Below are 57,671 nucleotides of genomic sequence, written 5' to 3' on the forward strand. Positions count from 1 at the left end.
TCAAAAACTGTCTGCCTCAAACCGGTCGTATCGCTTTGTATCACGGTGCTTCTCTCGAGGCGGGTGCAAATATATATATTATTTTTATTTTTTCCAGCAAATAAAATATTTTTTTAAAGAGGAAAAATTACTTGAATAACCACCGGTAAATATCGTTCCCGTTAGCAAACAAAACAAGCGCCATCAAAAGGAAAAATCCGGCAATCTGGGCATACTCCAAAAATTTATCACTCGGCTTTCTTCCGGAGATCATCTCGTAGAGCAGGAACATAACGTGCCCGCCATCCAAGGCCGGGATAGGCAACAAGTTGAGCACCCCGAGCATGATAGACAGCAGTGCTGTAATCTCCCAAAATGCCTGCCAGCTCCAGGTCTGCGGGAATAAATCGAATATCGCTTTAAAACCTCCTACACCTTTGTATGCCCCGGTCTCGGGAGTAAAGATCATTTTCAGTTGTTTTCCGTAACTCACCAGTCTGTTCTTCCCTCTGCTGATCCCTTCCGGAATAGACTCCATAAAACTGTATTCCTCACGGCTTACATTATATACTCCCAAGCGCTCCAGATCGGTAAACCCAAGCCTGGAAGCGTACGCCACTCCCATTTTCCCTTCCTCATTAACCTTAAGGTCCACAGCAACTTCTTTATCGTCACGCAATACCACTGCGGGCACGGTTTGGCCCTTCAGGTTTTTCACTTCGCTCACCACTTCATCGGCAAAAGCGACTTTCTTCCCGTTGAGGCTTACCATGATATCCCTGGTTTTTAAGGCTCCTGTATTGGGAGATCCTTCCTCAATCCCCGCCACCACAAAAGGTATGCGCAGGTTCAGTAGCATGGTTTTCTCATTTTCTTCCCTGCTCTTCATCAAACGGTCTATAAAGTCCACGGGCATCGTCAGGGTTTTCAGATCTCCGTTGCGCTCTACCGTAATCACTCTTCCCATCAACAGGCTTTCCGTAGATCCGTAGAAGTCCTCCACCGGTTTCCCGTCTATAGATACCAGTTTATCTCCGGTCCGGAAACCGGCTTCCTCCATAGCTTCATTGGTCACCCATATCCCGTTACTTACATCACTGTTTTTAATATAGTAATCACCATACGTATAGGCTATACCAATATATATAATAAAAGCCAGTATAAAATTGACCGTAACTCCCCCAAGCATGATAATGAGACGCTGCCATGCGGGCTTGGAACGGAATTCCCACGGTTGCGGGGGCTGTTCCATCTGCTCTTTATCCATACTCTCATCGATCATCCCGGATATTTTCACATATCCGCCCAGCGGCAACCATCCTATACCATAAACCGTATCTCCGATCTTCTTTTTGAAAAGGGCAAATTTTACGTCAAAAAACAAAAAGAACTTTTCCACCCGCGTACCGAAAAGCCGGGCCGGAATAAAATGTCCGAACTCGTGCAGAACGATGAGAAGCGAAAGGCTCAATAAAAACTGACTCAGTTTAATAACGATATCCATAGTGTTATTTTATTCATCCAAAACGCACAAAAGTAATCTTTTCGGTTTACTTAATAAAACTTATTACACATAACCCCGATGGATTTAAGAATGTTTTGGCAAGGACAGTTCATAAATTATGGATAATTTTGTGCCCGGGTTCTGTAAAACAGAACGTATGGTTTTATATTTTTAAAACCACCATACAACATCACATAACGCAAATACATGCTCCTCGGCTCCCCCTCGGGAAAACCAGGGAAGAACAATAAAAAGAACAAACAGATGAAGCAATACCATCAACTGCTGAACCATATTTTAGAGCACGGCATTGACAAAGGAGACCGTACCGGAACGGGAACGCGAAGTGTTTTCGGATACCAGATGCGCTTTGACCTAAGTGAGGGATTTCCGCTGGTGACAACAAAAAAACTTCATCTGAAATCCATCATACACGAACTGCTCTGGTTTCTCAAAGGCGATACCAACATCAAATACCTCCAGGATCATGGCGTTCGTATCTGGAACGAATGGGCCGATGAGCATGGTGATCTGGGCCCGGTTTACGGCCATCAGTGGCGCAACTGGAACAGCAGGGACATCGACCAGATATCCGAAGTTATAGATACCCTTAAAAACAGCCCTGACAGCAGACGTATGATCGTTACGGCCTGGAACCCGGAGGTATTACCGGACACTTCCGTTTCCTTTGCCGAAAATGTCGCTCACGGAAAAGCTGCACTCCCACCCTGCCATGCCTTTTTCCAGTTTTATGTGGCGGATGGCAAACTGTCCTGCCAGCTCTATCAGCGAAGTGCAGATGTCTTCCTCGGAGTACCTTTCAATATTGCTTCTTATGCTTTATTTACCATGATGGTTGCACAGGTATGCGGATACCAGCCGGGCGATTTTATACATACCTTCGGCGATGTTCATATCTACAACAATCACATGGAGCAGGTCAACCTGCAACTGAGCCGGGATCCGAGACCACTGCCCACCATGAAACTCAACCCGGAAGTGAAGAATATTTTCGATTTTACCTTTGACGACTTTACACTCGAAAACTACGATCCGCATCCTCATATCAAAGGTGCTGTAGCCATATAGAGAATTATTTTGTTTTCCGCGGCACGCAAAAGTACAAGATAACACGCAAGCCCGGGTTAGGATTTTTCAATCAAAAAATATGTACATTTGTTATACGTATAAGAGTAATGGTCAAGCCCGGAGACAGCAGCCCTTGTTCGCAGTGACGTATTGATCTTGATATGGATGTTTCCCAAATCTCACTGTCAAAGCGTCTCCCGATAATCATCGGGAGCGAATCCTGCCGCAAGCAGGGTGTGGCAATCTCATGGGATAGCAACAAACTCCGGTGGAAGGCGCATTCCAGCCACCAGACTGCCGCACTTCGCTCGCAGTGACGTATTGATCTTGAGTTGGATATTTCCCCAAACTCACTGTCAAAACGTCTCCCGATAACCATCGGGAGCGAATCCTGCCATAAGTAGGGTGTGGCAATCTCACAGGGAAGGTAACAATCCCCAATGACAGGCGCAAACCCGCCCGGGGAAGGCTGCCAAAGATCTCGGGGCTATCAGGATCACGGTGACACTTCTTTTATATTTATATAATGACACAAAAGAGCTATGTATACTTTATGACCAACCAACGCAACACCGTTCTTTACGTAGGAGTAACCAGTGATCTCATTAAAAGAGTATATCAACATAAAACAAAAGCATATAAGGGATTTACAGCTAAATACAACTGTGATAAACTGGTATACTTTGAAGAGTTTTCAGACATCAACGAAGCTATTGCCAGGGAAAAACAGATAAAAAAGGGAAATCGAAAGCGAAAAGAGATATTGATACAGAAAACAAACACCGAATGGAAAGACTTGTCCGAAGGATGGATATTTGATGTATCCTGAACCCGTATTTGCGAGGAGGCAACGCGGCAATCTCATGGGGTAGCAACAAAAATCCAGTGGAAAGCACGTTCCAACCACCAGACTGCCGCACTTCGCTCGCAGTGACGTATTAATCTTGATATGGATGTTTCCCAAACCTCACTATCAAAGCGTCTCCCGACAACCATCGGGAGCGAATCCTGCCACAAGCAGGGTATGGCAATCTCATCAGGCTGGCAGTAGTATCCAATGGTAAGTGCATCCCCACAGGATACTGCCACTTCCGGTCACGATAGCTATCAGTACATCGGGATCACAGTGACATTTTTGGAACTATCGGATTTATTTCGAACTAATATTATACTCATCTTATGTTATTCAAAAGCAAAAAGACCAAGAGGGTTGACGAAGACCAGTACGAACTTCTCAAGAATGCAGAAGCACGGATACGTCAGAAAAAAAGATTGTATTATCATTTTGTGATCTTTCTCGTAGGTAGTGTCTTTCTTATTGTGATCAATAAGGTACTCAAATACGGAGAGGAATACGACTGGTTTGTATGGGCCATAACCTTTTGGGGATTCCTGTTTGCCATCCATTTCTTTAACGTGTTCGTCAATCATCGCTTTATGGGAAAAGAATGGGAAAGAACACAACGGGAAAAACTTGTTCGCCGGCAACGGGAGAGCATTGCACAACTCGAAAAAGATGTCCAAAAGGAATTTCTGAATTCAGACCTGGATAAAACGGAATAAATCTGTTAATTGACCTGTTTGTGGATGTACTTATCCCACATAACCTTATCCTGGTTATGAGACACATCCTATTTCTAATCAGTGAATCTATCAAAACAACATGGTAACAATCATAGCTGCTGCCGCAGAAAACAATGCGCTCGGAAAAGACCAGGACCTGGTATGGCATCTTCCCGATGATTTTAAGCGCTTTAAGGCTCTTACTACCGGGCACTATATCATTATGGGACGAAAGACTTTCGAAACATTTCCTAAACCTCTTCCAAACCGCACACATATTGTCGTTACACGGCAAAAAGATTACCGGAAAGAAGGCTGCATTACAGTACACTCCATAGAGAAAGCCCTTGAATTAGCCAAAGAAGATCCACAGCCCTTTATCATCGGCGGCGGGGAAATCTACCACTTGGGCATGCCCTACACAGATAAGATCGAACTTACGCGGGTTCATCACCGGTTCGAAGCCGATGCCTTCTTTCCCGATATAGATCCGGGGCAATGGCAACCGGTCGCATCCGAATATCATCCCAAGGACGAAAGACATGATTACGCCTTTACTTACGAAACCTATCTCAGGAAGAAATAAACTTCAAACTCTCGTAACCGCGTATCTGACAAGGACATAAAAAATCCGGAGGCAATATACGATCCGGATTTTTTTATTTTATATATTTCAATAACCAGTTATCGTTTTGTAAAGCGCTTCCACCAAGGTTGCTTTGTCTCCTGCCCGTAACCATAGCCATAACCGTAACCATAGCCTTTTTTGGAATCTGTATCGTTAACGAGTATAGACATGTTTGGCAGACGTCTTTCCTTATAAAGATTTTCCGGAATAACAAGCAAACGCTTATCGAGATATCCCGCACGGCAGACATACACGAATACATCGGCATACTTACTGATAAGCAACGTATCGGTAACCAGACTTACCGGGGCCGTATCCACCACGATATAATCGTAAAGATCTTCCAGTTCCGCAAACAGACTACCAACCTTATCATTCATCAGCAACTCCGCCGGGTTAGGCGGTACAGCTCCCGAAGCCAGCACATCCAGGTTTTTATGCTCCTGGTCACTGAACTTAAAGATCAGGTCTTTCGGATCTGCTCCTCCGTTAGTTAGATAATTGGTAATCCCCCTGCCGTGCGGCAAATCGAGATACTCTGCCAGTTTCGGGTTCCGGATATCCATACCTATCAATAATACTTTTTTCCCCGACAACGCCAAAGTTCCGGCCAGGTTAATAGACACAAAGGTTTTTCCCTCCCCGGATAGCGTAGAGGTTACAAATATCTTTTTAGCCTTGTCCCTGTCAGCATTAGCCAGCATAAAATCCAGGTTGGTCCGTAGGATACGGAAAGCTTCTGCGGCGCTGGTCCGGCTTCCCATGGAAATCACCTCCTCATTAGAATGGGATTTCGGGATATCTCCTAAGAAGGGTACGGAAAGCTTTCCTTCGATATCCTTTCTGCCCTGTACTTTAGTATCCAACAAGTCCTTTAGGTATATAACTCCAAATGGGATAAGCAAACCTAAAACAAAAGATCCCAACAGCACTATTGCCTTTTTAGGTGATACCGGGATATCCGATCCGTAAGCACTATCAATAATTTTGGAATTGGGCGCCGTAACTTCCAGGGATATAGCGGTTTCCTCCTTCTTCTGTAACAGATACAGATATAGAGTCTCCTTAATTTGCTGCTGCCGTTGTATCCCCCTGAACTTCCGTTCCTGCCCGGGGACGTTGGATATTTTAGAGCTCAACAGCTTTTCCTGCTGTTTTAGCTCATTTAGTGCGATACGCTGTGAACTTTTAACATTATTCAATGTCTGTTTTATCGTCTGCCGCTGTGCTGAAATTTGTCCGTCCAGGTTTACAATCACCGGGTTGTTTTCCGTCGACCCCCGCATCAGGCGGTTACGTTCCTGCACCAGTTTGTTGTAGTCCATAATCATGGGACCAACACTATTATCTTCCATACTTACATTGGCAGGTATCAGCACACTGTTGTCTTCTATATCCGCCAGATATTCTATCAGAAAGTTTGTGAGCTGCAAGCGTGTCTCTGCTTCTACAATACGCTTGGCATAATCACTGGCATTATCCAGTACGATTCCTGCTTCTGCTGCTATATCGGTCAACTGATTAGATTCTTTAAAACTCTCTGCACTTTGTTCTACTTCTCCAAGCTCAGACTCTATCAGTGCCAACCGCTTTTCGATAAACCGTGCCGTGTTTTCAGAGATCAAATTCTTATCCGCAACTACATCTATGTTATACTGCTCAATCAGCGTGTTCAATACATCCTCGGCCTTTTGTCTCACTGCACTGTTTAAGCTCAACTTTATGACGCTCGTATTCTTATCTACCGGTGCTACCTGTACTTTCTCCTGGTAAGCCAGAGTCACTTTTGCCAAAGGTTTAACCTGAACAAGGACCTCTCTGCTATTAAGCTCCTCCAGATTCTCAAACCTTGGCAATACTGTTATCTTACCATCCTGAAAATTCACTTTTTCCCCAAAACCATAATCACCGATATCATCACCACCTTGATTATAAATCCGGAAACCGGTTTTAGAATTTATTTTTACCGTAAAACTGGTATCCGCTTTATGCAGCACGGAATCAGGTAAAGAAAAGTTCACAGAAACAGGAGTACTCTTATAAGCCTCAGAAGTACGAATGCTCCCTTTTGTATAATACACCACATTCAAACCCAGTTTTTTCACCACATTTTCCATCAGGGTGCGGGAACGCAGCACCTCCATTTCATTATCTATGCTATTGGTCATGTTGCCAAACAAACCAATATCCTGGAAAGCCGAAAGCTCCGAATTCATCATACCACCTTTTTTATCATCCTTGATCATAATGGTGGCCGACACACTATACTGGGGCGTGGCATAACGCAAATAAACAAATGCCAGGGCCACACATAGTACTACACTAATCACAAACCACTTCCAGTGTACCAGGTACGCATCCAGTTGATCCCTGAGATTAATTTCTTCATCGCCCGCCGGGCGTAACGGAGGTATTTGTTGCTCTGAATGCATTTATATACTAAAAAATTATCGGGTTAAAACAGAAATTAAAGCAATAATAACGGAGGCTATGGATATTACAACGGTGGCGTTGCGGTTATAGGTAGAAGCCTGTACCTGGGCCTTGTTGGGTTCTACATAAATCACATCGTTTTGCTGAAGGTAATAATAAGGAGATTCCAGAATATCCTTTTTGGTTATATCTACCCGGGTGTAGGTTTTTTCGCCATTTTTATCCCGAATGATCAGGATATTATCGCGTTTACCATATACCGTCAGGTCGCCGGCAAGTCCTATAGCCTCCATAATGGTAATACGTTCATTAGGTATGGTATAAGCCCCGGGCCTCACCACTTCTCCCAGTACCGTCACCCGGTAGTTCATAATCCGTATATTCACCACCGGGTTCTTCACATATTGAGAGATTTCCTTACGCAATAAACTCACCGCTTCACTACGGGTTAATCCACCTAACTGTATTGTCCCTATTACGGGAAACTCTACATTTCCGTGACTATCCAGTAAATAGGTTTGTAACTGCGGCGTTCCGCTTGCACGTTGTCCGGTATCCATATATGCCACTACCGGTAGATTGAACGGCATCACGGTTTCCATATTTAATGCCGATACCGTAATTGTCAACAAATCATCAGGCTGTAGTACCGGATCATAGATCACACGGCTTGCCAGCTTATCGATGTCTTCAATATCCTGGAAATACACGATGTCCTTACGCGAAGCACATGACACCGTAAGCAACACCAAAACAAAACATATTAAAAACCGGGGATAGATATAAGGACAAGACATTAAGTGTTTTACTTTCATCTTCTATTCTTTACAAGCGTTACTTTTTAACGCTCAAAACATGCTTAAGCGTATATTCACAGCTGCAAATATAATATTTGAGAATTAAATTTCTTGGGGGATTACACAATTTTACCTACAAATTAAATTTATAGGTTGAAAAAAGTGATTGTATATTGCCATATTTTTCAACCCGAAAACCCTACCTCCGAGTCCTTAGATTCAAATAACGTTTTACTCTCTGCTTCTCCGGGGGTAGTATTTGAGGTCTGGACATCCGATTGATGATCCAGAGCTTCGAATAAGGAATTCATGCTTTTATACTCCGGAACAAGTTCTTTCATAAGTTTTACGGTCTGATCATTCCTGTATTCGACAGCCACATTATAAATAGCCTGAATAGCGGTATGGATACAGTTATAATCCTCAGCAGTTTCCGTCGCAATCATGATCTTTTCATGATGTGTGGGTAAAGTTTTCGCTTTGTCGCTAAGCAATTCTTCATAAAGCTTTTCACCGGGTCTTAGCCCTGTCACTTTTATTTCAATATCGGATTGGGGAATAAAACCGGCCAGGCGTATCATTTTCGTGGCAAGGTCCATAATCTTTACGGCTTCCCCCATATCAAAGATAAAGATCTCACCGCCTTTCCCCATAGCCCCGGCCTCTAAGACCAGTCTGCAGGCTTCCGGTATCGTCATAAAGTACCTGATGATATCCGGATGGGTAATAGTTACCGGGCCACCTTTGGCAATCTGCTCCTTAAACAGGGGCACTACCGAACCATTAGATCCCAACACATTACCGAAACGCGTGGTAATAAACCGTGTAGTTTTCTTTTTTTTCTCTTTATTGGAAAAGTACAGGGATTGTACATACATCTCCGCGATACGCTTGGAGGCCCCCATAACATTACTGGGATTAACCGCTTTGTCCGTAGAGACCATCACAAATTTATCCGTTTTATACTTAATGGCCAGGTCAGCCATATTTTTGGTCCCCATGATGTTTACAAAAACAGCCTCCGAAGGATTTTCCTCCATAAGCGGCACATGCTTATAGGCGGCCGCATGGTAGACCATCTGGGGAGCAAAAGCTTCAAAAACACGGTTCATCCGTTCATAATTACGCACATCGGCTATTACCGTCTCGTACTGCACCTTCCCGGACAGGTTATCCAGTTCCAACCGCAACTGATGCAGGGGAGTTTCGGCCTGGTCTACGATAATAAGTAATTCCGGATTGTATTTCAGCACCTGCCGTACGATCTCACTCCCTATGGAACCGGCAGCCCCCGTAACCAGCACCCTTTTTCCTTTCAGTTCTTTGGAGATCCCTTTATTATCCAGGACTATGGGTTTTCGCTCCAGCAGATCTTCAATCTGTATATTCTTGATCTGCCTTGAAAAATCCTGTTCATTTTCCCAATCGGATATCAGTGGAGCCGTGAACACTTTATACCCGCTTTCCAGGCAATCGTCTACCAATTCTATCTTTTCCGCCTTGGTCAGGTGTTTGTCCGCAAGGATTACCCCCTGCGCACCGTGCGCCCTTAGGAGTACGGATATCCGTTTGTTTTTGCTGAGTATAGGCAGGTCCAGGATACGTTTGGTAGTATTGTGATTGCTCTTATCCACAAACCCTAATATTTTAAACCGGACCGGCTGTTCCGTGCGAATGGCATTGGCCACCGATATAGCATTGGAATCCGCCCCGAAGATAAGCACCTTTGTCTTTTCCTCTTTTCTTGTCTCCCCGAAAAAAGCATGAAATACCTGCTTTACGACTACCCGGAACAGGAACAGGAAAGCAAAAGAAATGATAAAATACATGAATAACCCGGGGACCAGGAAAAGCTTTTCCCCGGTGATAAAATAACTGGTATAACTAATCCCCGCCAGGGTAACAAAAGAAGCAAATGTAGAAAACAGTAATTTTAACCCGTCTATATATGAAGAGTAACGTATCAGACCGGCATAGGTTCGGAACAGGAGAAAATACACGATATTCACTCCTACCACCATAAGCAATTCTTCCAGGCGGGTAAGGCGGGTATAAAAACTAAGCGTGAGCCCCTGGAGCAACACATAAGTAACTATAGCTGAAAATACCAGTATGGAGATGTCGATTCCCAGAATGATCCACCTCGGCAGGTAGCCTATGTTCTTTAAGTCCAGTTTTCTCTTCCCGGGTTGAAACACCAGTTTCATCCCTCGTCTCAACTTATCCCAACTTATTTTTTTCATACATTACGAAAATTGCCCGGTAAAACTCAAAAAACAAGTACTTTTTGACCTTCACAATGAATAAAGATATTAAAAAAATACCTGTTTTGTTAAAATTAATCTAAAAATCAAATAGAAAACCTTATAAAAAGGGAAAAACACCCTTTTAAACGTGTTGTGTTTTCTTTCAATTACGCGTCTTATTTCCTTCTAAAAAAGATTTTTTTCTTTATATACGTTTAGATACGGTGAATTGCGTGTTATGAAATCGCATACCACATATTTCTTCCCTACTGTTAAATATCCAACCAAATATCGGTAGTTTCCCGGAAGAGATCATTTCAATACTGCTTACTCTCTGGTTTTTTAGGTCAATTGCAGTAAATATCGTTAATCTCCACCCTATGTATCCGGGACCGGTAAAACATATCAAGCCTATCCCGAATATAAAAACGTCTCATACTAAAAATATTGCTCCCTACCCTATAAATATCCTACAATTCTAAGGGCATCATTTATTTCTTTACAAAGCAAAACGGATAATAAAAAATATTTGTCGTTGCTCCCTTTAGGGCTGAGGTAACAAATCAAAGAATTGTCGAAATTCTATTTTTGACATCTACTAAGAAAACTTCCTTTCTATCAGGAAATATACCAATAGCAATGTGCACTATACCTCATTCAAGTTCTCATTTCAATCCCGAATCCGTATACCGCAAAATCCTAAAGCAAATAAGCAGAAAGTCAATGGGAGTAGTTCTATATACTTAGAAATTTTGTAATTGCCGAACGAATACGTTCCCTGTCCGTATCTGTAAGATTAGAGCCGGAAGGCAGACATAGGCCCCTGTCAAAGATATCTTCAGCAACCCGACCTCCGTAATAAGGTACGTCCTTAAAAACCGGCTGTAGGTGCATAGGTTTCCATACCGGCCGGCTTTCTATATTATCTTCGTCCAGGGCTAAACGCAAGGCTTCACGTTGTTCAAAGCTTTCTGTCAGGATCGCCGTCAGCCAGTGGTTGCAGAAGTAATCTGTACCAGGTGCTCTCAAAAGTGTAATTTCCTTAACACCCGAGAAGATCTCCGTATAAAAAGCATGCATCCCCCGGCGTTGTGCTACCCGCTCTTCCAGCACTTCCATTTGTCCCCGGCCTATCCCGGCACAAATATTGCTCATCCTGTAGTTATACCCAATATGGCTGTGTTGATAATGCGGCGCCTGATCCCTGGCCTGTGTAGCCAGAAACACCGCTTTTTTCTTTAAATCTTCATCCGGGCACACCAAAGCACCGCCACCCGAGGTTGTAATGATCTTATTTCCATTAAATGACAAAATTGCCATTGGCGCGAAAGTACCACAGTTTTGCCCCTTGTAATGACTCCCCAGGGCTTCCGCCGCATCTTCTATAACAGGTATGTCATATTTGCCTGCAACTGCATGTATCTCTTCCACTTTATAAGGCATCCCGTAAAGATGTACCGCAATAACAGCCTTGGGTTTCATCCCGAGAGCTGTCCTCTCTTTTATGGCATCTTCCAAAGCACCGGGACATATATTCCATGTATCCGGTTCACTATCCACAAAAACAGGAGTAGCTCCCTGGTATACGATAGGGTTGGCCGAGGCAGAAAAAGTCAGGCTCTGGCATATTACCTCATCACCGGCTTTAACCCCCAAAAGGATCAGGGCCAAATGCAAAGCCGCAGTACCGGTACTTACCGCCGCTATCTTTTTTTCTTCTCCGAGAAAGCCTTCCAGGTCTGCTTCCAAACCATTGACATTAGGCCCCAATGGGGCAACCCAATTATGGTCAAATGCTTCTTTTATATATTTTTGCTCATTCTCTCCCATATGAGGAGAAGAAAGCCATATTTTATTTTTTGTCATGACTACCTTTTATTTTCTTTCTCTTAGATTTCAAATTATTAAAATCAGCATACGGTTTTAAAAATATAACCGATATCCCTGAACAAACTATAATCTTTAATATATTCCAGGTTTATTTTCACCTTCTCAGGCCAAATGACTTCACGGTTATACTTTTCCGGATCTTGTTGAGAGGCCAAAATTTCTTCCTCATTTTTAAACTTAATACTCGCCGGACCTGTTATGCCCGGCCGTATGCTAAGTAATAACCGATCTTCGCCTTCAAGCTTATCTGCATAACCGGGAACGTCCGGTCGAGGCCCCACAAAACTCATATTTCCCATAAGAACATTCCAAAGTTGAGGAAGTTCATCAATTTTGGTTTTTCTCCAAAAACGTCCGATTTTGGATATACGGGGATCTTTATCCGTTGTAACAGAAGTATTTACTCCTGATACAGGGCGCATACTTCTTATCTTTATCACCTTAAATAACCGACCATCCCTTCCAACCCGTTCCTGCTTAAAAAAACCACTTAGCCCCGTATCTATATAAGCCAATAAAGCAGCCACAACTATAAGCCACCACAAAAACAACAACCCGAAAAATGAAACCACTACATCAAAAGCTCTTTTCTGAAATCGCTGGTATCCCGTCATTATTTTTCTATTTTATGGTATATATCAACCATTATGGGTTCTACAATCCTGTTCAATTTTTCAAGATCATCAGGGGTTATATATTTTTTATAATTCCCAATACTCCGGGTAGATACCTTGTTGACTGAACCTTTAATTTCCTTCTCGCTTGCTTCGAGCCCGATAAAATCCATTACCTTTCCCATCTCTTCCACAGGATTGCCTACAAAAGTTTCATAATTCATCATATGAACCCTGTGAGAATCAATTTGCAATAAGTCCTCATATGCAGCTTCTACACATGTTGCCCATTGTTTACCACACACCTCTATTAGAGAATCCTTTTGGAGGTCTTCCTTCATTCCAGGATAAATCGGCCCCCAAAAGGCCAGTCGTTTTTCACTGGAAAAAAGTTTCTTAATCCGATTGATAAAATAACGAAAGCCATAATAAGGTATATCACTCACAGGAACATATTTCACCTTTTTCCATATATATTTAAGCTCTAAAGACGCCGTCCATCGCTGTTTTGCCGAACTGGCCACATCCCTGCCATCCCGTATCAGAAAAATATATTTTGCATTGGGGAAAATAGCCTCTATAAAAGGCACTTTTAAACTACTGGCACAGGTTTTTTCCACCACATGTTCTGCTTTTGATTTTCTTTCAAAACTCTCAAATGCCCCTTTTATATACTTTCTCACCCCCGGCCGGGCATCCCCGGCCGTAAAACGGTCCGTATTTTTGGCAATATTTCCATGACGCCAGATATAATTAATCTCGTCACAGGGCCAGGTTTCAAACCCTTGTATAGAACAGATACTGTCCCTTAAAATATTGGTTCCGGAACGGCCGGCGCCTATGATAATTATAGGAGGATTTTTCATTGTTTTAATATTTCAAAAAACGCTTTTTCCAATTTTTCAGTACTTGCAACTATTGAAAGATTATTATCATAATATTCAATACCTTTTTTACCCATATTTTTTCTCTCATCCCTACTCAAATGATACAGTTCATCTAATTTTTGTTTTAAATCATCTGCATCCTGAGGCTCAAATAAAAAACCCGCGCCCGATGTTTTAATAATTTCCGCCGCATTTCCCTTTAACCCCATAAGAATAGGTTTCCCGGTTCTTAAATAGGATAATATTTTAGAAGGGATTGTTATTTCAAACAAATCGGTGTTTTTTAAATGAACCAACAAAGCATCTGCCGAATTCAAATACTTAGTCACTTCTCCTCCGTCTACCCGCTCAATAAATTGAACGTTATCCAGTTCCATCTGTTTTCGCTTATTTTTTAGCCGCGCTTCATCAGCACCTCCACCCAGCAGTGTAAATTGAATATTACTATTACCTTCTTGTTTTAATTGTTGTGCCACTTCCAAAACAATATCAAGTGCCTGAACAACTCCAAGATTTCCGGCGTACAGAACGTGGAATTTATCACCAGGAAAATAGTTTTCCTTAAGTTCTTCATCCAACCCTGCTGTACTGTACTTATCCCTGCTCCAGTTTGGAACAAAAGAAATTTTAGATTCCGGCACACCTTTTTCAATCAATCGTTGCTTAAACCCAGGTGTTGCGACCGTTATTTTGGAAGCTCTTCTATAGTTAAAGTCGCACCAGGCATTAATCAATTTTAAAAGTCTCTTGTTTTTCATCATCCCTGATACAGCTACGGTTTCGGGCCATAAATCATTAATGTCGTAAACAAAGGGAATTCCTCTGAACCATTTAAAAACCGTTGCAGGGATCCCTACGGGAATGGCGCCTTGGTATACAAAAGCTACATCAGGTCTTTTCACTAAAAAAGGCCCAAATAAAGACGCTGAAAAAGCATAAGAAAGGTAATGAAGCATTCGTTTCATTCCATTGTCACTTTGGTTGGGATATATAGGAACACGTATTACCTCTATACCTTCCATAACCTCCCGTTTCCAAAGCTTCTGTTTATAGCCTTCATAAATTTCCCCTAATGGATATGAAGGGAAACCGGTAAGTACCTGTACTTCATGTCCTCTTTTCTTTAGTTCAAGGGCAAAGTCCAAACTTTTCGCTGTCGGCTCCGGGTTAAATAATTGCTTTATTAATAATATTCTCATACTTTATTTATTCACTCCAGACCACACGTTTCACATAATCCGTATAGCTCAATATGATACGTACTACTTTTTCCGAAACATTGGGCATTGAATAATCTGTTACCTGGCGGTAATTTCTATCCGTTCCTATTTGCTGTTGTTGGACCTGCACCAATCCCTGAAGTACTCTTTCAGGCTTTAGGCCCACCATCATCACCGAAGCCTCTTCCATTGCTTCCGGGCGCTCATGTGCCTGACGAATGTTCAAAGCACGAAAATTTAAGATCGAAGACTCTTCGGAGATCGTTCCCGAATCTGACAATACCGCATAGGAACGCATCTGTAATGCATTGTAATCGTGAAATCCGAGCGGTTTGAGAAACTGGATTTCAGGGCGTGTTTCAATTTTCATTTTCTCTATCATATTTCTCGTGCGCGGATGTGTGGAAACAATTACCGGATATTCATATTTTCCTGCAATAGTATTCAACGATTCTATCAGACCCCTGAAATTCTTTTCAGCATTAATATTCTCTTCCCTATGAGACGATACCACGAAAAACTTACCTTCTTCCAGTCCAAGTCTTCCCAAAACTTCAGAAGATTCGATTTGCGGCAAATAATGGTTCAAAACCTCAAACATAGGAGAGCCTGTTTTTATTATGCGATCAGCGGACAATCCTTCTCTTAAGAGGTATTCACGAGCAATATCCGAATAGGTTAAGTTGATATCGGCCGTATGATCAACAATCTTACGATTGGTCTCTTCCGGAACCCGCTGATCAAAACACCTGTTTCCGGCTTCCATGTGAAAAACAGGAATATGACGCTTCTTAGCCGGAATAGCACATAAGCACGAGTTGGTATCGCCCAGGACCAAAAAGGCATCGGGTTGCAATTCCTCAAGTAGAGGGTCTATCTTTATCAAAATCTTCCCAACTGTTTCCGTAGCATTTTTCCCCGCAGCCTCCAAAAAGTAATCCGGCTTTCTTATCCCCAGATCTTCAAAAAAAACTTGATTCAATTCATAATCATAGTTCTGCCCGGTATGTACCAGGATATGCTCTACAGCTTCAGAATGGTCCAGTGCGGCTAAAACCCGGGACAAACGTATAATTTCGGGCCGGGTGCCCACCACCGTCATTACTTTTAGTTTTTTCATGTGTTTAAAGAATAATTATCTTTACAGACCTCTTTTTTATTTTTATCTTTACTTGTTCAAAAAACCTGAAATTAAATTTCAGTGGACCTTATCAAACCTCCTCAAAATAGGTATCCGCATCTTCCGGGTCATATGGTTCATTGATCCAGAAATTGGTATAGAGCACCTCATCTCCGATATTTTTTATGTTGTGCGTATACCAGATAGGCATGTCCACATAAGCAGGTTCATCTCCGTCCAAATAAAAATCATGAACCTCATCTGTTCCTATCTTTCGCAATTGAATCAGGGCCTTCCCCCTAATCACGGCAAACCGTTCAACCTTCCTGGTATGATAATGGTTCCCCCTGGTAATCCCGGGAACAGTGGTTGAAAAAGATACCTGTCCGCCAATTCCCAGACGTATAATCTCCACAAAAGATCCCCTGTCATCCGTATGCTGCGTAAACTTAACAGGGAAATAGTTCTTAGGGACAATATAAGATCGAAAAGTATTAAATAAGTTAAGCTCAAAGGTTGAGTTGAGTTGTGGGATCTCCCCTTTCTCAAAATACTTCTCTTTATAATCGGTTAGCAGTGAAAGCACTTCTGAAACCTTAACAGAGGCCGTGTGTGGAACCTGATAAGAAAAATTGTTTTTACGTTTCCGTATTTTCCGGATTATCTCTTCTACCAATTCACCTACATAGATCAGTTTTACACTTCCGTCATTGTCGATCTTCGGAGTTTCTACATGTGTTAATTGATGACAAAATGTAGCTATAAAAGAATTATAGTAAGGCTGACCAAACGGACCAAAAACGTTGGGAACGATCATTCCCGAAAAAATTCCAGCTGAACTTTCAGCCCAGTTTATCAAGAACTCTCTTCCTTCCCTTTTGGACTTACCGTAAAGGTTATCTCTTTCCTCCTGAGATGATGAAGAGAACAGTACATGAGCTTTTGAAGCTGTTCTTTCCAGTGAAGCGACAAGTTGTTTTACCAACCTGATATTGGTTTCATAAATAAAATCCTGGCTTTGATGGCGGTTCATCGCCGCAAGGTGTACAACAACATCACATTGCTTAACGAATTCGTCTAGCTTTTCTGGGGTTTCGAAATATTCTTTTCTGAATTCAATTCTTTGAAATTCTTCGGAACACAGCCCCAATGTATGGTAGAGGTGACTTCCTACAAATCCGTTTTGTCCTGTTATACCTACTTTTATCATAGCAATTATATTTGTCAACTATGGTTATGTATCCGTTAATCATTAAAATAATCTACATCATAGCGGTATTCATCCTTGACTTCTCCTAAAGCGTGATCCACCATAACCAATAATTTCGAGTCTTTCTCCAAAGCCTGAATGCTACTGACATATCCAGGAGGAACAGCTAAGATATCCATTCCATTTCCTTTGAGCACAAACATCCGTTGTTGCAGATCTTTAGAAGGAGATTCCCAGTTGTCGATTCGGATCAACTTTATTTCAAAAGCCCCGTTTATTGAAGAGAACCACCGGCGTTCTATCTTATGACCCTGCCAGGCCCTGACAAATTCACTATCGACATTTCGAATGATATATATTCTTTTTGCCAGAAGCGCGTTAATATCATTATTAAAATCCAATCTACCTCGTTCGTCTTCATAACAACCTCCTTTGATCAATTCAGGCAACTCCATTATTTACAATTTTATTTTCCCGTCTTTATTTAGATTCTGTAGATATTTCAGAGTCGAAAGCTTGCTGTTGAACAATAGGAAGTTTTAACAACAGATGTTTCATTCCTTCCACATCTTGTTGTTCGGTATTATGGGAATTATAATCCTCAATCTTGGAAATGGCCTGCTCCCCTTCTGAGAAATATTGTGCATAATTCAAATCTCTGTTATCTGCAGGGATACGGTAAAAATCACCCATATCCTCGGCCTTGATCATCTCTTCCCTTGTGCAGAGCGTTTCGTACAACTTCTCTCCATGCCTTGTCCCTATTACTTTCACAGGGTTCTTGGCATTACATATCTCTTTAAGCGCCTGTGCCAGATTTCCAATGGTACCCGCAGGGGCTTTATTCACAAACAGATCTCCCGGGTTCCCGTTTTCAAAGGCAAAAAGTACCAATTCCACAGCTTCTTCCAAAGACATTAAAAACCGGGTCATCTCCGGATCCGTCACTGTTATAGGGTTACCTTCCTCTATCTGTTTTAAGAACAAGGGAATGACCGAACCCCGCGATGCCATTACATTACCATACCGGGTTAAACAAACCGTGGTCTTTTTCAGGTTACGAGATGCCGCAACAGCTACCTTTTCCATTAAGGCCTTGGATATGCCCATGGCGTTGATGGGATACGCGGCTTTGTCCGTACTTAAACAAATCACTTTTTGCACCTTGTTATGGGCTGCAGCATCAATAACGTTTTGTGTACCTAACACATTGGTTCTGGTGGCTTCCAAAGGAAAAAACTCGCAGGAAGGCACTTGTTTTAAAGCTGCGGCATGAAAAACATAATCTACGTCACGCATGGCCCGTTCTATGCTATCATAATTGCGTACATCACCTATATAAAATTTTAATCTAGGATTATTTAATGTATTACGCATATCATCCTGCTTTTTCTCATCCCTGGAAAAAATGCGGATTTCACTAAAATGATCAGTATGCAAAAACCGGTTTAGAACCGCATTGCCAAAAGACCCAGTCCCCCCTGTAATTAATAGTATCTTATTTTGAATTTTCATACACAATAAATTGCTTTTTAGCTCATACAAGCTTCAAAAATTTTTAACCCTATATATCAATATTAAATTGTAAATAATTTTTATTGCAAAATTCAAGCTTACAAATCGAAAAAGTTAAACCAAATCCATTTACTTCGATAATTGGTTATAACCAATATTTAATTTATCTCTCATCATCAGTTTTTATGTATATACTTTTCAATAGAACCATAATATTCCTTAAACATATCATATTGATAAGTATCCAAATCCTTTACATTGAAATATTCTCTTTTTGCAACATCAAATCGTTTTCTATTTCTGTAAGAATAGCTTTCTGAATGCCACCAAAATATTCCTTTAGCCGTTTTTCCACTATACTCTGTACTCGAAATCAAATTAACCACATGTTCAAAAACTTCGACCGGAATAAATTCATGTCCCGTCTTTTTAGGAGTGCGGTGCCATACAAAAGGATAAACAGGTAAATTATATTTGTCTCCCATCTCTAAGGCTTGTAATAATTTTTTTCTCAAATACTTATGCCCGCTGATTTTATATCTCAATCCAGTATTATACACATAAAGTGAAGGTGCTATAAAATCCTGTTCCCTGATTATTGGCTCCAATTTCTTATTTTGTTTTCTAAAATCTGAAATTTTGCCCCAATACGAAATGTAAAGTATATGATAATACCCCCATTTGACATTCGGTCTAAGTTTTTTTGCTAATCTTATGGCCTTAAGGAATTCATTTATATAGAAATCTAATTTCTCCTGATCGTCTTGATTTTGAAAAACTTTAATAGCCTCCCCCTCCCAATCTAAAACTGCGAAACCAGTTGCAGTTTCAGAAGGAATTTTTGATTCAATTTGCCTCTTTAACTTAGCTTCATCAACTTTATTATCGGTAACAAAAAAGTTTTGATAAAATATGGTATAGGTCGACAACTCATTTTCTTGAACAAATGTTTTTTGTCCTTTTATATCCGGATCTTGTATAAATAAAAGATCTAATTTACTTTGTCCCCAACTTAAAAAAGAAAAACTTAATAATAAAGCACTAAACCCAATCTTTACAATCTTTATTTTCTTTTTTGTATTTAAGTAACTCATAATTTCTTTCTCTTAATTAATTCGCTCCCTAAATTGTCTAAAGTCCCTCTTAAGATTCTTATAATACTCTAGGAACTCCAAAAACAAACAATATAAATCGAACTCTATTAGCATAAGTCCTTGAGTCCAAATGACAATTGTTCGAAATTCTTCTCGAGCATTTCAATATGTACACGCTTATCAGCCTCACTCTGAAATCTATTTTTAATTTTTTTTGCCGGCACTCCACCGTATATAGCAAAAGGCTCAACATCCTTCGTAACAACCGAACCCAACGCAATAATTGCTCCATCTCCTATAGTAACGCCTGTCATGATTCTCGAATATGCCCCGATCCACACATCCTTACCTATTATTGTTTCTTTTATGGTTCCTCGTCCCGAAAAAATGACAGGAATTCCTGCCTTATCAAAAGCATGATCTCCTCCAATAATAGAAACGTTATGTGCTAGCATAGTATAATCACCTATTATTACTTTTGGGTAAATCAAACATCCCTTACCTATGTAGGAATACACTCCAGCTACCAAATCTGGAGATACTTGAGATTCACCTCCCATATAAAAAGTGGAATGGACATTACTAAGCTTAAATTTTTTTCTATAAAAGAACATCTTAGCCGTCCTATAATATTTTCTTACCTTATCTTTTATCATTTTTATCAATAACTTGTTTAATCATCTGACATTGATAATATGGATTATAATACAGATCTATTACACTATAGCATTCTTGCCTTACTTTTTCTCTGTTGTTTTTCACATTAAACCATTTTACAATAGTATCCTCCAAACTTTGAATATCATCTTCCTCAAAAAAAGCACCTGTCTTACCAGGCATTATCGATTCAAATTCAGGCATTTGAGACTTAAAACCAGAATGTGTTATTACAGGAGTCCCATACATCAGGGAATGTATTGCGGTTAACCCCACATTTCCAGGAGAAACACAAATGGATGCATTTCCCAATAACTCTCCTATTTTTTCTTCATCATAACAAGGACCGTAAAACCACGTTGAGTTATGTGTATTCTTTTCTTTCGATAATTCAATTAATTGTGTTTTATCCTCTCCTTCTCCTATCAAAACTAAATTACAATTGCAGCCTTTGCTTTCAAGATAGTGATGTGCTTTTATTAAAAGATGCAATTTTTTTACCTTAGTTAATCTCCCTATAAAAATTAATGTTGGATTATTGTTATTAAACTTCTTTTTAAAAATGTCGGTTGGCTTAAAATTCTCCCGTATTTCTTTTTGTTTATTATAATCTAGGGAGTTATAAATAACAGTCAATTTTTGAGCTGCCATCCCATTGTTTATCAATAATTCTTTTGCATAATTACCATATAACAAAATCTCGTCACCTAACCCTAAGAACACCTTTTTTATTACTCTTTTTAATACCCCCTCATTTCCGTACCAGCCATGTGTCCACAAATAGGTTTTTTTATTTGTAAATTTAGAAAGCAACAAGATTAACCATGTAGATAAACAAAAATATTCTCCAAGTAATATATAGTGTTTATAGTTTTTAAAAAAAATAGGGAGAATTCCTTTTTGCCAATATATTGGACGTAAAATAACAATGTTTTTTAATTCTTTTTTGAAATGAGGCAATTCCTTATAATTTATTTTTTTTATGTCCATCAACTTATCCCCAAAATAAAAGTGACACCCTAACTCCTTATCTAACAACTTGAATATACCCAGCCGATAGTGTTGGGCATAATTATATACCAAGCAAATTTTACTTTTCATCTTCCTTATTTATAGAATTCTCTACGGACATAAAATTATTGCATTCGATACTTTTCCATAAGAAAATTATTTTATATACTAAAAACATATGGTACAACTCCAAACCTATTAGACAACAAATAATATACAAAATAGGCTATGGAATAAATAATATAAAAAACACCTCCCTCAAGTTTTTTACTCCTTGGTAAAGAACGCATCATCCCAACAATTATAAACACTTCAAAAACGGATAAATACCAAACAAATCTTGAGATTTGAGGAACTGATAAAAACAAATTCAGAACAACCATACCCAACCAAAACAGTTTCTTTTGTAAATCACTAATATTTAATTTATACTTTTTAACGTAGTAAAAAGTATAAACAAAGAATATCGTTTTAGGTAATATAAACAAATAACTTGTTACCCTGTTAAATTCCACATCTATCTTGTGATCTACATAATGTGCATATTTATCAAATGGAAGATATTCGAGATAAGTTCGGGCAGTATCAAAAAAACCTGAAAAACCAAATATATAGGTAATTATTAAAATTAAACAGTACCATTTATAAGAAAGGTTTATTCGTTTTAAAATAAGTGTTAATGGTAGTAATACTAATACCGAGTAATGAAACAAAGCACCAACTGCTATTGAAAGTATAAATTTTATATTTTTCCTTTCTTCAAGAAAATACACACTTAATACAAAAAAAGCTCCGGCTATAGCTTGTCTGATAATACTGAAAGAAAAAAAATAATGAAAAAGCAACACATAAAGAACAAAAGCCAATACGGGATTAAACGCGTTTTTCTTAAAGGTATAAGATAATGGAATTATAGTTAGGCTGGAAGATAAAAAAAGTAATACATTGAAATTGTCAAAATATTTTTTAACAAATAAGTTCAAAAGCATCCACCCTATTTCCGTTTTCATTAAATAACTTAAAAAAGTACCCTCCTTGATTTGATACTTATAATTATAGAAATAATTCATTGTATCAACACCAACAGAAACGTCCCTAAAAGTCGCTATAAAAATCAACAATGCAGTTATTAAAATCACATTCTTGACCTTAAGAACAAGAAGAAAAAGCAGAATTGTCAATATAAAAAAATAAGCTTCCATTTTAATTCTGTCAAAACAATTCTGAAATCCTTTTGCTGAGCAGTTTCTTTTGTTCCGAACGCACCAGTTTTATCTTACTAAATAGATCTCGTTCCGTACTGAACACCCTATCAATGTCCTCAACGGACAGTTTTTCATAAAGTAAATTATCGATTCCGATTCCCTTAAAAATATTAAATATTTTCATTGTCTTGCTATCCGAATTTAACACCCCAATAGGGATGGCTTCATATACCAATCCTAATAAAAGCACATGTAGCCTATTACTTAACACCAACCTAAAATCATTATAAAAAGACAAGTCTTCCCATTCCAGACACCTTTCTTCAAATGAAATATTTTTGTTACTCTGAAATATTTCGTACAATTCCTTAGTATAAATAAAATCGCTTTTAACTTGATGAAAAAAAACAATCTCTACATCTGAATTTTTATAATAGGTGATTAAATTATTTATCGATGTAACAATGTATTCGTGTAATTTTTCATCTTTCAAGTTCCTAAAAGAAATTCCTATTTTTTTCTTTTCCAAATTGTGGATTGGTTCGGTTTTTAGCCCGAAACACATATCGGGTATGTAATTCACATTTTTAATTCCCAAACTCTTTAGCTCCTCAATATTGTTATGACTGCGACATAAAATTTTTTCCGTACTTGTTGAAAAAAATCTCGCTCCAATTTTATCCAGTTTATGCTTATGCAACAAATCATTGCCTACCAAAAATGATTTTGTAGATTTTAATCTAAAGGCAAAAAAAATAAGCCCAATTAATATATTTCTTAAAAATTTTTTTGTGTCTCCCCCGCTCCCGAAAGGTCCAGGGCTTTTAAAAACATGTGTAATTCCTGTTCTGGAAAAAAACAAGTTAGCTACTCCTACTCCTTTAAAGCTATAAGGAGTTAGCTCATCAAGCTCAAAAACATTTTGAGTACCGAACAATAATTTTTCTTTAAAAGAATCAGGGACATTTTTTGTGTCTAAATAAACATCTGCATAATTGGATAGTTCATCTATCAGACATTTATTTATTAACAAATCCCCAACATTATCATATTGCGTGGCTACTATGAAAGCTATTCTTTTTTTCATAAAGTTCATAATGTCTTTAATTCGCTTATAAACTTATTATAATTTGTTTCTGCATTAAAATTGTTTTTCCATACCTCTTTCACTTTACCTTTACTGAGATTTCTTTCTAATAATTCATGAATAGCTTCAACTACTTCCTGTATTGTTGGGTTGGATGGTAAGAGTATACCTATTTCCCGATTGACTATTTCTCCGCTGCCTCCAACATTGGTAGCAATTACCGGAATTCCAAATGATTGTGCTTCCATAATAGAAACCGGTATTCCTTCTGAACTACTGAGATTCATAAATATTGAAACTGGAGTACCCTTATAAAAAGAATAAATCTGGCTATTTGGTACCGCTCCGTTTAAATTAGTCTTTAAATTACTTAATTCAGGAATGGCCCTTTTAATTTCCGGTAATTCTCTCCCATCCCCAAAATGTGTCCAAACTATTTTTTTATGAGTATATTTTGACGCATACTTAGTAATTGATTCCGCAATTAACCCAACGCGTTTCATTGGATCAACACGGGAAACAGAAACAATACTCACTACATCATCATCTGTATCGGGAGAAATATTACCCCGATCGAAAACTCCTAATTTTGCAACCTTTATTTTATTGTAAACTTCATATTTATCTTCGATATATGTTTTTCCATTTTCAGAAATGGAAAAAACACAGTCAATGCTTTCTAATATATTTTTTCGGTATGGCCAAAATCTAGGAGTAGATGAAATTCCTTCGTATATATCATATCTATGAGCCCTTGATACTACTTTATACGTTTTATCATACCCCTCTCTAATTTTAATCATTGCATATGGAGCAGCATTAAACCAATACGAATAAACAATCGCCACATCTTCATTCAACAATGTATTCTTTTTGAAAAAATTCATATAAGTGGTAGCAAAAGAAACAAATTTAAAAAGCAAAAATATATCCTCAGGTTGTCGTAATTGACTCTTATTATCTACAAGAGATTTCCAAAACATCTTCGTGAAAAAGGTTTGTAAAACTCTTTTTCTTTTATCTTTATAATAAACAGAAAAATCATTATTCACCTTAACATTATCCGGAAGCTGCCTTCTTTCCTGGCTAATTTCTGCCGGAACAATTACTACTTCTTCAAAAGCATTTGCCAGTATTTTTATTTCCGCTTCCAAAAAAGCTTCCGTTTTAAAATAAGGAAACCTTTTTGTCAAAAGAATAAGTTTTTGACTCATGAAATAAGAATTTAGTTTTGAAAGTTCGTTACGAATTGTTCACATTTTTCAACTAAATCCTTTGCATAAGGAATGTGCAGGGTTTTGTTTGTTGGCAAATTATCTAGTCCAATTTTACCTTTTAAGTCAAAATTACGACTGATTACATTGGTATTATCATCAATATCTATACGATTAAAAAAGTCGATTAACCCTTCGAACCTACTATTAAATCGATTATTATTTCCTCCAAAGCCACCATTTAAAAACACAACCGGTGTTCCCATCGCTAAACAAGGTAAAGCACAATGAATTCTAGAAGTAACCACCAACTTTGCATTACATAATCTTTTTAGATATTCATCAGCAATTCTAAAATTATCTTCAACTGTGGTCCTTGGTATCGTTTGATCTATATATTGGGCCTTTTCTAATACTTCTGTCGTAAAATTCTCTCTAAGCACCTTTTTCTTCAACAAAAACTCAGCAAAACGTCTCTTTTTAATCCTTGCTCCCAATTTCTTTAAATCGGATAACATCGTTTTTAATGACCAGTAGTGAAATAATGGGTCTACAAACAACACTTCATCTGTAATATTTTTCTCTTCTCTTTTGTAAGATTTTCCCAAGGTCAAAGTCAAACACCCAGAAAAATACGCATCTACACCATTTTTATTTAAGATTTTCATAGTCCCTTTATCTCGACAACCGATAGGTTCGTGCTTTTTAAAATATGCTAAACTTTCCGAAGATGTCATACTATCATATACTGACGCATTTATATGCATAGACAATAACAACGGATCAATATCGTCAGAAGGTGGCCAATTTTCTGGTTGGTGCATATACCATCCATTCATTATCATTTTAACTTTCTCTCCTTCATATTTTTTCAAGTCTAAATCTCTATCCATATACATATCTACTTTTGGTAGATATTGCTTACCTGCTATCGATTGAACAAAATCGCCAACATTGGTAATTTCTCTCGAGCAACCCATAACAGCATATTTAACATCTTTCATTTTTTAAATATTTTTTTAACAATAATTGATAATTGGTTATAGTTCAGATATGCAAATAAAATCAAAGAACAAAAGACTGTAATCATAAAAAAGAAAGTATTATGAAGCAAATTGGTCAAGCTAAACAATATGTAAATAATAGTTAAAATTACAAACCAATCATAAGGAAAGTTAATCTTGATCAATTTTTTCATGTCATTTATTCTTAGCACTAACAAGATAAAATAACCGGCTAAAATAGAAATACTCACACCATATAAGCCAATAAGCGGTGTCAATATGAATGATAGAGCAATTGTTATTATCCCTCCAATCAAGGAAGAATAAAAAACACCTCTTGTCTTCTTTGTAGTTAAGTACCCAACCCCATAAAAAGCTGATATGGCCTTAAGAAAAACTGCATATAGCAAAATTGGTATATACTTCCACGCTTCAAAAAAATTAGCATCGACAAATCCCATTAAAAATTTAGACATGCAAGTCAGAACAATAAGTGCTCCCAATAATAGCTTAATATATTTTTTTAACACACTACTGAACACATCCATTGACCCACTATTCTCCGATGTTATAATTGCTTTTTCTTGCCATGCCAATGTAAAAACATTCGAAAGCATCAATATAATAGTGGGATACTTATAGGATATCGCAAAAACACCATTATCATCAACACCTAAATATAATAATATGACGTATCTCGTTGCGGAACCTATTAACCACCAACTTAAAGTATTAGGTAAAAGAGGTAAAGAATATTTAATCATATCCTTAATTAAATACTTATCATACCCCTTTAAACCAATATAATCAATCCAATTATTTTTTATAAAAAGGAAAATAATAATAATGGAAATGGCTAAGATATTTCCCATTAAGATCCCTTCTACTTTTAGGTTGAATAAATACAAGAAGCTAATGGTAAATCCAACAAATAAAAATGAATAAAAAACACTACTAAAAGCATACAATTTATTTCTCCCTTCCCCCCTTGTCCCCTGTTGTACTAGAGGATAAAGTATCATAAATAAAGAAAGTATATAAATATGAAGCTTATAATTAAAATTCACATAATAAGAAATTATAAAATAAAAAATTGAATAGATAATTATATTAACCCCAATAACAAAAAAGACATTTTTAAATATCTCTTTTTTCCTATTTTTTTCATTTTTGTCTAACAACCATCTTAATAAAGATGAATCAAATTGTAAACTAACACATGGTACAATTAAAGATATTGTGGTTAATATTAAATCATACTCACCCATTTCTTTTTTAGTTAGAAAATAGGTCATAAAAAATACCAACACGAAAGAAATTATTCTAGACGAAAAATTCCCTATCATATAAATTCCCGTGAGTTTAGATAAACTTACTTCTTTCTTCAATTCTTAATAAATATTACAGCTATAAATTTAATTACTTAAAATCTTGTTTCTACACTAACTCACTATTTTCCTGAAGGAAGAAAATCACAAGTAAAAGCAAAAAATAATCTTAACACTAGATACTATCTCTAAAAATGGTCTTGTCATTTCCACATTACTCATCCACAGCTTCCCACACCAATGATATAAATCTCAAAACCAAAGTTTTTCAATTTTTCTCTATCCAACACTGCCCTTCCATCAAACACAAACGAAGGTTTCAGCATCAAATCATATATCCTCTGCCAGTCATAGGCCCTGAATTCATCCCATTCCGTCAATACTGCAATAGCATGTGCTTCATCAGTGGCCTTATAAGGATCATTCACCACGGTAACCAGCTTCCTGTTTTCTTTTTCATCGCGGGTATTTAAATAGTCGAGGTCTGCATAGATCTGTTCTTCTGTAACCTTGGGATCGTATACCACGATCTCCGCCTGTTCATTCAACAAGTAGTCCGCCACATGGATAGCCGCGGACTCCCGGGTATCGTTGGTGTCCTTTTTAAAGGCCCAGCCCAGGAAAGCGATCTTTTTACCGGATACCGTATTGTACAGGGTGGTCACTATATTATCGGCAAACCTTCTCTTCTGGTGATCGTTCATCAGGATGACCTGTTCCCAGTAGTCCGCCACTTCATGCAGACCGTACGACTTGGCGATATACACCAGGTTGAGAATATCTTTCTGGAAACAAGACCCTCCGAAACCTACAGAAGCCTTCAGGAATTTTGGCCCGATACGGCTGTCCGTTCCTATGGCCCGTGCTACTTCATTGACATCGGCCCCAGTCTTTTCACACAGTTCCGAAAGCGCATTGATCGACGATACCCGTTGTGCCAAAAAAGCATTAGCGGTAAGCTTGGACAACTCCGACGACCATACATTGGTGGTGAGGATATTTGCTGCAGGCACCCAATGGGCATAAACGTCTACCAGTGCCTGTATGGCTTCGGGGTTATCCCCACCGATAAGCACCCTGTCAGGAGCATGTAAATCTTCTACCGCAGTACCTTCGGCAAGGAATTCCGGGTTGGAGAGGATATCGAACTGTACCCCGCCCTCCTTTCCGGCAGGCGAGCTCCCTGTGTTGTGCAGGATGCTCTTCAGCGCCTGTGCCGTACGTACCGGAAGGGTAGATTTTTCTACCACAATTTTATCATCTTTAGCTACTCTGGCGATCTGGCGTGCACAAAGCTCTATAAACTTCAGGTCTGCAGCCATTCCTTTTCCTTTTCCGTAGGTCTTGGTCGGTGTATTTACCGAAATAAAGATCATCTCCGCTTCATCAATAGCCTTATCCACTTCGGTAGAAAAAAACAAATTTCTGCCGCGGGCCTCTTCGACAACCTTATCCAGTCCCGGTTCGTAAACCGGAAGTTTACCCAGGTCCTCGTCGTTCCAGGCCGCTATTCTCTTCTCGTTGATATCTACAACGGTGACTTTAACATCCGGACATTTCTGGGCTATGACGGCCATGGTAGGCCCTCCGACATAACCGGCTCCTATACAACAGATCTTGGTTATTTTTTTACTCATTTTTGAACTTATGTGGATATATTGATAATCGTATTCTTCACTCTTTTTGAAAATCTCTATGATCAGATTTTTCCTGAACTTTTTTAAGATAATATTCAAAACCCCAAAAGTACCATTATGCTTTGGCAAAAGCAATTAAAAAATCACAGTACCTACAACGGGCATTTCAGGCATAAATTATATTCCGCATTACACAATTTGAAAAACTTCCGTGTTCCTACCCAAAAAGAGCAAATCATAGCGAGAGCCTTAAAGTGACAAAACGCAACGCTACAGTACTAAAAAATTACGTATTCTCCTACTTTTACGATAAGATTTAATAAAGACGTTACAATTTATTAAAAAGTGAACAGAAGTTTTACGGGAAACCAAGGACTGCCAGACATTTTCAAAGGAACGCGACCAGCAATTTTCTCAAGGGGCGTTCCGCATAAAAATGACCCTTATCACCAGGATGATGTAATCTTATGTAGGGTGACTGCAACTCCGGGTGGCAGTGCAAACCCGCCACCAGACTGCCACGTTTCACTCGCAGTGACGTATTGATTTCGATTTGTGATCTTTTTATAAACCACAGTAAATAATCATCTTTACCAGGAGCCCTTCTGCAAGCTTAGGAACCATCGACCAAAGGAGCTAAAGCCCACCCTGAGCACGGACCTAAGGCTGGCAGTGACATACCTGATTTTGGTTGGAACATTTCTTAAATCCTATATACAAACTGTGATTGGCAGCATGTACAAGGCATATCCGGATACGGAAAGCCTGTTAAGAATCCCCGGCTGAAAGTCCGAAAAACGGCCATTAAAGCAATCTCTTTGACACCGGAAGTAGTTGGGTTAGCGGCTAAACCATTCTCTTGAACCGCTAAACAGGTTACTTTGACGGCTAAACGGATTAGGTGGACCGCTTAACCGAATACGTTAACCGCGTAACCAGTTGGTTGAGCGGCGTAACCATTCCCTTGAGCCGCTAAACCGGTTACTTTGACGGCTAAACTGATTAGGTAGACCGCTTAACCCAATACGTTGACCGCGGAAGTAGTTGGTTGAGCAGCGTAACCATTTCCTTGAGCCGCTAAACCGATTACTTTGACAGCTAAACTGATTAGGTGGACCGCTTAACCCAATACGTTGACCGCATAACAAGTTGGTTGAGCGGCTAAACCATTCTCTTGAGCCGCCAAACAGGTTGCTTTGACGGCTAAACTGATTAGGTGGACCGCATAACCAGTTGGTTAAGCGGTCAAACCAATGGCCTGTGCCGTGTACCCAAACACAAAAGCGGCGAACTTAATCAAGTCCGCCGCTAAACAGGTTGCTTTAGCCGCTAACCCATCCTGGTCCGGTGTTAACATAACCTCTTACATGGGGCTATCCGGGCCTGCCGGGGAATAAAAACCCCGGTAGTTTCCGCCACCGATAAACCCTAACATCCGTAAGATACTTTAAAAACGGGTCGTTTTAACAAGCCCTTACGCCCCGGAATTTTCCCCCCGGTACTTCTCTACATACCACGCTACCGTCTTCCTGATACCGCTTTCAAAATTCTCTTCGGCTTTCCAGCCCAGTTTATTTTCTATTCTGGAGGCATCTATGGCATACCTCATGTCGTGCCCGGCCCGGTCTTCTACATAAGTGATCTGGTCCCGGTACGTGCCTGTTTCGCACGGGCATTCTTCATAGAGCACATCGCAAATGGTACGGGCTACCGCATTGTTATCCTTTTCATTTTTACCACCTATATTATATACTGCTCCCGGTTCTCCGTTGTGAAAAGCCAGGTCTATACCCTTACAGTGATCTTCTACATACAACCAGTCCCGGATATTTTTACCGTCTCCGTAAATAGGTATAGGCTGCCCGGCCAGCGCTTTACGAATAATGGTAGGTATCAGTTTTTCATCGTGCTGCTTCGGGCCATAATTATTGGAGCAATTGGTAATCACTGTGTTCATCCCGTAAGTGTGGCGGTAACTCCGTACAATCATATCGGAAGACGCTTTACTGGCCGAGTAGGGTGAATTGGGGGCATACGGGGTCTCTTCGGTAAAAAGCCCCGTGTCACCGAGACTTCCGTAGACCTCATCGGTGGAAATATGGTGAAAACGACAACCTTCGTAAGGGGTTTTGCAGGAAAACGGGGCCATCATCCAGTATTTGTAAGCCACATCGAGCAGGGTAAATGTTCCTTTGACATTGGTTTCTATAAACACGGCCGGGTTGCTGATGGAATTATCCACATGAGATTCGGCGGCAAAATGGATGACTCCCTTGATATCAAAACGATGGAAAAGAGTCTCCAGTAATTCCCGGTCACATACATCGCCTTTGATAAAGGTGTAACGGGGATGCCCCTTCAGCTCCGCCAGGTTCTGTTCTTCCCCGGCATAAGTAACGATATCCAGGTTGACGATATGATATTCCGGGTACTTTCCCAGGAAATAGGGAATAAAATTGGAGCCTATAAAGCCCAATCCTCCGGTAACCAATATGTTCTTTTTTTCAGACATGTCTCTTGTTTATTTTTTTGTTTGCCCTCCGTCCCGGACCTCAGAAATGGAAGGGAATCAATATCTCCATAATTGGCTTCACTCATTTCCCATGACAAAAACTTTCTCCGAAATTCCGCTCTCTTTAGGGCCGGGGTAACGGAATTTCACGCCTCAAACACTCTCTATTTCTTCATTCCGCATTAAGATTATATATCATTTCTCTAATCTCCAGCATTACCGTATCTATATTATTTAAAACCTGATCGTTTGTAAATCTAATAACTTTTATTTCCTGGAATGTAAGTAACTCCTCCCTTTCCAAATCCAGTTTCTTCTGTTCCGGGTTGTTATGATATTCACCATCCAACTCAATAACCAGCTTTAGTTTGTGACAATAAAAATCGGCAATAAATTTATGTATGGGGTGTTGTCTCCGAAACTTATATCCATCCAATTTATTTCCTTTTAATTCTTCCCATAGCAATTTTTCAGCTTCGGTCATGCTCTCCCTTAAGACTTTAGCTCTCGCAAAAATCTGAGCAAAGGCACCTTTCCACATGCTTTCATCGTGATATGGGTGTTTTTTGTTCATTTCCTGTTTAAACCATAAAATCTGTTTATAGTAACCTGGGCGCCCTCCGTCCTGGACCCCAGCCCTAAAGGGTGGGACGGAGGGAAATCAACATCTCTACAACTAGCTGCACTCATTTCCCTAGACAAAACCTTCTCCGAAATTCCGCTCCCTTTAGGGCCGGGGGTAACGGAATTTCAAGCTCGTATCCTGCCCCCTCCGTCCTGGACCCCAGCCCTAAAGGGTAGGACGGAGGGGAATCAGTATCTCTATTTATTAATTTTGCCTCTTTCCCTCAACAAAACCTTCTCCGAAATTCCGCTCCCTTTAGGGTCGGGGTAACGGAATTTCAAGTTCATATCGTCTGCCCCCTCCGTCCCGGACCCCCAGCCCTAAAGGGTGGGACGGAGGGGTATCAACATATCTACATATTAACTTCACTCATTTCCCTCAACAAAAACTTCTCCAAAATTCCGCTCCCTTTAGGGTCGGGGTAACGGAATTTCAAACTCGTATCCTCTGCCCCCTCCGTCCTGGACCCCAGCCCTAAAGGGTGGGACGGAGGGAAATCAACATCTCTACAACTAGCTGCACTCATTTCCCTCAACAAAAACTTCTCCGAAATTCCGCTCCCTTTAGGGTCGGGGTAACGGAATTTCAAACTCGTATCCTCTGCCCCCTCCGTCCTGGACCCCAGCCCTAAAGGGTGGGACGGAGGGAAATCAACATCTCTACAACTAGCTGCACTCATTTCCCTATACAAAACCTTCTCCGAAATTCCGCTCCCTTTAGGGCCGGGGGTAACGGAATTTCAAGCTCACCCCACCCCTTCCAAACACTCCCTCAAACTATCTCTCCAGTACGGGATATCTGTTTTAAAGTCCCTTTTAAAAGCCTGCTTGCTCAACACGGAAAATTTCGGCCTTTTTGCTTTGGTCGGATATTCGGAAGACGGAACGGGGATGACCTTGCAGGGTAATTTACCGTATTCCATGACCGCCTTTGCAAAATCGTACCAGGAGCATACGCCTTCGTTGGTATAGTGATAGGTTCTTACCCCGTCGTGATCTGATTGCGGTACTATCCTTAGAATTGCTGCGGCCAGGTCGGCGGCATTCGTGGGGGTTCCTACCTGGTCGTCTACAACCTGGAGCGTATCCCGTTCTTTGCCGAGTTTCAGCATGGTCTTTACAAAATTGTTCCCGTGAAGACCATATACCCAGGAGGTACGAATAATTACGGACTGCGGCGGATTGATTGCCCGCATCGCTGCCTCCCCTTCCCATTTCGTTCTACCGTAAACGCCCAGAGGAGCTACGGGGTCTGTTTCGAGGTAGGGGCTGTTCTTTTGTCCGTCAAAAACATAGTCGGTAGAGATATGTACCAGCTTCAGTCCGTATGCTTTGCTGGCCTCGGCAAGGATGGCTACGGCATGGCTGTTGATCTTTTCGGCTTCTACGGGGTGGTCTTCTGCGGCGTCTACAGCGGTGTAAGCGGCACAGTTGATAATGGCTTTTACAGGGTGTTCTTCCAGGAAGCGGGCTACCTGTCCGGCATCGGTAATGTCCAGGGTATCCCGCGAGACCAGGATAAAATCTTCCTCACACCCCGCAGACCATGCTGCAAGGGCCCTCCCTACCTGCCCGGAAGCCCCGGTGACCAGTATTTTACTCATATAACGCTGTTTTCGGTTCGAAATATTCGGCTTCCCTGAAAAGGGGTTGCTTCCGGTCTTTTGCGGACAGGGTCAGTGCCGTTTCGGGTAGTTTCCAGTTGATCTGTAGCTCGGGATCGTCAAAACGTATCCCGCGTTCGTTTTCGGGATGATAGTAGGCATCGGTTTTATAGGAAAAAACGGCAGTCTCGCTGAGTACGACAAAACCGTGCGCAAATCCCCGCGGAATGAATAGCTGTTTCTTATTTTCCGCGGAAAGCTTTATGCCTACCCACTGCCCGAAGGTAGGAGACCCGATGCGGATATCGAGCGATACATCCCATACGCAGCCTTCGACTACACGCACCAGTTTGGTCTGGGCATAAGGGGGAAGCTGGTAGTGGAGTCCGCGCAACACACCCCGGGCGGACCTGGATTCGTTGTCCTGGCAGAAATGCAGTGGTAATCCTGTAAAGGCTTCAAGCCGGTCCTTCCGGAAACTTTCCATAAAATACCCCCGGTGGTCTCCGTGTATTTCGGGTTCGCAGATAATGACCTCCGGTATTTCGGTTCGGGTAAAGTTCATATATTCTATTTATTCTTTAACGGGTTATGTGTCCGGCCCCCCTCGTGTTTTTTAATATCTTCGGGTCTTTTATATTTTACAGGGCCACGGATACACGAATTGTTTATTTGTCCTGTATTGTAATTGATTATGGTTAAAGCGGGGATTGTTTTATCCTTTACACCCGTGTGTTTTTCTATACACAAAGATCACCTCTTTTTAGTATTTGACAAAATCCGATTTTAATACTACTTAGTAAGAAGTCACTGCCCTTGTTCTGAAAGCCCCCGGCTTTCTTTATCTGAAATAAGCATGTATATGTTTTTATTTATTTCGTTTCTCCCGGCAGCTGCTTTCCAATAATAAATCCAACTAAACACCCCTCTTCATACCGATGGTCCCGATGGTCCCGATGTGTATCGGGATCGGGATCGGGAGAAGAGGGGTAGACCGCTTTATGGGACGGGGAGTTTTGACAAGCCTGAACTTTAGCGTATTTGCCTTAACGTTTGGGAGTATCCCTATGGTCCGGGATTTCAAAACCCTCCCCCCATCGCTACGCTCGGGTACCTCCCTTTATCTAAAGGGAGGAGCCTTTTGTTTTTTTCTTCTGCAGCTGCCCCGTTATAACTCAACAGAGCTCCCCTCTTGTGATGAAGAGGAGTGGACCGCTTGCGGGACGGGGAGTTTTGATAAGCCTGAACTTTGGCGTATTTGCCTTAACGTTTGCGGTTATCCCTATGATTTGGGATTTCAAAACCCTCACCCCGTAGCTGCGCTCGGGTACCTCTACTTCGACTTCGCTCAGCACAACGCCTTCATCACAAGGGAGGAGCTTTTTTTATATGCCTTTTTCTAGCATACTGCCTAAATAATCAAATAACTCTCACTCCAAAACTCACAACTAAAAGAGCGGTACTCAGTTTACGGAAGGAACTTATTTGCTGTTAACTTAAAACCAAATACACTTTTAACCCTGCATTTTTACAGTTCTCCACTCCTATTCACTTTTCGCAATAAATACTGTCCGTACGCACTTTTATGCATGGGTTCTGCCAAGGCGAGTAACTGTTCACTGTTTATATATTTCCGGTCAAAGGCTATTTCTTCGAGACAGGCTACTTTGAGGCCCTGCCGTTTTTCTATGGTCTGGATAAAGTTGGAGGCTTCCATCATGGACTGGTGCGTCCCGGTGTCGAGCCAGGCGTACCCTCTTCCCATGAGTTCTACTTTCAGTTGGTCGCGGGACAGGTATTCCTGGTTTACCGAGGTAATTTCGAGTTCGCCCCGGGCACTGGGATGTATCCGGCTCGCAATGTCTATAACGGAATTGGGATAGAAATACAGCCCGGTAACAGCGTAGTTACTACGCGGGTGCAGGGGTTTTTCTTCAATACTCAGGGCATGGCCCCGGTTGTCGAAGTCGATAACACCGTAACGTTCCGGGTCCTGGACATAATATCCGAATACGACAGCCTTACCTTCTTCTTCGACATGACGTACGGACTTCTGTAACAACCCGGTAAGTCCCTGCCCGTAAAAAATATTGTCGCCGAGGACGAGACATACGTTATCGTCGCCTATAAAATCGCGCCCTATAATAAAGGACTGTGCCAATCCGTCCGGACTGGGTTGTGCGGCATACTGTATCTCAAGGCCGAGTTCGGAACCGTCGCCCAACAGTTTTTTGAAATTCCCGAGGTCTTCGGGGGTGGATATCAGCAGTATTTCCCTTATCCCGGCCAGCATAAGTACGGAAACGGGATAATAGATCATGGGTTTATCATAAATAGCAAGCAACTGCTTGGAGACACTTTTGGTTACCGGGTATAAACGGGTACCGGAACCCCCGGCCAGGACAATTCCCTTCATACTATTCCTTTTTGTTATTTACCGTCATCATTGATCCTATAAATGTATAAATATATAATGAACCCATGTGAATTTTTTGGGAATAGGTGGTGGCTTCGGTACATACCGGCGGAGCCGGGACACTCAGCCACCTCTGTTCTGGCTATATATGGACGTTAGGTTACGGGGAAAAAGTAAAAGAAACCGGAACTCGACAGGAACAACACGGCGGAGCCGGGGCACACAGCCTCTTCTATGGCTTTAATGTGACACAATACCATATCCGTGTATCCGTGGCCAGAATACCCGGTATGCTATCTCACAAAAAAAGCCATTTCCTGTGCGAAAACGGCTTTTCATGTATGACTATACCTTTATTTACTGCACTAGGAACCAGTTATTCAGCAGGTTTTCCCTGTTGTATTTCATTTCTTCTTTAGTGGTATAATCGATGACCTTAAAACCGGCATGTTCACAGATCGCCTGCCCGGCTGCGGTGTCCCATTCCATAGTAGGGGCAAAACGGGGATAACAATCCGCTTCTCCCTCGGCTACCATACAAAGTTTAAGGGAACTGCCTTTGGAAATGGTCTCTACCTGGCCGTGTTTTTCTTTTAACGAATCGATAAAATCTTTAGTTTCCCCGGACAGGTGAGACCTGCTTGCCACTACAGTATATATTCTGCCATTACGTTCCACAGGTAATTTTGCCGAAGCAGACTTCCAATCCTCCAGGGTCTCATAGCCTGGTAGATCCGTACATTTATAGGCTCCGATTTCTATCGTCGAAAAATAGAGTTCGTTTAAAGCCGGTACATAAATTACCCCGAGTACAGGGGATTGTTCTCTTACCAGGGCAATATTTACCGTAAACTCCCCGTTTTTTTTAATGAATTCTTTTGTCCCGTCTATCGGGTCGACAATCCAAAGGGTTTCCCACAGTTTTCTTTCTTCATAGGGGAGTTCCTTTCCTTCTTCGGAGAGTACCGGAATATCGGTTTCCTGCAGAAAACGTATGATTTCATTGTGTGAAGCAATATCCGCTTTGGTTAAAGGGGAATCATCCGATTTGTAATCCACTTCAAAATCTCCGGTCTCATATATCTGCATTATTTTTTCTCCTGCACTGAGACTCGCCTTAATGGCAACTTCCAAAAGCTTGTTGAGTTCCATATATTAAAAATATTTACAGGATCATTCCTGCCGCTACGGTTTCATTGGTATCTTCATCTATAAGGATCAAACTTCCGGTAGTACGGTTATCCCTGTAAGAATCAAACAGTAACGGTTTGGTAGTACGGAGTTTCACCTTGCATATATCATTCATGTTCAGGTCTTCTCCGTTCGGACTACGATCAAGGGTGTTGATATCTATTTTATATAAAATTTCCTTGATCATAGCTTTCTGATCATTAGTCGTATGCCTCACCGAATACTTTGCCCTTGGTTTTGCGGGGCTATTGTTCAGCCAGCAAAGCATCACTTCAATATCCTGGGACGATTCGGGTTTGTTATTAGAACGCACTATCATATCCCCTCTGCTGATGTCTATGTCATCTTCCAGCGTAACAGAAACAGACATCGGGGCATAAGCTTCTGTCAACGGACCATTAAGCGTATCTATGGTTTTTATTTTTGATGTAAATCCGGACGGCAATACGGTAACCTCATCTCCCGGACGAAGCACACCACTGGCCATCCTGCCCGCATAACCACGATAATCCCTGTGCTCATGACTCTGAGGACGCAATACGGTTTGCACCGGAAAACGGGCATCAACTTTATTAATATCGCTGCTTATGTGCATCGTTTCCAGCGTATGCAACAAAGTTGCCCCTTCATACCACGGCATATTCTCCGAACGGTTCACCACATTATCCCCCAGCAAGGCACTGATAGGCCGGAAGCGGATGTCTTTTACCAGCAACTTGGAAGAGAATTCCTCGAACTGGCTCACAATGTTGTTAAATACTTCTTCCGAAAAATCCACGAGGTCCATCTTATTAATGCAAACTATGATATGTGGTATTTGCAGAAGAGAGGCGATAAAGGCATGTCTTTTGGTCTGCTCGATCACCCCATGGCGGGCATCTACAAGGATAATGGCCGCATTGGCCGTAGAGGCACCGGTAACCATATTCCGGGTATACTGAATATGCCCGGGAGTATCGGCAATAATAAATTTCCGTTTAGGTGTCGTAAAATAACGATACGCTACATCAATGGTAATTCCCTGTTCTCGTTCATCGCGAAGTCCATCCGTAAATAAAGCCAGATCCACACCTATATGCCCTTTTTTCTTACTGGTGGCTTCCACAGCTTCCAACTGATCCTCAAATATAGATTTGGAGTCATATAATAAACGCCCTATCAAGGTACTTTTCCCATCATCTACACTACCTGCTGTTGTGAATCGTAATAATTGACTGTTATCAAGTTCCATTATCTTCTTTCTTTTTAAATCGTTGGTTATATTAAAAATACCCCTGTCGTTTTCTGTCTTCCATAGCCGTTTCCGAGCGTTTGTCATCCGAACGGTTACCACGCTCCGTCTGTCTCATGGCCGAAACTTCCTCGGCAATTTTCTCTACGGTATCTGCCTCGGATTCTATTCCTCCGGTAATAGTAATATCGCCAAGTGTACGGAAACGTATTTTTTTGGTGATTACTTCTTCGTGCTCCTCCAGTTTCAAGAATTCCGAATTGGGTATCCAGGAATTGTTGCGCCACACGACCTCTCTTTCATGGGCAAAATAGAGGGAAGGAATCCGGATATTCTCTCTATTTATGTAGTTCCACACATCCATTTCCGTCCAGTTGCTTATGGGGAATGCCCGGAAGTGCTCTCCTTCGAAATGCTTACCGTTGAAGATGTTCCATAACTCCGGACGCTGGTTTTTGGGGTCCCACTGCCCGAAATCGTCCCGATGCGAAAAGAAGCGTTCTTTGGCCCTGGCTTTTTCTTCGTCACGGCGCCCTCCCCCTATGGCACAGTCTATCTTGTTTTCTTCTATAGCGTCCAGCAAAGTAGTGATCTGAAGGGCATTGCGAGTAGCATTCTTTCCTTTTTCCTCGGCTACACGTCCGTTATCTATGGATTCCTGTACCGAACCTACGATGAGCCGCCCCTCCAGTTCTTTTATCAGGTCATCGCGAAACTGAATGGTTTCCGGGAAATTATGACCGGTATCTACATGCATCAGTGCAAAAGGAATTTTAGCCGGGAAAAATGCTTTACGGGCCAAATGGGTCACCACAATAGAATCCTTCCCGCCCGAAAAAAGAATTACGGGGTTTTGAAACTGTGCCCATACTTCCCGTAACACGTATATAGCCTCTGACTCGAGCTCATCCAGGTAATTCAAATAATACTTACTCATGATCTTTACTTAGCTTTCTAATTTAATTTTAATAGCATTCAATACTTTTTCCACAGCTTCGGGAATCGATTCTATTTCCGTACGGATCTCCACATCCGGGTTTTCCGGGACCTCGTAAGGAGCCGAAACACCGGTCATATTACCTATTTTCCCTTCACGTGCTTTTTTATATAACCCTTTGACATCCCGGCGCTCACATTCCTCCAGACTCGTACTCACATAAATCTCTACAAAATTACTGGGTTTTACGGTGTTTGCAATAAATTCTCTATCTTTTTTATAGGGAGATACGAAAGCAGCCAGTACCACAAGGCCGGCATCTACCATTAAATTAGCTATTTCAGCAATTCTCCTAATGTTTTCCGAGCGGTCTTCCGGGCTGAAAGAAAGGTCACTGTTAATCCCCCTTCTTATATTATCGCCGTCAAGGACATAGGTTTTTATTCCTTCATCGTGAAGCCTTTGCTCCACGGCATTGGCAATGGTAGATTTTCCGGAACCCGATAGGCCGGTAAACCATATCAGAAAGGAATTGTGTCCGTTACCTGTGTTTCTCTCCTTTTTCGAAACCTTGTAATGATGTTTTACAACATTTTTTTCCATCGTTTTAACCGTCTCCTTTTATTTAAACCATAATCTATTTTGTACCAGGCCCGCTCGTGAAAATAGTACAACAGCATCTTAGTCACTACTTCCGCCAGTCCTATTTGCATGCCTGTTGTAGGATTACCGGTAATGATCCATGCCAAAATCATGGTATCTATAGTTCCCACAACCCGCCAACTCACGGTTTTCAACAAGTGTCGTTTTCTGCTGTCCGGCATGTTTACCTTGAACCAAACTCTTTCATGAAAGTAATAAAGGACCATTTTGGTGACCACTTCCGTAAGTCCTATTTTAAGACCTGCCATGGGATTCCCTGAAATAATCCAGGAAAGCAACATAGTGTCTATTGTACCTATAATACGCCAGGTCATTGCTTTTACTATGTGTCTTTTTTGCGAATTATTTCCCATATAATCTTCTCTCCTGCAATTAACTTATCTTTTATCCGATTTCTGTAAATTATTTTTGGGAAACCAATTTTGAATCACTATGGTATAGCTTTTGCCGGCTATATTTACATCCATTACTCCTTATTTAACAGGAATTATCGTATAAAATTTATAATCGAATTTTATAAAAATAGTATTCTCTAATTACAAAAACAATTAAAAATGTCCAGTTCCTACAACGTCATTTGTAAGAGTAAATTATATAATGAGAAAATATTTAATAAAAAATATCTTTTCGAACACAACATTACCTATTATGTTCACGCAACGCGATGCAATAGCACTAAAAAACACGTATTAACCTACCCGCTATGTAAGATTTAATAAATCTGTTGTTTTTTAGTTCTATACATAGAATGTCCATATCACCAAACAGGAATATAAAAGAAGTCCGCTGAACGATAACATGGGCTTCTCCCAGATTCGTCTACTCCAAGTAATGTATATAATTTTCGGAATTCACGATATCTATAGGCAACAGTTTCTTTCCCGGAATTTTCTTGTCGAATGCGAAATATTCGGAGAGATAGCTCACCCCGAGATAGGCCTGTTGTCTCGGGTTCTGGTGTATGAGAAAATCGATGACACCAGACTCCAGGGCTTTGATGTTCTTCTCGATAAGGTCATACCCTACTACAGGGATGCCGGCATGTGTTTCCGGCAGCGCACCGTCCAGCAGGTACCCTTTGGAGGTCGTCACAAAAAGCCCGGAAACATCGGGATGCTCCGCAAAGAAATGCTTCATGGATTGTGCCACGTTTTTGATATCCTTATGCGGCAGGGTCTGGGTGATAATGGTTGTGTTACCCTTCAATCCTTCGTAATAATCCCGGAAACCTTTTTCCTTCTCCTGCATGTGGATGGCATTCTGGTAGGCTTCATCGGCATGGATAACCGCGACTTTCTTATCGTCTCCGAGGAGTTGATGCAGCAGTTTGCCGGCTACCCTCCCGCTCTGGTGCAGATCCTGCCCGATAAAACTCCCGGCCTGGCCTTCCGGCAAGGAACCGTTGAAGGTGGCCAGGCCTATTTTTTTCTTTACACACTTTTCGGCAAATGCCAGGGATTCCTGGTAAAACAACGGTACAAATACTACACCGTCCGGCTCCTGCTTGAGCACCTGCTTACAGGTGGCGTTAAAGCTTTTTGTACCGGAAGGGTCAAAGAAAACGGCCTCTACCATCACGCCGAAGGACTGGAATTCGCGCGAGGCTGCGTTGATCCCTTCCACACAGGGCGCCCAATACGGATCCTGTTCCGGATCGGGAAGCAGTACATATAGGGTATATGTTTTGTTCTTTTTGAGATTCCGGGCCACAAGATTGGGCTGATAATCGATTTCCTTCAGGATACGGGTGATCTTTTCATAGGCTTTTTTAGAGACCTTTCCTCTCTTGTGTATTACCCGGTCCACCGTCCCCTTGGAAATACCTGCCATATAAGCGATATCGGCTATGGTATATTTCTTCTTACTCATTGTGTACAATTATATCCCAAATATAAAAAATATTGTTTTATACCGTCTGTCCATACCTTATATACTGTTATACAGGTATCCGTAAACCCGGATTGCAACACCCCGAATGGCCTGAAAACCTCGCGGGCCCGCAAATATAAGTCAACCGGAAATAAAATACCTGCATCTGCATACAATTAAGTGTGCTCGACAACATTTCTGCCTGAAATTCTTGATTTTAATCAAATCAAAGTTTACATTCGTATAAATAACATTTTTACAACCCAAAAACCAACCGTCTGAAACCGTTAAGAAACCAAAACAAAGCTCCTATCACCTGATACAGGACATGTCTGTATACCATAGGCGTGTCCCGGGAATACGCTGCAACAGGTTTTTCCCGGCCCTGTTTTTGTTTCTTTTAATCTACTTATGTGATGCAAAACCATACCATACAAAAATCTGGCAGACTTTACGCACTTGACATTTTCCGGGGAGCCACCATGTTTTTACTGATCGCCGAAGCTGCGGGGTTTCACGAACATTTTTATGCCTGGTCAGAACATACTCCGTTCAGGGGATTGGCCGAACAACTGATCCATCATCCCTGGCATGGCCTGCGGTTCTGGGACCTGATCCAGCCTTTTTTTATGTTTATCGTCGGTGTCGCCATGCCGTTTTCACTCCGGAAAAGACTTCGGCCCGGTACACAGGGCGCAGCAACCCGGCATATCCTGAAACGCTGTTTTCTCCTGTTTGCTTTCGGGGTCCTCCTGCATTGTGTGTACAGCCATGCCCTGGTCTGGGAACTTTGGAATGTGTTGGTCCAGATGGCGTTTACCATACTCATTGCCTACGGTATTATGAAACTTTCCGCACCTTGGCAGTGGGCCATTTCTGCAGGGCTGCTGGTACTTACCGAAATACTTTACAGGGCTTACAACCCGTCTGATCCGTACGGACAGGAAACCAATTTCGGCAGCTTTACAGACCTGCTCACTATGGGAAAGACCAACAGCGGGCACTGGGTCTTTATCAATTTCATCCCTACGGCAGCCCATACGATATGGGGTGTTATATGTGGCAAAATACTTTTGTCCGACAGCAAAAAGCACCGCTATAAGCTCCGGTATTTCCTCGTGGCAGGAGCACTACTGTGCTGTACGGGAGTACTCCTGGATCTCATGCACATTACCCCGATCATCAAAAGGATCGCTACCACGTCTTTTACCTTAGTCTCGGGCGGAATTGCCATCTGGGCACTCACTTTCTGCTACTGGTTTATAGACCTCAAAGGCAATCATTACAAATGGCTTCATATATTTGCAGCGGTCGGAACGAATTCCATCTTTATTTATCTCTTCTCCGAAACTGTCGGCATACAATGGTTCCGGGGATTTGGTATGATCTTTACCGGAGGCCTCCTCTCCCCCCTGGGCATTCCGGAAGGTGTGATCCTCGTATTCAACGCCTTATTCGTGCTTTTTATGTTCTGGTATATCACCCGTTTCCTGGATTCCAGGAAAATATATTTCAGAATATGACGCCACAATTATCATATAACACATGGTTACAAACCGAAAAACTTATGGCAAACAAACTTTCAAACACACCTTAAAACAAACTAAATCAACATGATACAAGAATAATAAAAAAGTATAAAATAAAAGCTTCGAGTAATTGTGCTCGAGCACATATTTTATTACATTTGCATAGATCGTTTTACAGATACTTTTAATTTTATGATATTGTCATCATATCCATAACCATTTTATACATGGCCAATCATATCAATCCAGGAGAGGATATCTATTCCATTGCCCCGGGCAGGGTTTGTCTTTTCGGAGACCACCAGGATTACCTGGGTCTTCCGGTCATTGCCTGTGCAATAAACCGTTTTGTAAAGCTCCGGGCGGTCCCCAATGACCGTGGCGTATTTCACCTCAACCTGAAAGACCTTGGAGAAGAACGTACCATTAACCTCGATGTCTCCACGGAAAAATTACAGTACAGGGATTACCTGTTATCGTCCCTGCGGGTACTTCACCGTTACGGTTGTGTACCGGACCGGGGTTACGACATCGAAATACGCGGTGATGTACCGATGAATGCGGGGATTTCGAGTTCGACTGCCGTCGTTGTGGCCTGGATCAACTTCCTGGCTTCCACCTTTGGCATCAATCAACCTCTTACCCCCGAACTGCTTTCCCGTATTGCTTATGAAGCGGAAGTTACGGAACACGGAGAACCGGGCGGCAAAATGGACCAGTACAGTATCGGGGTTGGTAACATCGTACATATCGAAACAGGAAAGCACTTTTCATGCAACATTATCGGACATGCCCTTGACGGACTGATCGTAGCGGAATCGGGGGTTCCGAAAGAGACCATAGGAACGTTGAGCCGCCTGAAAAACAATGCGCTCGATGCCGTGGCACACATCAGGACCAAATATCCGGACTTCATACTGGCACACACAGCACCTGAAGATATCGAAAAATATCTTCACGCCCTGCCCGAAGCTTTGCACCCCTTCTTTGAGGCTGCGATAAAAAACCATGCCTGTACCCGCCAGGCCCTGGAGATATTGAAGCACAAAACACCCGACATGAAACGTCTTGGCGGGCTGATGAACGAGCACCATGCGATTCTGCGGGACCTGCTCCACATCACGGTACCCCGTATAGATGACATGGTCAATGCCGCCCTGGAGGCCGGGGCTTTCGGAGCCAAGATCGTAGGGTCGGGAGGCGGGGGCAGCATCGTGGTCATCGCACCGGAAAAACAACAGAACGTTATAGAAGCACTGCGTCTGGCCGGGGCCCAGGATGCTTACCGCGTGTCGGTAGACCGGGGTGCCCGCATACCGGACAACGTATTAGAACCATAATAAACCACCAGAAACATGCACGACAATCTGATTATTTTAGCAGGAGGAGCTTCCTCCAGGATGAAAAAACCATCGACTTCTACCGCACTGTCGGAAGATGAGATCAACCAGGCTAACGAACGGAGTAAAGGACTTATCGGCGTAGGACCCAACGGAAGGCCTTTGCTCGACTATGTCCTCTATAACGCCCGAAAAGCAGGGTATAAAAACATCTATATCGTAATCAGCGAGCAGGGAGCATTGTTTAAGGAGTTCTACGGCAGCCAACTGAAAGACAACGATTTTCACGGCATGAACATTTCATTTGCCATACAGTATATCCCGGAAGGCCGTGAAAAACCTCTCGGAACGGCTGATGCCCTGTTCCAGGCCGTAACACAGTTTCCCGAACTGAACGAACAGTTTTATTCCGTTTGCAACAGTGATAACCTGTATTCGGCCGAGGCTTTCCTGGAGCTCCGGAAATCCCGGGCGCCCCATGCTTTTATCGCTTATGACAGGGATGCCCTCGAATTCCCGCACGAAAGGGTCTCCAGGTTTGCCGTTGCCCACATGGACAACGACAATGCCCTGCTGAACATCGTAGAAAAGCCAGCCGTGGAAGACATTCCGAAATACGCGGATGAAAAGGGAAAGATAAGGGTGAGTATGAATGCTTTTAAATTTGAAGGAAAAGCTTTTTATCCCTACCTTAAAAACTGCCCGATCCACCCGGAACGCAACGAAAAAGAGCTGCCTACCGCCTTACTCAACATGGTCCATGATTTTCCGGGAACCGCTGTCGGTATTCCCTTTGCCGAACACGTTCCGGACCTTACGGCCAAAGATGATATCGTCGACGTTAAAAGATACCTGGAAAAACATTTTCCGGAACTCCATTGGGGATAATCCCCTCGCAAAGACAATCCGTTACACCATAAAAAATCCGTACTACGCGCCCTCCAAAAAGAGGGCGTGTTAAGTTTTATACGGTTTGGCGTCAGCCATACAAGAGCTGTGGTTGCCCGCACAGGCTATCTGAATCCTCGATGAGAATACCACACTACCCATCGCCCGCCCTGCACACTTGCGATAACCATAAAAAAATAAAAGCTGCCTTTTACGGCAGCTTTTAACTAATCAAATCAAAATAACTAAAAAACAAAGTTCAAACATTGCATTGTTATTCGAGTCCGGACAAATCCACCACAGGCGGCACGCCCGAAGCTTCGCGGGTGTGATAGCTGTCTATTTCCGTATTCGTACTGAAAAAGCCGCAGTTTTGCATAAAGAACGCGTTACCTTCGGCTCCTCCCGCATAATCCATCCGGGCCTCTTTCCTGGCCGTGGCGTCGGCGGTAAATTTCGCCCTGGTGAGTTCGTGCCATGTACCGGACACATCTCTTACCCACTGATTGGCGTACATTCCTTTTCGGCTTTTAAAGCCTGTTTCCGTACGGAAATTTTCCAGGAACGAGTGCGGTCTGGTCAGGTATGTGCTGGTATGCGGCCTGCGGAAGCTCGCTATAAGTTGCCAGTTCCCGGTCTCGGGGGCATAGAACCATGCCGTGAAATCGGTGGAGTTGTTTACGGAGGGCTCTCCTTTAAGCAAAAACTTATAGGTTGTTCCGGCTGTCCACATGAATTTTTTATAACTCTGTCCCCCGGAACCTTCATTACCGAATTCTCCCGTCTGTACATCCGGTCCTTTATCGAGCAGAATAATCTTGTAATCATCCGGAATGGTAGAGGGGTCATCGGTTTCGTAAGGGCTCCATACGGAAAACAATATTCTGCGTTCCGACTCCGAATTGACCTGGATACCAAAATATCCCTGCCCGAAACCATTGGCCATAAAGTAAGATCCCAGGACATCTTCGCCTTCCGGTACGGTAACTTCGTTATAAAACCAAAGAATATCGGAAGAGGCCGGCACATCGTACGTCAGATGAACGGAAGGCCCCCGGCGTCCCCAGTAAAAATCGTCCTTTACATAATATACGGTATCTTCGGTTGCACTCCCCCCGATTAACACCTCATTAACATCGGCGATATAATCGGACGTCTTTTCCTTACCCTGTAATTCCACATAATAATAACCGGGATTTTCCACCTCGAATTTCCCGATGGAAACGTCTTCGTAATCCGTATTTTCGAGGGTAATCTCCCGGGTATCACCGTCGAGGGTCACATTCAGTACGGATGCACCGGTTGGTGCTTTGGCATGGAGCCCTACATAAATCTCACCCGGAGCAGTCACCTTAAACCAGGTCCGGATCACTTGTCCGGTATCGGTCCAGTTATGGACCCCCGAATCGAAAATTACGTCTTCATTGGCCCCTGTATCGTTAACGATCCAACTGTTTCCGCCCGGGGGAATACGAATGGTGTATTCCGGCACTTCGGTTTCTTCATCGGTATTGCCGGGAATGCCGTTACCGTTAATACAGGAGGCAAAGAGCCCTGCCACCAGCAGTACATAACATTGTTTTATAAGATAATAAGCCATAACATAAGTGGTTTTTGGTTAATCGTTCTGTGTCAATGTCGGCTGTGCATTGATCTGGTTTTCCGGGATAAATTCTATGACCCGTTTGTCTGTAGGCTGTACTTCGAAATACGGTTTGTTACCATTGAGGTGGGTTCCGGGATAGCGTCTGTTCAACACCCTGTTATTACGGAAAACATCGAACTTGCGGTGCCCTTCAAAGGCCAGCTCCAGACGGCGTTCTTCGAGAACGATATCCAGTACGTCTTTTCCGGACGGAATGTTCGACACATCTTCGTATTGCGGTATACCCGCACGCTCCCGGATGATATCGACATTCTTTATCGCTTCTCCCGCATTTCCCGCCTTGGCATAGGCTTCTGCCTTATTAAGGTACATTTCGGCCAGCCGGGATACGACGGGCGACCATAATTGCGGGATATTTTCCTGCATGGATGCTTTCAGGATATAGAATTTCGGATAGCCGTTACGTTTCTCCATATCGTAATCTTTGATCACGTATATTTTTTCCCCGCCGTACTCGATGTAATACCGGGTAAGATCACCATCGGTTTCGGACTGCACAGGCACGTTGCTTCCGTCTTCGGTAAAATAGGTCGTTCCGTTTTGCTCGGATGTTCTGCGGAACTGGTATTTATAATCCGTATCCACCCAGTATACCGCAGGGATACGGTCGCCGTTTTCGTCGGTAAGGTACTGGGCTTCTATAAATGCTTTTCGCACATCTTCGGGGTGCTCATCGATTAGCTGCAGGTAAGACCACGATGCATACATCTCTCCCCATCCTACATTCTGTATCGAAGCATAGAGAGACCCTACAGTGTACCACCCATTGCTGTAATCGGACTCCTTGCGATAGCGTAAACAGAAAATAGTTTCGGTATTATCTTCAGGGACCTTGACGAAATATCTTCCCATTTCGGATTGTGGTACTAACTGAAAGCGCTGGGAATCGATCACCTTATCGGCATAGGTTATGGCCTTTTCATTCTCGCCCATATACAGGTACACCCTGGACAGCAAGGCCTGTGCAGCTTCTTTGGTGGCGTATGCATTGGACTTGTCGAGCGTCATCAGGGATTCTGCCTTGAGCAGATCGGAGACTACCTGATCGTAGACTTCCCCTACCGTATTTCTGTCCGGAAGGTCTTCTACATCGGCGGTGAGTTTCAGGGGTATTCCGAGGTTGGAAGTTCCCTGGTTGTAAGGTCTGCCGTAGATATTTACCATTTCAAAAAACACATAGGCCCTCAGAAAATAGTTTTCCCCTATGAGCTGATCGGATTCGGGCGATTCTCCTTCGGCGATCAGCGATATGACCTTGTTACACCCTACGACAGCCCGAAAACCCGAAGACCAGAGATCATTAGACCGGTAGCTGTTTACGATATTCTGATAATTATACGAATAAAACAACGGGTCTGTCGTTGTTCCGCTCAGGGCAATGTTATCACCGGGGTACTCGGTGTACCGGTGCAATTGCGGGGCAAAACCATAACCGTCGGGATCTCCTTTAAGGATAGAATAGTTTCCTAAGGTCACGGCCTCAATAGCGCCTTCGTTCTCAAAAAGTTCTTCTTCCCGGATATCCTCATACGGAAACCGGTCTACGTTACAGGCGACCAGGGTGACCGCCGTAAAGATGGTATATATAATGCGTTTCATGTGTCTTTCGGCTTTACGTTAAAATGAAAGGTTTATCCCCAGTGTCAGTCGCTGCGATACGGGATATAACATACTGTAGTACCCCACTCCCTGGATCGGGTTGTTAGGGTCTACCCCCACTTCCGGATCCATTCCGGAAAAGTCGGTAAACGTCAACAGGTTATCACCGGACAGGTACAACTCGGCATTGGTGATCCCTACCGAACTCAGCCAGGTTTGCGGAATGGTATATCCGACCCTTATATTTCGCAACCGGAGATAACTCCCGTCCTCGAGGTACCTGGACGATATCTTGTTGGACAGGCTGTTTCCGCCATACACCAGCCGGGGGTGTGTAGCCTCGTCACCGGGCTGCTCCCACCTGCTCCATCCGTCGGCAAGCACTTGCTGATTGTAGGTGGGGTATGCCCCGTCCGCATCGTAAAGCTCCCTGCTCGAATTGTATATTTTCCCACCTTTACTGAATACGAAATTGGCTGAAAAAGTGATCCCTTTATAAGCCAGCCTGGTATTGAACCCTCCGTAGAAATCGGGAGAGGCCGTTCCTACTTTCTGCCGGGTTGCACTGTTGTAATCGGAAGTCTGTGATTTTTCACCGGTTTGCGGATCGACTACTTCCCACAACGGATCCCCGGTCTGGGTATCTACACCGAGCCACTTACGCATATACCAGGTATTGACATCTTCCCCTTTACGGAAGATCTTGGTATCGTTGTTTATAATATCCTGGTTTTCGAACAACTCGGTAATTTCGTTCTTATTGGTTCCGATGTTAAAACCTACACTCCAGGAAAAGGTATCGGTAGCAAAAGCATCGAAAGAGGCGGAAGCTTCATATCCGATATTCTTTACGCCTCCTATATTCTCCCAGTAACCGTCATACCCGGAAGATGCAGGTAGCTTGACGAAGTAGAGCAGGTCGGAAGTATTTTTGTTATAGTATTCCAGGGAAAGGTTCAGTTTATTGAAAAACCTGGTATCTAAACCGATGTTGGTCTGATAGGACTTCTCCCAGGCCAGGTCGTCATTGCGCAGTTGCTTGAGGGCAGCAGCGGGACGTCCGTCATAAGGGTTATCCACAGAATACAGCTCGAACTGCGGGTACAGGTTGTCCGGCCGGTTCCCCAGGGCGCCGTAACTGGCTCTTAACTTTAACTGATCTACCGCTTCGACATTAAAAAAATCTTCGTTGTGAATATTCCATCCTCCACTGAAGGAGTAGAATGTTCCGTACTGGTTATCCAGCCCGAAGTTGGACGCTCCGTCCCTACGCAGGGAAACCTGGGCGAGATAACGATCAGCATAACCGTAATTGGCATTGACAAGAACGGACTGTAATGCATATTCGTTCTTGGTGCCGCCTACTGCTCCGGGGGTAACGGTATTTCCGAGAACCTCATCGCCGGAGATAAGCCCGCGCCCCGTTGCCGACATGCTTTCATATACATAATCGTTGTATTCGTAAGCCACAAGCGCATTGATACTGTGATCGCCGAAGGTATTGGAGTACCGGAGCATCTGGTTGGTAAACCGCGTGATCCTTTTGGAATCGAACTGGTAAAGCTCACCGTTTACAGCCTGCCCGGAAGTAGATTGCGGATCGGTGTATGACTTGTTGTCGCTGCGGAAAAGCGTATAGCTGTTGGTAGAAATAAATTTCAGATTAGGCAGTATTTCAAATTCGACGTCGAAATTGGAATAGAGGTTAAACTCAGTGCCCTTCGTATAATTCCACTGCAGGTCATAGAGGTAATTACTCTGGTCCCTTCCGTACCAGCTCCCGGAAAAATCTCTTGGGTTAATAAGGTTTCCTTCCCCGTCATAAGGAGCATCCCAGGGCAGGTTGAGATACATCTGGTACAGGGAATGCTGCCTGTTTTCGCGCGTGTTATAGTTTACGGCAAATTTGGGCTTCAGCGTAAGCCTGTCGTTTACTTTGTAGTCGTGGTTCAGACGAAAACTCAGACGATCGAATTCGTAGTCCTTAACCGTTCCGGTCTCATCATAGTATCCGAGTGAAATAAATGTTTTGGATTTTTCGGTACCGGCGGTAAACGTGAGGGTATGATCCTGTACGGTTCCGGTTTTGGTACTGTTATCTATCCAGTTGTAATTGTTCTGCAACACCTCTTCCGAAAACCAGTCGGGAATATTACCGGGATTGGTAAACTTTCCGAAATAATCGTACAACTGGTTGCCGTTCATCACTTCGAAATTCCCCTGGTTAAAAAAGGAAAAACCGGTCTTGGAGGAGAGCGTAAGCTGACTTTTCCCTGTTTTTCCCTGTTTGGTGGTCACCACGACAACCCCGTTGGCTCCGCGGGAACCGTAGAGCGAAGTCGCCGAAGCATCTTTCAGCACGGAGACCGACTCTATTTCGTTGGGATTGAGATTGGGCGTACCGTGAACAATGACCCCGTCCACAACCCACAGCGGACTTACATTTCCGTTAATGGCAGCAAGTCCCCGAATTCGGATGGAAGGAAGCGATCCCGGCTGTCCGGAACCCTGCATAACCTGTACCCCGGAGGCTTTTCCCTGAAGCATGGTAGAGACATCGGGTGAGGTGATGTCGGTAAGCTCTTTGGAACTTACACTTTGTACCGAAGCGGTTACATCCGACTTTTTCTGGGTACCGTAGGCAACCACGACAACCTCATCCAATTCCGAAACATCTTCCTTGAGTTGTACATCGATAGTGGTTTGTCCGTTTATCGTAATGACCTGGGTAATCATACCGATATACGATATTTCGAGGGCTTTGCCTTCTGCGGGAACCGTAATCGAATATTCTCCGTCCATCCCAGTGGAAGCTCCGACAGAAGTCCCTTTGACGACCACACTGGCCCCCATAATGGGAACCCCGGTATCGTCCGTAACCACTCCTTTTACGGTTAAATTAGATTGTGCACGAACACATAAAAAACCGAAAAAGGAGAAGACCAAAAAGATCCATACATTTTTCATAAAATCTGAGTTTGAGTTAGTAGTTTAAAAGTAAACAACCTTTACCCGGTGCACGACCGGATGAAAGCTGCTGTGAGATCAGTTAATAGGTGTCTTTAATCCAGTTGTAGGGTTGTCTCCTTACCCACATTCCCCTGGTAAAATCGGGAAAATCCTGGGGCTCCCCGTTGTTTTCTATGGAAGCTTCGGAAAGCGGTGTTATGGCACTCCATGCCGCGGCATCGTAGGCATCCAGAGGCGGTGCTATATTTTGTTTTGCCGACTCTACAAAAGCGTTCAGCACGAAGAAATCCATTCCGCCATGGCCTGCCCCCGTAGCGTGTTCGCCATACTTCTTCCAGAGCGGGTGATCGTACTTACGAAGCCATTCCTTATCGGAATCCCACCGATGTGGTTCGGATTTCCCTTCTATGTAGATGCGGTCGCCGTCATTTTCCCAAAGCCCGTTTGCGCCCTGAACCCGGAAACCGAGCGAATACGGCCTCGGAAGGTTACAATCGTGTGTTACGATAATCGTTTCGCCCTTAGCGGTCTCTATGGTGGTTGTAATCACATCTCCCTGCTTGAATTTCACCTTCGCATTCGGATGATCCTCTCCACCGTGTTTTACGATATAATTGTGGAGTCCGATAGCTTTGGTAGCGTTGGAGGTAAGTGATACGAAACGGTTTCCCCTGTTGATATCGCACATCACAGCTATAGGTCCTGCGCCATGTGTGGGATACGTATCCCCGTTGCGGAGTACGGAATGCCAGGTTCTCCATTTGGCTTCGGAAATCGCATTGTCCCCGAATTCCACTCCCCCGCCATACGGTTGTTTGCCGTTGTTGAATTTTACCTCACGGAGATCGTGCTGGTAACCGCAGCGGAAGTGGACGAGTTCGCCAAAGACATTTTGTTTGACCATATTAAGTACGGCCAGGATGTCTCTCCTGTAATTGACGTTTTCCAGGATCATAAGGTGCGAGCCTGTGGCTTCGTGTGTATTCACAAGGTCCCAGCATTCTTCGAGCGTATTGGCTGCAGAAACCTCGAGACCCGTGTACTTCCCGGCCTTCATGGCATCTACCGCCATCCGGGTATGCCACAGCCACGGTGTAGCGATAACAACAGCATCGACTTCTTTCAACTCCAGAAGATTACGATAGTCGTGGTCGGAATTACCGAAGAGCTTCGGTTTTTTAAAACCGGCATCTTCTATTTTCTTCACGGCAATCTTAATGCGTTCCGGATCTACATCGCAGATCGCTGTGATCTCTACGTCTTTTCGCTGTAACGCATTGTTAAGGTGGTTCGTTCCGCGAAGCCCCACACCTATAAATGCAAGCCGGAGTTTAGTATCTCCTTTGCCGTATATGCTCCCGAAAGACATATTGGGCACAACGGAAATACCAGCCCCCGCTATGGCTGTTTTTTTGATAAAATCCCTTCTTGAACTCATTTCAGTCAGTATTATGGTTTGTTAAAGTATTCCGGATTAATTTCTTTTACGAAGAAATAAATTTTTTACTAAAAAACAAATGTGTTCGAGAACAATTTTATATACAGAACAAAATTTTAACAGAATGTGAGAAGCCTGCGTTGCTTTTTTCTTGTATTTTTTGTAATAAAAAAAATACCGGATTCGTAATCTCAGATAAAGATCATTCCGAATCCCAGATAAAGTAATGTGGTTAAAACTCCCGCCACCAATGCATAGGGCAACTGGGTATTTACATGGTCGATATGGTCGCTTCCCGATGCCATGGAGGATATGATCGATGTATCTGAAATCGGCGAACAGTGGTCACCGAAAACCCCGCCACCAAGTGTTGCGGCAACAACCAGGGTAAGTTCGGCCTGATGTATTTCTGCCATAGGAATGGCAATAGCCATCATAATGGCAAAGGTACCCCATGAGGTCCCTGTAGAAAAGGCGATAAATGCACTGATAATAAAGATTATCGCCGGCAAAAACTGCGGGGAGAGCCAATCTTTGGAAAAATCAGCCACAAACGCCCCGGTACCCAATGCATTACAGGCATTACCAATGGCAAATGCAAAAAGCATAAGTAGTGCGAGCGGCATAAGTTCACTGATCCCCTTTAGCGTAATGTCGATCATCTCCTTAGTACGCATAATTCCCTGTGCCCTGTACATGACCATAGCCGTTAACAGGGAAGCAAGTACGGCATATAGCACGGCAGAAGATCCGGACCCCTGCCCTATAGCCCTGAAGATATGATCGCCGGGCCCGGTGGGGTCTTCTACATTATCCCACCCCGTATACGCGAGGTTAACAGGCATCATAAAAACCATGACGGCCAGCGGAACGATCATATTAAAAGCCCTGGGGTTTACGCCTTCCTTTGATTTAAAGGAGGTAACTTCATCGGAAAGCATGGGCTTTGCATTGTCGTTCATCAGTTTTCCGGTCTCCCGTGTCCGCTTCTCCGCCCGGGCCATCGGACCGAAATCCTTTTTGGACACAATTACCGCCAGGACAATAAGTATTGTAATGAGAGGGTAAAAATTATAGGCAATAGACGACAGCATGAGTGCAAACGGCTGTTCGGTTCCCTGCGTGACCAGCAATCCCATAATAAATGCCCCCCAGGCATTAAACGGAATGAGAATAGAGGAAGGTGCGGAGGTCGAATCTGCAATATAAGCCAGCTTTTCACGGGGGATCTTCAATTCGTCAAACACCGGCCGGTATAACGTACCTACGGTAAGCGAACTGATATTGGTTTCTACAAAAAGTAAAAGCCCGGTTACCATAGCCAATAACTGCACAATGATCCGGCTATACCCTTTCTGTTTTTTCTCCACACAGGCAATAAGCTTATTGAGCTGTATGATAAAACCTTCCACGCCTCTCGAATACTGGATAAACAGCAACAAAGCGCCCACCAGGGCACTGAACATGATAGTCCTCGTATTTCCGGGCGATTTAAATACATCTACAAAACCCTCTATTGTAGCCAGCGTACCGTCCAGTACATTCCAGTCGCTCATGATCAGCCATGAAAACCAGATCCCGAAAAGCAGGGCGAGATATACCTGTTTGGTGCGCAAAGCCAGGATAATCGCCAGCACCGGGGGTAAAACGGAGAGAAAACCATAATTGTCCATGTCGTATTCTATATGCAGATTGCTTTTAGCATGTTACCGACCCGTCGACTATTTGTGATAGGCCTGCACAAAATAGGTGATTTTTGATTAAAATACTAATGGACGAGGCATTTGGAAATTTTCTCAAAAAAATGACCTCCCTAAACCACTCATAACCAACACCTATACAACGCTTAAATGTATATATTCAAAAAATACCCGGTAATTATTTGGTAAACCATAAAAAGCTCGTATATTTGCCACCGCAAACATCGCGGGATAGAGCAGTAGGTAGCTCGTCGGGCTCATAACCCGAAGGTCACTGGTTCGAGTCCAGTTCCCGCTACAACGGAAGAAACCTCAGTAAACACTGGGGTTTCGGCGTTTTATGACCCCTCGTTTTTTAGTGAAGAAAATGGATTTTTCTCACAAAATGAGCCAATAAACGAGCCAACTAATATCGAAAAGTTGATGCAGAAAAAATTTCTGCCCTCAAAACTACCAATTTGGAGAGTTTTTGGAGCATTAGAAGGACTCATCGAACCGTTTCCATCGAAATTTCTCTCCCTGCTTGCGTCGAAGAAATGCGTTGCAATGAGCCCTGTCGAAATGTTTTTTCAGGTTTTCCGACTCATGTCTCGTGGGCTTACCCCAAGGTTGTTGACTAACCAACATTTGTGTTTATTTCATCTTCCCTAACAAAGCCACATCTTTATACCAGTTTTTCATCAAGCGGTTATAGGCATCTTGTGTTTTGGTAATACGAAGTGTATGTGGCGAGCCTTTTTTGATGGTTTCGGTCTTCAAATCAATGACGACGTTTTTTATAGCCGATACCATTTCGTTTCTTTCATCCTGTTTTTTACGAAAGTCAAAGACCACTTCATCGGGTGATTCCAAAAAGGCTTTTAATATTTTCCATTGCGCCCCGTAATACCCGGTTGTATCAGGTACCGGGCGGCTCCAATCGGCAGGTGGTTGTGGTTTGTTATCTACACGTTGTTGCAGGTATTCGCGACAAAATGAAAACAGCTTTTCCGTAAGTTCAGATGATTTTGTTGTAGTTAACAATTTAGGGACCATCACTTTGTGCATGTATTCCCATTGCGCTTTTTTTGTAAGGGCTTCAACAATTGTTTTTATCCATTCTTTTTCGGTTAGAATTTGTGACAGTTGAAACAAATTGGAAAGTGCTACTGCATTAATCCCCTGTTTAGTATTGGCATACAACTTTTTAAAGTGATTGGGCAACAATGCTATTTGTTGCAAGGCAACAGACTTTAAAGCACCGGTATCTGTCATTGCGTTTAGCACGCCAAGCAATTTTTCCAGAACCGGAAATGTAATATCCACTGCTATTTTTTCAAACACTATTATTGCGTTCTCAACAGGCAGAAATTGAAAGAGTTTAACCCAATGATCCGAATCTATTTTTTTAAAAAAGAATTGCAAACGCTCCAGGTCTAATTTCATCAGAAAGACCTTTTCGTTTCTATTGATAAGCCAGTCGGCTACAGCGTTATAGTTTTCTTTTTTGTCCGACCGGGATCTGCCGTTTAATCCGCTGGTTAACATATCTTCCACCGCCGCAACTTCCGCATCGCTTATTTTCTGTGTACGATTGAAAAAGGCAATCCAGTTGAGTTGGGTTGCCGCATTTTGAGCATACAATAATTCTGCATTCGTCTCCGGCGACCAAATCATTACTGCCCCGTAGTGGTACCAATGCATGATGTCGGGGCCATAATTGCCCATATAGCCTGTCGACTCTTTAATGAGAGGTTCTCCTTCGTTAAGAAGAAAGGAAGTTATCAATTCGTCTTCTTCAAAATCCATCTGATCGAAAGCCGGCAGTTCGTTTTCCAGCCAGTGTTCTATCGACAAGTATTCGTCATATACTTCTCCCATTTCGATGCTCTCGTCATCTCCATAATATCCGTCATATTCCGGAGTTCCGGTAAGATAAGATGTAACCAAACATAATTTTGTATAATACCCCGCCTGTTTTGCTGCCAGTAAAAGGGCTTCGGCTTTAGCACGGTCGTTCAGTTTTAATGTCTCTTTCGAAAAGCTTTTGGGAGTGTATTGATGCCCGAGTAAGATGATATAAGGATTATTCAGCGGATTGTTTTCGACAAATAATCCGGCGATCCTGCTGGCGTGGCTTTGCAAAGATTGCGGTTCGATTTTTTTTCCTGCCTTTTGCTGGACAAGATTATATACCAGGCAAACACGATAGCCCGAAGTAAGCGGTCTTACCTCGTGATCGCAATCTGCGTAAAAAGCGGCGTAGTTTAAGGTATGACCGGGATTTGTATTGGCAAAATCGGCAGTTACCTCATTTCCATCAAAACGAATTATCAATTCTCCGCCGGTGTATTGGGAAGGCAAACCAATGACAAGCGAACCAAACATTCCCTTTTCTTTTTCCGTATCTTTGTGCGATAGAAAAAAATCGCCTTCTTCGTAAATAAGCAGTTTATAAAGATGTGCCGTAACGATACAATTTTCCAGTCCGAGGTCGGTTTTGATATTCTTGATGGCTTTTTCTAAAAAACCGTTCCAGTTCGGATTGTTGAAATGCAGTTTATCGGCATCAATTTCCCAGGC

The 57,671-nt window shown here is 42.4% G+C and carries 45 protein-coding genes and 1 tRNA gene (1 of these 46 running past the window's edge); 8 read left to right on the plus strand and 38 right to left on the minus strand.

Annotation, left to right across the window (positions count from 1 at the left end; all coding sequences use genetic code 11):
• Positions 1 to 127 precede the first annotated feature (127 nt).
• Positions 128 to 1,483, minus strand: a complete 1,356-nt coding sequence (gene rseP, locus BT112_RS14925) for an RIP metalloprotease RseP (protein ID WP_072318192.1) — start codon at positions 1,481 to 1,483, stop codon at positions 128 to 130.
• Between the two features lie 264 nt (positions 1,484 to 1,747).
• Here rseP and BT112_RS14930 point away from each other — a divergent pair, with 264 nt between their 5' ends.
• The 4 genes from BT112_RS14930 (at position 1,748) to BT112_RS14945 (ending at position 4,721) form a co-directional block, all read left to right on the plus strand.
• Complete coding sequence (locus BT112_RS14930) at positions 1,748 to 2,572, plus strand: thymidylate synthase (RefSeq protein WP_072318266.1); 825 nt, start codon at positions 1,748 to 1,750, stop codon at positions 2,570 to 2,572.
• 526 nt (positions 2,573 to 3,098) lie between these two features.
• Positions 3,099 to 3,401 (plus strand): GIY-YIG nuclease family protein, encoded by a 303-nt coding sequence (locus tag BT112_RS14935; RefSeq protein ID WP_072318193.1) that lies wholly within the window; start codon positions 3,099 to 3,101, stop codon positions 3,399 to 3,401.
• A 350-nt stretch (positions 3,402 to 3,751) separates the two neighbouring features.
• Complete coding sequence (locus BT112_RS14940) at positions 3,752 to 4,135, plus strand: 2TM domain-containing protein (RefSeq protein WP_072318194.1); 384 nt, start codon at positions 3,752 to 3,754, stop codon at positions 4,133 to 4,135.
• Between the two features lie 100 nt (positions 4,136 to 4,235).
• Positions 4,236 to 4,721, plus strand: a complete 486-nt coding sequence (locus BT112_RS14945; RefSeq protein ID WP_072318195.1) for a dihydrofolate reductase — start codon at positions 4,236 to 4,238, stop codon at positions 4,719 to 4,721.
• A gap of 98 nt (positions 4,722 to 4,819) precedes the next feature.
• Here the strand turns inward: BT112_RS14945 and BT112_RS14950 are convergent, their stop codons facing one another.
• From BT112_RS14950 to BT112_RS15115, 31 genes are all read right to left on the minus strand, one after another.
• Positions 4,820 to 7,195, minus strand: a complete 2,376-nt coding sequence (locus tag BT112_RS14950) for a GumC family protein (RefSeq protein ID WP_072318196.1) — start codon at positions 7,193 to 7,195, stop codon at positions 4,820 to 4,822.
• Between the two features lie 15 nt (positions 7,196 to 7,210).
• A complete protein-coding gene (locus BT112_RS14955; protein ID WP_072318197.1) occupies positions 7,211 to 8,011 on the minus strand; it encodes a polysaccharide biosynthesis/export family protein in 801 nt (266 codons plus the stop codon).
• Between the two features lie 167 nt (positions 8,012 to 8,178).
• Complete coding sequence (locus BT112_RS14960; RefSeq protein WP_083564947.1) at positions 8,179 to 10,236, minus strand: polysaccharide biosynthesis protein; 2,058 nt, start codon at positions 10,234 to 10,236, stop codon at positions 8,179 to 8,181.
• A 738-nt stretch (positions 10,237 to 10,974) separates the two neighbouring features.
• Positions 10,975 to 12,105: a DegT/DnrJ/EryC1/StrS family aminotransferase gene (locus BT112_RS14965; protein WP_072318199.1), complete on the minus strand. Its 1,131-nt coding sequence runs from the start codon at positions 12,103 to 12,105 to the stop codon at positions 10,975 to 10,977.
• A 44-nt stretch (positions 12,106 to 12,149) separates the two neighbouring features.
• Positions 12,150 to 12,743, minus strand: a complete 594-nt coding sequence (locus BT112_RS14970) for a sugar transferase (RefSeq protein WP_072318200.1) — start codon at positions 12,741 to 12,743, stop codon at positions 12,150 to 12,152.
• Positions 12,743 to 13,609 (minus strand): sulfotransferase family protein, encoded by an 867-nt coding sequence (locus tag BT112_RS14975; RefSeq protein WP_072318201.1) that lies wholly within the window; start codon positions 13,607 to 13,609, stop codon positions 12,743 to 12,745. Before BT112_RS14975 ends, BT112_RS14970 begins: the two co-directional genes overlap by 1 nt.
• Entirely contained in the window at positions 13,606 to 14,829 is a 1,224-nt protein-coding gene (locus BT112_RS14980) for a glycosyltransferase family 4 protein (protein ID WP_072318202.1), read from the minus strand. Before BT112_RS14980 ends, BT112_RS14975 begins: the two co-directional genes overlap by 4 nt.
• A gap of 7 nt (positions 14,830 to 14,836) precedes the next feature.
• Positions 14,837 to 15,970 (minus strand): non-hydrolyzing UDP-N-acetylglucosamine 2-epimerase, encoded by a 1,134-nt coding sequence (wecB, locus tag BT112_RS14985; RefSeq protein WP_072318203.1) that lies wholly within the window; start codon positions 15,968 to 15,970, stop codon positions 14,837 to 14,839.
• A gap of 91 nt (positions 15,971 to 16,061) precedes the next feature.
• Entirely contained in the window at positions 16,062 to 17,180 is a 1,119-nt protein-coding gene (locus tag BT112_RS14990; RefSeq protein WP_072318204.1) for a polysaccharide biosynthesis C-terminal domain-containing protein, read from the minus strand.
• A 35-nt stretch (positions 17,181 to 17,215) separates the two neighbouring features.
• Positions 17,216 to 17,629, minus strand: coding sequence for a cupin domain-containing protein (locus BT112_RS14995; RefSeq protein ID WP_394333362.1), 414 nt, complete (start codon positions 17,627 to 17,629; stop codon positions 17,216 to 17,218).
• Positions 17,630 to 17,660: 31 nt separating this feature from the next.
• Entirely contained in the window at positions 17,661 to 18,695 is a 1,035-nt protein-coding gene (locus BT112_RS15000; RefSeq protein WP_072318206.1) for a polysaccharide biosynthesis protein, read from the minus strand.
• A gap of 176 nt (positions 18,696 to 18,871) precedes the next feature.
• Positions 18,872 to 19,789: a hypothetical protein gene (locus tag BT112_RS15005; protein ID WP_072318207.1), complete on the minus strand. Its 918-nt coding sequence runs from the start codon at positions 19,787 to 19,789 to the stop codon at positions 18,872 to 18,874.
• Between the two features lie 107 nt (positions 19,790 to 19,896).
• Positions 19,897 to 20,445 (minus strand): CatB-related O-acetyltransferase, encoded by a 549-nt coding sequence (locus tag BT112_RS15010; protein ID WP_245777051.1) that lies wholly within the window; start codon positions 20,443 to 20,445, stop codon positions 19,897 to 19,899.
• On the minus strand, positions 20,432 to 21,547 hold the full coding sequence (locus tag BT112_RS15015; protein WP_072318208.1) for a glycosyltransferase: 1,116 nt from the start codon (positions 21,545 to 21,547) through the stop codon (positions 20,432 to 20,434). The genes BT112_RS15010 and BT112_RS15015 overlap by 14 nt, the downstream gene beginning before the upstream one ends.
• 71 nt (positions 21,548 to 21,618) lie before the next feature.
• Complete coding sequence (locus BT112_RS15020; protein ID WP_072318209.1) at positions 21,619 to 22,659, minus strand: EpsG family protein; 1,041 nt, start codon at positions 22,657 to 22,659, stop codon at positions 21,619 to 21,621.
• 10 nt (positions 22,660 to 22,669) lie between these two features.
• Entirely contained in the window at positions 22,670 to 23,749 is a 1,080-nt protein-coding gene (locus BT112_RS15025; protein ID WP_175545803.1) for a polysaccharide pyruvyl transferase family protein, read from the minus strand.
• A 5-nt stretch (positions 23,750 to 23,754) separates the two neighbouring features.
• A complete protein-coding gene (locus tag BT112_RS15030; RefSeq protein ID WP_072318211.1) occupies positions 23,755 to 24,963 on the minus strand; it encodes a glycosyltransferase in 1,209 nt (402 codons plus the stop codon).
• An 11-nt stretch (positions 24,964 to 24,974) separates the two neighbouring features.
• Positions 24,975 to 25,967: a polysaccharide pyruvyl transferase family protein gene (locus tag BT112_RS15035; RefSeq protein ID WP_072318212.1), complete on the minus strand. Its 993-nt coding sequence runs from the start codon at positions 25,965 to 25,967 to the stop codon at positions 24,975 to 24,977.
• Positions 25,964 to 27,355: a lipopolysaccharide biosynthesis protein gene (locus BT112_RS15040; protein WP_139276234.1), complete on the minus strand. Its 1,392-nt coding sequence runs from the start codon at positions 27,353 to 27,355 to the stop codon at positions 25,964 to 25,966. The genes BT112_RS15035 and BT112_RS15040 overlap by 4 nt, the downstream gene beginning before the upstream one ends.
• A 158-nt stretch (positions 27,356 to 27,513) precedes the next feature.
• Positions 27,514 to 28,932, minus strand: coding sequence for a UDP-glucose 6-dehydrogenase (locus BT112_RS15045; RefSeq protein WP_072318268.1), 1,419 nt, complete (start codon positions 28,930 to 28,932; stop codon positions 27,514 to 27,516).
• A gap of 1,474 nt (positions 28,933 to 30,406) precedes the next feature.
• Positions 30,407 to 31,444, minus strand: a complete 1,038-nt coding sequence (gene rfbB / locus BT112_RS15050; RefSeq protein ID WP_072318214.1) for a dTDP-glucose 4,6-dehydratase — start codon at positions 31,442 to 31,444, stop codon at positions 30,407 to 30,409.
• A 172-nt stretch (positions 31,445 to 31,616) separates the two neighbouring features.
• The gene (locus BT112_RS15055; RefSeq protein WP_072318215.1) at positions 31,617 to 32,018 is read right to left on the minus strand and encodes an endonuclease domain-containing protein; all 402 of its coding nucleotides are present in this window, start codon (positions 32,016 to 32,018) and stop codon (positions 31,617 to 31,619) included.
• 796 nt (positions 32,019 to 32,814) lie between these two features.
• A complete protein-coding gene (gene rfbD, locus BT112_RS15065; RefSeq protein WP_072318217.1) occupies positions 32,815 to 33,672 on the minus strand; it encodes a dTDP-4-dehydrorhamnose reductase in 858 nt (285 codons plus the stop codon).
• The gene (gene rfbC, locus BT112_RS15070) at positions 33,665 to 34,237 is read right to left on the minus strand and encodes a dTDP-4-dehydrorhamnose 3,5-epimerase (protein ID WP_072318218.1); all 573 of its coding nucleotides are present in this window, start codon (positions 34,235 to 34,237) and stop codon (positions 33,665 to 33,667) included. The genes rfbD and rfbC overlap by 8 nt, the downstream gene beginning before the upstream one ends.
• 963 nt (positions 34,238 to 35,200) lie before the next feature.
• Positions 35,201 to 36,088 (minus strand): glucose-1-phosphate thymidylyltransferase RfbA, encoded by an 888-nt coding sequence (gene rfbA, locus BT112_RS15085; protein WP_072318221.1) that lies wholly within the window; start codon positions 36,086 to 36,088, stop codon positions 35,201 to 35,203.
• A 357-nt stretch (positions 36,089 to 36,445) separates the two neighbouring features.
• On the minus strand, positions 36,446 to 37,240 hold the full coding sequence (gene cysQ, locus BT112_RS15090; RefSeq protein WP_072318222.1) for a 3'(2'),5'-bisphosphate nucleotidase CysQ: 795 nt from the start codon (positions 37,238 to 37,240) through the stop codon (positions 36,446 to 36,448).
• Between the two features lie 13 nt (positions 37,241 to 37,253).
• On the minus strand, positions 37,254 to 38,510 hold the full coding sequence (cysN, locus tag BT112_RS15095) for a sulfate adenylyltransferase subunit CysN (RefSeq protein ID WP_072318223.1): 1,257 nt from the start codon (positions 38,508 to 38,510) through the stop codon (positions 37,254 to 37,256).
• A 31-nt stretch (positions 38,511 to 38,541) separates the two neighbouring features.
• Entirely contained in the window at positions 38,542 to 39,447 is a 906-nt protein-coding gene (cysD, locus tag BT112_RS15100) for a sulfate adenylyltransferase subunit CysD (protein ID WP_072318224.1), read from the minus strand.
• A gap of 9 nt (positions 39,448 to 39,456) precedes the next feature.
• Positions 39,457 to 40,050 carry an adenylyl-sulfate kinase gene (gene cysC, locus BT112_RS15105; protein ID WP_072318225.1) on the minus strand — a complete coding sequence of 198 codons (594 nt, stop codon included), beginning with the start codon at positions 40,048 to 40,050 and terminating at the stop codon, positions 39,457 to 39,459.
• Entirely contained in the window at positions 40,032 to 40,463 is a 432-nt protein-coding gene (locus BT112_RS15110; protein WP_072318226.1) for a DUF2061 domain-containing protein, read from the minus strand. Before BT112_RS15110 ends, cysC begins: the two co-directional genes overlap by 19 nt.
• A gap of 466 nt (positions 40,464 to 40,929) precedes the next feature.
• Complete coding sequence (locus BT112_RS15115; protein WP_072318227.1) at positions 40,930 to 41,979, minus strand: LacI family DNA-binding transcriptional regulator; 1,050 nt, start codon at positions 41,977 to 41,979, stop codon at positions 40,930 to 40,932.
• Positions 41,980 to 42,395: 416 nt separating this feature from the next.
• On the opposite strand from BT112_RS15115, the gene BT112_RS15120 reads away from it, so the two are divergent.
• The 3 genes from BT112_RS15120 (at position 42,396) to BT112_RS15130 (ending at position 45,736) form a co-directional block, all read left to right on the plus strand.
• Positions 42,396 to 43,502 carry an acyltransferase family protein gene (locus BT112_RS15120; RefSeq protein ID WP_072318228.1) on the plus strand — a complete coding sequence of 369 codons (1,107 nt, stop codon included), beginning with the start codon at positions 42,396 to 42,398 and terminating at the stop codon, positions 43,500 to 43,502.
• 233 nt (positions 43,503 to 43,735) lie between these two features.
• On the plus strand, positions 43,736 to 44,848 hold the full coding sequence (locus BT112_RS15125) for a mevalonate kinase family protein (protein WP_072318229.1): 1,113 nt from the start codon (positions 43,736 to 43,738) through the stop codon (positions 44,846 to 44,848).
• Positions 44,849 to 44,863: 15 nt separating this feature from the next.
• Complete coding sequence (locus BT112_RS15130; RefSeq protein WP_072318230.1) at positions 44,864 to 45,736, plus strand: sugar phosphate nucleotidyltransferase; 873 nt, start codon at positions 44,864 to 44,866, stop codon at positions 45,734 to 45,736.
• Positions 45,737 to 46,010: 274 nt separating this feature from the next.
• Here BT112_RS15130 and BT112_RS15135 read toward each other — a convergent pair whose 3' ends face one another.
• The 5 genes from BT112_RS15135 to BT112_RS15155 form a co-directional block, all read right to left on the minus strand.
• A complete protein-coding gene (locus tag BT112_RS15135) occupies positions 46,011 to 47,336 on the minus strand; it encodes a DUF3472 domain-containing protein (protein ID WP_072318231.1) in 1,326 nt (441 codons plus the stop codon).
• Between the two features lie 18 nt (positions 47,337 to 47,354).
• Positions 47,355 to 49,001, minus strand: a complete 1,647-nt coding sequence (locus BT112_RS15140; protein ID WP_072318232.1) for a RagB/SusD family nutrient uptake outer membrane protein — start codon at positions 48,999 to 49,001, stop codon at positions 47,355 to 47,357.
• Positions 49,002 to 49,019: 18 nt separating this feature from the next.
• Positions 49,020 to 51,968, minus strand: a complete 2,949-nt coding sequence (locus BT112_RS15145) for a SusC/RagA family TonB-linked outer membrane protein (RefSeq protein WP_072318233.1) — start codon at positions 51,966 to 51,968, stop codon at positions 49,020 to 49,022.
• 82 nt (positions 51,969 to 52,050) lie between these two features.
• Positions 52,051 to 53,409 (minus strand): Gfo/Idh/MocA family protein, encoded by a 1,359-nt coding sequence (locus tag BT112_RS15150; protein ID WP_072318234.1) that lies wholly within the window; start codon positions 53,407 to 53,409, stop codon positions 52,051 to 52,053.
• A 191-nt stretch (positions 53,410 to 53,600) separates the two neighbouring features.
• Complete coding sequence (locus tag BT112_RS15155; RefSeq protein WP_072318235.1) at positions 53,601 to 55,082, minus strand: Na+/H+ antiporter NhaC family protein; 1,482 nt, start codon at positions 55,080 to 55,082, stop codon at positions 53,601 to 53,603.
• Positions 55,083 to 55,334: 252 nt separating this feature from the next.
• Here BT112_RS15155 and BT112_RS15160 point away from each other — a divergent pair.
• Positions 55,335 to 55,407 (plus strand) — tRNA-Met (locus tag BT112_RS15160).
• A gap of 335 nt (positions 55,408 to 55,742) precedes the next feature.
• Here BT112_RS15160 and BT112_RS15165 read toward each other — a convergent pair.
• On the minus strand, positions 55,743 to 57,671 hold the 3' portion of the coding sequence (locus BT112_RS15165) for a 2OG-Fe(II) oxygenase (RefSeq protein ID WP_072318236.1). The gene runs 231 nt beyond the window's last position; only the last 1,929 of its 2,160 coding nucleotides appear in the window; its start codon lies beyond the right edge, outside the window; its stop codon occupies positions 55,743 to 55,745.

It is taken from the genome of Sinomicrobium oceani (assembly GCF_900119185.1).
GTDB lineage: Bacteria > Bacteroidota > Bacteroidia > Flavobacteriales > Flavobacteriaceae > Sinomicrobium > Sinomicrobium oceani.

What these genes read in the sequence shown, in the direction of transcription:
- BT112_RS15030 (WP_072318211.1), bottom strand. Translation starts at nt 24,963, where the DNA reads ATGAGTCAAAAACTTATTCTTTTGACAAAAAGGTTTCCTTATTTTAAA.
- BT112_RS15150 (WP_072318234.1), bottom strand. Translation starts at nt 53,409, where the DNA reads ATGAGTTCAAGAAGGGATTTTATCAAAAAAACAGCCATAGCGGGGGCT.
- cysQ (WP_072318222.1), bottom strand. Translation starts at nt 37,240, where the DNA reads ATGGAACTCAACAAGCTTTTGGAAGTTGCCATTAAGGCGAGTCTCAGT.
- BT112_RS14945 (WP_072318195.1), top strand. Translation starts at nt 4,236, where the DNA reads ATGGTAACAATCATAGCTGCTGCCGCAGAAAACAATGCGCTCGGAAAA.
- BT112_RS14970 (WP_072318200.1), bottom strand. Translation starts at nt 12,743, where the DNA reads ATGACGGGATACCAGCGATTTCAGAAAAGAGCTTTTGATGTAGTGGTT.
- BT112_RS14940 (WP_072318194.1), top strand. Translation starts at nt 3,752, where the DNA reads ATGTTATTCAAAAGCAAAAAGACCAAGAGGGTTGACGAAGACCAGTAC.
- cysC (WP_072318225.1), bottom strand. Translation starts at nt 40,050, where the DNA reads ATGGAAAAAAATGTTGTAAAACATCATTACAAGGTTTCGAAAAAGGAG.
- cysN (WP_072318223.1), bottom strand. Translation starts at nt 38,510, where the DNA reads ATGGAACTTGATAACAGTCAATTATTACGATTCACAACAGCAGGTAGT.
- BT112_RS14960 (WP_083564947.1), bottom strand. Translation starts at nt 10,236, where the DNA reads ATGAAAAAAATAAGTTGGGATAAGTTGAGACGAGGGATGAAACTGGTG.
- BT112_RS15000 (WP_072318206.1), bottom strand. Translation starts at nt 18,695, where the DNA reads ATGAAAATTCAAAATAAGATACTATTAATTACAGGGGGGACTGGGTCT.
- wecB (WP_072318203.1), bottom strand. Translation starts at nt 15,970, where the DNA reads ATGAAAAAACTAAAAGTAATGACGGTGGTGGGCACCCGGCCCGAAATT.
- BT112_RS15055 (WP_072318215.1), bottom strand. Translation starts at nt 32,018, where the DNA reads ATGAACAAAAAACACCCATATCACGATGAAAGCATGTGGAAAGGTGCC.
- BT112_RS14965 (WP_072318199.1), bottom strand. Translation starts at nt 12,105, where the DNA reads ATGACAAAAAATAAAATATGGCTTTCTTCTCCTCATATGGGAGAGAAT.
- BT112_RS15120 (WP_072318228.1), top strand. Translation starts at nt 42,396, where the DNA reads ATGCAAAACCATACCATACAAAAATCTGGCAGACTTTACGCACTTGAC.
- BT112_RS15015 (WP_072318208.1), bottom strand. Translation starts at nt 21,547, where the DNA reads ATGAAAAGTAAAATTTGCTTGGTATATAATTATGCCCAACACTATCGG.
- BT112_RS15145 (WP_072318233.1), bottom strand. Translation starts at nt 51,968, where the DNA reads ATGAAAAATGTATGGATCTTTTTGGTCTTCTCCTTTTTCGGTTTTTTA.
- rfbB (WP_072318214.1), bottom strand. Translation starts at nt 31,444, where the DNA reads ATGTCTGAAAAAAAGAACATATTGGTTACCGGAGGATTGGGCTTTATA.
- rfbA (WP_072318221.1), bottom strand. Translation starts at nt 36,088, where the DNA reads ATGAAGGGAATTGTCCTGGCCGGGGGTTCCGGTACCCGTTTATACCCG.
- BT112_RS15125 (WP_072318229.1), top strand. Translation starts at nt 43,736, where the DNA reads ATGGCCAATCATATCAATCCAGGAGAGGATATCTATTCCATTGCCCCG.
- BT112_RS14990 (WP_072318204.1), bottom strand. Translation starts at nt 17,180, where the DNA reads ATGATAAAAGTAGGTATAACAGGACAAAACGGATTTGTAGGAAGTCAC.
- BT112_RS15130 (WP_072318230.1), top strand. Translation starts at nt 44,864, where the DNA reads ATGCACGACAATCTGATTATTTTAGCAGGAGGAGCTTCCTCCAGGATG.
- BT112_RS15035 (WP_072318212.1), bottom strand. Translation starts at nt 25,967, where the DNA reads ATGAAAGATGTTAAATATGCTGTTATGGGTTGCTCGAGAGAAATTACC.
- cysD (WP_072318224.1), bottom strand. Translation starts at nt 39,447, where the DNA reads ATGAGTAAGTATTATTTGAATTACCTGGATGAGCTCGAGTCAGAGGCT.
- BT112_RS14955 (WP_072318197.1), bottom strand. Translation starts at nt 8,011, where the DNA reads ATGAAAGTAAAACACTTAATGTCTTGTCCTTATATCTATCCCCGGTTT.
- BT112_RS15155 (WP_072318235.1), bottom strand. Translation starts at nt 55,082, where the DNA reads ATGGACAATTATGGTTTTCTCTCCGTTTTACCCCCGGTGCTGGCGATT.
- rfbD (WP_072318217.1), bottom strand. Translation starts at nt 33,672, where the DNA reads ATGAGTAAAATACTGGTCACCGGGGCTTCCGGGCAGGTAGGGAGGGCC.
- BT112_RS15005 (WP_072318207.1), bottom strand. Translation starts at nt 19,789, where the DNA reads ATGAGTTACTTAAATACAAAAAAGAAAATAAAGATTGTAAAGATTGGG.
- BT112_RS15045 (WP_072318268.1), bottom strand. Translation starts at nt 28,932, where the DNA reads ATGAGTAAAAAAATAACCAAGATCTGTTGTATAGGAGCCGGTTATGTC.
- BT112_RS15135 (WP_072318231.1), bottom strand. Translation starts at nt 47,336, where the DNA reads ATGGCTTATTATCTTATAAAACAATGTTATGTACTGCTGGTGGCAGGG.
- BT112_RS15010 (WP_245777051.1), bottom strand. Translation starts at nt 20,445, where the DNA reads ATGATAAAAGATAAGGTAAGAAAATATTATAGGACGGCTAAGATGTTC.
- BT112_RS15110 (WP_072318226.1), bottom strand. Translation starts at nt 40,463, where the DNA reads ATGGGAAATAATTCGCAAAAAAGACACATAGTAAAAGCAATGACCTGG.
- BT112_RS14930 (WP_072318266.1), top strand. Translation starts at nt 1,748, where the DNA reads ATGAAGCAATACCATCAACTGCTGAACCATATTTTAGAGCACGGCATT.
- BT112_RS14950 (WP_072318196.1), bottom strand. Translation starts at nt 7,195, where the DNA reads ATGCATTCAGAGCAACAAATACCTCCGTTACGCCCGGCGGGCGATGAA.
- BT112_RS15025 (WP_175545803.1), bottom strand. Translation starts at nt 23,749, where the DNA reads ATGAAAAAAAGAATAGCTTTCATAGTAGCCACGCAATATGATAATGTT.
- BT112_RS14980 (WP_072318202.1), bottom strand. Translation starts at nt 14,829, where the DNA reads ATGAGAATATTATTAATAAAGCAATTATTTAACCCGGAGCCGACAGCG.
- BT112_RS15115 (WP_072318227.1), bottom strand. Translation starts at nt 41,979, where the DNA reads ATGAGTAAGAAGAAATATACCATAGCCGATATCGCTTATATGGCAGGT.
- rseP (WP_072318192.1), bottom strand. Translation starts at nt 1,483, where the DNA reads ATGGATATCGTTATTAAACTGAGTCAGTTTTTATTGAGCCTTTCGCTT.
- BT112_RS14935 (WP_072318193.1), top strand. Translation starts at nt 3,099, where the DNA reads ATGACACAAAAGAGCTATGTATACTTTATGACCAACCAACGCAACACC.
- BT112_RS15020 (WP_072318209.1), bottom strand. Translation starts at nt 22,659, where the DNA reads ATGGAAGCTTATTTTTTTATATTGACAATTCTGCTTTTTCTTCTTGTT.
- BT112_RS15140 (WP_072318232.1), bottom strand. Translation starts at nt 49,001, where the DNA reads ATGAAACGCATTATATATACCATCTTTACGGCGGTCACCCTGGTCGCC.
- rfbC (WP_072318218.1), bottom strand. Translation starts at nt 34,237, where the DNA reads ATGAACTTTACCCGAACCGAAATACCGGAGGTCATTATCTGCGAACCC.
- BT112_RS14975 (WP_072318201.1), bottom strand. Translation starts at nt 13,609, where the DNA reads ATGAAAAATCCTCCTATAATTATCATAGGCGCCGGCCGTTCCGGAACC.